Below are 57,671 nucleotides of genomic sequence, written 5' to 3' on the forward strand. Positions count from 1 at the left end.
CAAAAGGCCAAAGCCGACGGCGCGGACTACATCGGCGTCGGCCCCATCTTCAAGACCTTCACCAAGGAAGACGTCTGCGACCCCGTCGGCTTTGCCTATCTGGAATGGGCCGCCGCCAATGCAGGGCTTCCCTTTGTGGCCATAGGCGGCATCAAAGCGCACAACGTTGCGGACGTGGTCCGCCGCGGCGCGCGCTGCGTTGCCATGGTCACCGAAATTGTTGCCGCCAAGGACATTCCACACACCATCGACACCATCCGCCGCCACATGGCGAACGCTTAAGGAGTACCCCATGAGCTACACCACCCAGATGGACGCCGCCCGCAAAGGCATCGTCACCGAGCAGATGAAGACCGTTGCCGAAAAGGAACACATGCGCATGGACGACCTTATGGAGCGTCTTGCCAAAGGCACCGTCATCATCCCCTGCAACGTCAATCACACCAGCATCTCCCCCGAGGGCGTAGGCGAAGGCACGCGCACCAAGGTCAACGTCAACCTCGGCATCTCCAAGGACGCCAACGACGTGGAACTGGAGCTGGAAAAAGTCCGCCACGCCCTGAACCTTAAGGCCGAGTCCATCATGGACCTGTCCTGCTTCGGCAAAACGCAGGAATTCCGCACCCGCCTTGTGGAGATGTCCCCCGCCATGGTCGGCACCGTGCCCATGTACGACGCCGTCGGCTTTTATGACAAAGAGCTGAAGGACATCAGCGTGGACGAATTCTTCCGCGTGGTGCAGCGCCACGTTGAAGACGGTGTGGACTTTCTCACCATCCACGCAGGCCTGAACCGCGCCGCCGCCGAGCGCCTCGACAAGACGGACCGCATCACCAGCATCGTCTCCCGCGGCGGCTCCCTGCTCTACGCCTGGATGAAGCAGAACGACAAGGAGAACCCCTTCTACGAGCACTATGACCGTCTGCTCGAAATCTGCGAAAAGTACGACGTGACCCTCAGCCTTGGCGACGGCTGCCGTCCCGGCTGCCTACACGACGCCACCGACGCCTGCCAGGTTGAAGAGCTCATCACCCTTGGCGAGCTGACCAAGCGCGCGTGGGAGCGCAACGTACAGGTGATGATTGAAGGCCCCGGCCACATGTCCATGGGCGAAATTCCCGGCAACGTCATGATGGAAAAGCGCCTGTGCCACGGCGCGCCCTTCTACGTGCTCGGCCCCCTCGTCACCGACGTCGCCCCCGGCTACGACCACATCACCGCCGCCATCGGTGGCGCCATCGCCGCAGGCTCCGGCGCGGATTTCCTGTGCTACGTCACCCCGGCGGAGCATCTGCGGCTGCCCAACCTCGACGACATGAAGGAAGGCATCATCGCCACCCAAATTGCCGCCCACGCCGCCGACATCGCCAAGAACCACCCCGGCGCCCGCGACTGGGACGACACCATGTCCCGCGCCCGCGCCGACCTCGACTGGTGCACAATGTTCAAGCTCGCCCTTGACGAAGAGCGCCCCCGCGAGTTCCGCGAATCCTCCAAGCCCGAGGTAGAGGACTCCTGCTCCATGTGCGGCAAGATGTGCGCCGTGCGCACCATGAAGCGTGTGAAGGACGGTAAGGAACTCGGCATGGCCAAATAGCCCGCCGCCCGTTCATCCCCATCCCCAAAAACGCAGACAGCCCCGGCTTCACATGGAAGCCGGGGCTGTTTTTTGCCAAATTCTCGCGCCTACTCGGAGCGCTTCTTACACCGCGGAGCCTTTTCCGGGTCCGGGTCGGCAACCTCGCCGTACGCCGCCCTGCCATCGTGGTCCTCCGGCAGGTGCTCCGTAATGGGCAGACCGTTCTCCGCCACAAAGAGCATACAGTGGCAGTACTTGTACTCCTGCATATCATCACAGGGACAAATCCACGTGCGCTGCTTTATCTCTTCCTGCTTGTCCGGATAAAAGCGGCACGGACACAGCGGCTTGCCAAGCGTGTCGATATGGTCGGCAAGACCCTGAACAACAGCTTCCGTCACCTCAGGCTCAGGATGCGTGAAGGTTCCGGTCTTTGCAGTGTATTTCGCTACATACTTTCGGATGAGTTCAAGGCTCTTGTCGCTCGGCACTGTGGTTCTCCTTATCGCTTGATGACAGTATCAACGAGTTGTCCAACCAGTTCAGCCCGCCAAGGTCAAGACTTTTCGGAGAAGAGAAGAGGGCCTCCGGCGGCTCAAGGGTGTGACACCCTTGAGAATCCCCAGGATTTTCGGGGCGGAAGCCGCCCCGAAAATAGGGGTGGGCGGGTTCTCTTGTCGTCTCTTTTTCTCGATTACTTCCACACCCTCAACAGGGATTCTCACCGCCCATAACGCAGCGCCAACGCCCCCCCAAAAAACTCTCCCCCCTCCACACGGACGGGAGCCGTCAGGGGTGACGACAGTCCGATAAAAAGGCACCCGGTCTGTGCGCACATGGGATTCCAAAGGGCCCACGGCCCTTTGGCCTGCGGAGCACAAAAACCCCACGCCAAGCCCCCACACTCACGCCACTGTGCTTCCCACCGTTTTGCCGCCCCCCGGTTGCGCCAGCGCGCGCAGTGGTCTACAGTGCAGTATACCCCTCTCTCCTTTGACCATTTGGGAGTGCCATGGCTTTACGAGCGCGCCTGACTGCCGCCTTCCTGCTTGTGAGTGCTGCCGCGTTAGTGCTTTTGGAAACGCTGTCGCCGTCCTTTCCCATCACGGCGCTGACGCACGCGCATGTGGACGCGGCGCGCGGGGTGTTTTCCGCGCCTGCGGCTGTGCTGAGCGCGCCGTCGCCGGGGTACGCGGTCTTGTTGGCGCTGCTGCTCCCTGCTGGCGAAACGGGGCTGTTCGCGCCGCTGGTTGTTGGCGTGCAGCTTGGCCTTGTGCTGCTTACGGCATGGTTTTGCGCGGGCCTCACACAGCGGCTTGTCCCGAACGAACCTGACGCGGCCGACGCGGCGTTTGCCCTTGCGCTCTTCCTGCCGACACTTCCCGTTGCGGCCTGCCGCATCGCGCCGGATGCGCCGCTTGCCGCCTGCATCGCTGGCGGGGCGTTCCTCCTGAGTACGGGACTGCCCACGCGGCGGGTGTGGCGCATCGCGGGCGGGGTCCTGCTTTTCGCCTGTGCCGGGACGCTGCGCGGCGAGGCCGTGTGGCTTGCCCCCCTTGCCCTTGGCGTCGCCGCCTCTGCCCTGCGCGGCGAAGGCTGGCGAACGTGGCGGGTGCTGGGCGCAGCCGCGGCATGTCTCGTCCTGGCGCTGACGTACCTTCCGGCCCACACACTCGGCCCGGCGCCTGTTGGCACCGGATTGCTTGCCAGTACGCCCCTCTTTGCGCAGTCCGCCCTTGCCCATGTGCCCGAACTTGTCGGCGTTCGCGACGGGGCCGACGGGCTGCTACTTCTGCTCCTGCGCGCGCCGCTGGCGGAAAGCCTGAACACGCTTATCGGAACTGCCCCCGGCCTTGTCGTTGGCCTGCTCTGTGGCGGCGTGTTGTTGGTCCTCTTCTGGGGATTCACCCTGCGCGGCGTGCCCTGCGCCGTTGGCCGTCAGCCTGCCTTCGCGTGGGGCCTTATTGCCTGCGCCATCGTGCTTGTGGCCGCATTCTCCGGCAGCCTTGCGACCGCGCAGCACCGGGCGGCGCTTCTGCCCCTGTGTGCGCCCTTTACCGCCGCCGGGCTGCATCACATGTGGCGGCAACTGCCGCTTCATGGCGACAGCGCTTTACCTCGCCACGCACAGGGGCTAAACTCCTGACAGTTTTCATTGCACCAGCAGACAAAGGACGACAGATATGAACCACTCCCGCAGCGCCGCCCTGCTTCTTGGCGCAACCATCGCCGTGGGCATCGCCCTTGCCGGATTCTTCCTCGGCAACGGCCTTATGCAAATCAAGGCCGCCCAGCGCTATGTCACCGTCAAAGGCCTCGCCGAGCGCGAAGTTAAAGCCGACCTCGCCATCTGGCCCATCGTGTACATCTTCAACGCCCCCAAGCTCGACCAACTGCAAAAGAAGCTCGACAACGGCGGCGACATTATCACCGCATTCCTTAAGGAGCGAGGCTTCTCCGAGGACGAAATCTCCCGCTCCGTGCCCGTCATCACGGACCACGAAGCCCAGGGATACTCCAACAACGTCCCCAAAAACCGCTACTCCGCGCGCGCCAGCATCACCGTGCGCACTGATAAAGTCCTCAAGCTCAAAGCCGCCATGGCCGAGGCCGGAGCCATCGTCTCCAAAGGCGTCGCCCTCGTGCAGGACTACAGCGGCCAGCCCAAGTTCAGCTTTACCCAGCTGAACAGCATCAAGCCCGACATGATCGCCGACGCCACGAAGAACGCCCGCGACGCCGCCAAACAGTTCGCCAAAGACTCCGGAAGCACCGTTGGCAGCATCCGCCGCGCACGCCAAGGCCTCTTCACCATCAACGACCGCGACGCCAACACCCCCGAAATCAAAAAGGTGCGCGTGGTCACCACCGTGGACTACTTCCTCAAAGATTAGCCCGCAGAGAACGCCAAACGTTATACAAAAAGGGCCGAAGCTGGAGCTTCGGCCCTTTTTTTGGGGCAAACCATGGGGAGGAAGAGGGCCTTCGGCGGCTTGAGCTCTTCGCTCGTTCGGCCTGAAAGGACGAAGGGCAAAGAAATAAAGAGAGCCTCCGGCGGCTCAAGGGTATGATACCCTTGAGAATCCCCAGGATTTTCGGGGCGGAAGCCGCCCCGAAAATAGGGGTGGGCGGGTTCTCTTTTTCTCTTTTGTTTCTTCCACACCCTCAACAGGGATTCTCACCGCCCATCTCGCAGCACAACGCCCCCCCCAAAAATCTCCCCTCCACATGGACGAGAGCCGTCAGGGGTGACGACTGTACCTAAAAAGGCACCCGGCCTGTGCGCACATGGGATTCCAAAGGGCCCACGGCCCTTTGGCCTGCGGAGCACAAAACTCTTGGCACCACCGCCCCCTTGCGCCACCAAGCCCCCCACCCTATAACCACCCAAGACCACGCAAAGGAGCACCACAACGATGACGCACCACCCATTTACGCGGCGGATTATTGAGGTCATACGCCGCATCCCGCGGGGACGCGTGGCCACGTACGGCGGCGTGGCGCGCCTTGCGGGCAACGCGAGGGCGGCGCGGCAGGTCACGCGGGTTTTGCATACCCTGTCGCAGAAGGAGGGCCTGCCGTGGCAGCGGGTTATCAACCGCGAGGGACGCATCTCGCTGCGGCCAGGCGCGGGCTACGAAACCCAACGCCGCGCGCTGCAGGCCGAGGGCGTTCACGTTGACGACACGGGGCGCGTGAACCTTGAGGAGTACCTGTGGACGCCAAACCCGGCGCACTTTGCGCTGGAGGATGACGCCGAATAATGCGGCTCGCCTGCCGCATAGCGCCGTGAGGCGCCCTGCGGTGGCCAAAGTGTGACAAGGCGCCGCCGCAGGCAAAAGGAAAGACTTTCTTTTGGAGAATAACGCGGCTGCGGGGTGCGGATGAAAGGGAAAGAAGAAGGTGATGCGGAGAAGACCGGGTGCTGGCGCAAAAGGTCGCGCCGCGCGCTGTAATGCGGCGCGGGTGCGCCAACAAAAAAAGGACCCAGACAAAAGTCTGAGTCCTTGAATAATCGTTGGTAGCGGGGACAGGATTTGAACCTATGACCTTCGGGTTATGAGCCCGACGAGCTACCATGCTGCTCCACCCCGCAACGCTGTATGGGGAGCTTTTACGCTCCGTGGCACTGAGATGCAAGAACTTTTTTCCGCGTATCGCGGCGTTTTTTGCGTGTGCCGTCTCGACTGGTTTTCAAGAATAAGCCTCAGGCCGGAGCCTGAGGCTCTTGATATCGTGTTGGTAGCGGGGGCAGGATTTGAACCTACGGCCTTCGGGTTATGAGCCCGACGAGCTACCATGCTGCTCCACCCCGCAACGCTGTCGAGAGATGAGTTTCTATACGGCGGGCAGGTCATTGTCAACACTATTTACAACTTTTTTCAAATTGACTATCCCTGTCCGGTCATGACCAAAATTCAAAGCCTCTCCATGGTTATCCCCGTTTTTAACGAGGAAGATAACCTCACGATATTGTTTAAGGAAATCACCTCTGCAGTTGCGCCCCTTGCTCTGGAGTGGGAGGTCGTCTTTGTGGACGACGCCAGCACGGACAATTCTCTTGCCGTGATCAAAAACCTTGCGCAGGACGATGAGCATGTGCGCTATGTGGCCTTTGCCCACAACTGCGGCCAGTCTGCCGCGTTTGGCGCGGGCTTTGCGGCCGCCACGGGCGACATCATCATCACCATGGACGCGGACCTGCAAAATGACCCGGCGGACGTGCCCAAGATGGTGAACACCTTCATCACGCAGGATGCCGACATGGTTATTGGCTGGCGCGCCACGCGCCGCGACACCATGGTCAAGCGCATCAGCTCCATCATCGCCAACGGCGTGCGCAACAAGCTGACCAACGAAACGGTCCGCGACACGGGCTGTTCCCTCAAGGCCATGCGCACGGACATGGCGCGCCGCCTGCCTGTTTTTACGGGTATGCACCGCTTTTTGCCCACGCTGATGAAGATGCAGGGCGCAACCGTGGTGGAGATTCCCGTCAACCACCGCCACCGCCAGCACGGCGAGAGCAAGTACGGCACGTGGGACCGCCTTGTGGCTTCCTCGTATGACCTGTTTGCCGTACGGTGGATGCAAAAGCGCCACGTCAACTACACGATTAAAGAACAGAAATAATTCGGGCGCATGGTGCTGAGCCTGTCATGGTGGGCGCTGGCCGTTGGTTCTCTGCTGTGCATTGCAGCAGTGGCCGGGGCCCTTGTCATGGGGCGCTCCAGCCGCCTGCTTCTTGGCGCTATGGTCTGCGGCGCTGCGCTCACGCTGGGCGTCAGCGTGTATGAACGCGACATCGTCCGCGGTGTTGGCGTGTGCCTTGTGTGCGCGGCCTTTGCCATCCGCCATGCGCAGGCGGCCCGCCGCCGCTCGCCTTCCCGGCCCCGTACCGGAACCGTTCTGGAGGACTTTTTGGCCCGAAAACACACCCGCGCCTATGTGAAAGGCCTCGTCATGCTGCTGATTCTTGCAGGTATTGGCGTGGTCTTTAATGCCATGGACCTGCGCGGCTCCATGGATGAGCACTGGATAGACGCACATGTCCGCGGGCACGGCCTTGCGGGATACGCCTTGTTTATTGGCGCGGCCTCGCTGTTCACGGCTGTGGGCCTGCCCCGGCAGATGGTCAGCTTCCTTGGCGGCTACGCCTTTGGCAGTGTGGTCGGCACGCTGCTGGGCACGGCCGGCACCACGGTGGGCTGCGCACTGGCGTTCTTTTACGCGCGTTTTTTTGGCCGCTCGTACGTCTCGCGCCGCTTCGGCAAAAAGATTGGACGCGTGGACCGCTTTCTGTCGCACAACACGGTGAGCACCACGCTGGTCATCCGCTTTATGCCTGTGGGCAGCAACCTGCTGACCAACCTGCTGGCGGGCGTGACGTCCGTTGGCGCAGTGCCCTACATCGTGGGGTCCGCTCTGGGATTCATCCCGCAGAACCTCGTCTTTGCCCTGCTCGGCAGCGGCTTTAACGTGGACCGGCAGTGGCAGGTGGCGCTGAGCGTGGTGCTGTTTGTCATCTCCACATGGATCGGCATCCGCCTGTACCGCACCCAGCGCGCCGGGCGCGTTATGGAGGACGCCACGGACGAAGAGGCCGACAGCGAAGCCTAACCTTTTCCCCCATACAGCACACAAAAAAGCAGGACCATGCGATGCATGACCCTGCTTTTTTTACGCCCTCTGGCGGAAGAAAATCTCTCGGGCTACTTGCCGATGCAGAAGCTGCTGAAGATGGAATTCAGCACGTCGGCGGGAGCGATTTCGCCCGTAATCTCGCCAAGGATGGTGCACGCGGCCTCAAGGCGAACGCCAAGCAGGTCGTAGGGAATGCCCGCGCTGATGTCGGCGGCAAGGGCCGTGAGCTCGGCCTCGGCCTGCTCAAGGGCCTGCGACTGGCGCAGGTTGGGCACAATTTCTCCGGCGTCCGGCTCGCCGCTGCGTCCGACGATGCGCTCGCGCACGCGGTCGCACAGCCTGTTCAGGCCCTTGCCCGTCTTGGCGGAGATGGGCACCACCTCAAACCCGGCATCGGCGAACCACGTGGCCTGCAGGCCATCGTCCTGCGCGGCGGTGTCGATATCGACCTTATTGAGCACCACCAGCACCCGGTCTATGCCGATGCGCTGGGCAAGGTCCACGTCCTCGGCGGCCACGTCGCGGGTCTGGTCCACCACGAGGAGGACAAGGTCCGCCTGCGCGGCAAGGTCGCGGCTGCGCTCCAGTCCGGCACGCTCCACGGCGTCCTCGGTTTCGCGAATGCCTGCGGTATCCACCAGGCGCACGGGCAGGCCGTCCAGATTGACGGCTTCCTCAAGGTAGTCGCGCGTGGTGCCGGGGATGTCCGTCACGATGGCGCGCTCGCGCCCAAGCAAGGCGTTCATGAGGCTGGACTTGCCCGCGTTGACCTGCCCGGCCAGCACAGTGAATGCGCCCTCGCGCCAGCACCTGTCGCGCTCGAAATTTTCCAGCATGTCGCGCACGGCCTCAGAGACGGCGTTCACTCCGGTCAGGAACTCCTCCGGGCTGAGGCATTCGATATCCTCGTCGGGAAAGTCCACGGCAACGCACAACTGGGCGCGAAGCTCCTCCAACTGGGCGCGCAGGGCCGCAACCTTCTGCCCAAGGGCGCCGGACAGCTTGGCCTGCGCCAAAGTCATGCCCGCACGCGTGGGCGCGGCAATCATCTCGGCCACGGCCTCGGCCTGCGTCAGGTCCATGCGGCCGCTGACAAAGGCGCGGTAGGTGAACTCCCCTGCGCTGGCGGCGCGGATACCCTGCGCCAGCACGGCCTCAAGAATGGCGCGAACCACCATGGGGCCGCCATGGCATTGAAATTCCACAACGTCCTCACCCGTGTACGATCCCGGACCGGGCATGAAGACCGCAAGGCACTCGTCCAGGGCCTCGCCCCGCTCGTCGAGCGCCCAGCCATGATGCATGCGGTAGGGCTTGAAGTCCGCGAAATCCTCGCGTGAGGAACGAAAGAGCGTCCGCCCCACGTCTTTACTGCGGGGGCCGCTGACTCTGACAATACCGACGCCGCCCTGCCCCAGCGGGGTGGCGATGGCGGCTATGGTGTCCTTTATGGATGCGCTGTTCTGCATGAGCGGGTTATATGCGAGGCTGGTCCATTTGCAAAGCCACATGGCGGCCGTTAGAGCAAATAGTCCTCAGCCCTCAGGCCAAAGGCTGCGGCGTCCATGCACGAGGCAATGGCAACGCCGTCACCTTCGGGCTGGGCGAGGTCCACGGGGCGGGGGTGGATGGGGCGCCCATCCGGGCCAAGGGCAAGGGTTACACGCGGGCGCAGCGGCTCCTGCGGGTTGGACCCGCTGACCACGGCGTAGCGCCCGTCCTCCAGCTGCACGAGGGACCCAACAGGATAGATGCCGATGAACTTAATAAACCGCTCGGCATAGCCGGGATGAAAATCCTGCCCGCGCATGCTGTAGAGAATGCGCAGGGCCTTGTGCGGCGGCATACCGGGCTTGTAGGCGCGTGCGCTGGTCAGCGCGTCGTACACATCGGCAAGGGAGATATACCGGGCAAAGAGGTGAATATCGTCCCCTACCAGCCCGGCCGGATACCCGCCGCCATTAAACTTTTCATGATGCTCCAGCACCCCGCGCAGTACGCGGCGCGGCACGGCGTCCAGCCGCCCCAGCACGGTGATGCTGCGCTGGGGGTGCTTGCGGATCAGGTCAAACTCCGCGTCCGTCAGCTTGCCGGGCTTGTTCAGCACCATGGGCGGAATAAGCGCCTTGCCAAGGTCGTGCATGAGTCCGGCAAGGCCAAGGTCCACCAGGTCCTCGTGCGGCAGGCCCATTTCGTCGCCAAAGGCTGTGGCCAAAACGGACACATTGATGCAATGGGTGTAGGTGTATTCATCCGAGGACCGCAGCTTGGTCATGCTAACGAGTGCGTCGCGGTTGCGGGTGACGGAATCAATGACCTCCTCCACGAACACGCCGGAGCGCTCGTAATCGACCTTGCCCCCGGTGCTCACCTCCGTCATGAATTCCCGCGCAAAGGTCACGGAATCCGCATAAAAGGCGCGGACGTGCTCCACCTCCTGCGCGATGGGCACGCGCTCCCCGCGCCGCTCACGCCCTTCGGACGCGGCCTCGGCAAAGCCGTCGTCGCCGCCCTCGCGCAGGGCCGCAGCGCCGCGCTCGGTGTCCACAAACGCTTCGGTGTACTCCGTCGCAATGCGCTCTACCTGCTCCGCAGAGGCGATTTCCCCCTCCTCGGCGTAGAGAAACGGGTAATCCATCCACGACAGCCCGGTGTCCACAACGTACATGCCGGGCCGCAACTCCTCTGCCGCAATCTTTTTAATCATGCAGGCCCCCGTGCGGGGCAGCGGCAGGCACCTGCTGACGCGCGGCGTACACATCGCGCGTCACCCGCCGCGCAGACAGCGGCACGATGGGCGGCAGGGTCTCCAGCCACGGGTGCTCCGTTCGCACAGTAGCCATCCGCCACACGGGCGCGCCCTGACGGATGCATTGCAGATTGTGCACAACAAGGCGCTGCTCATCGCGCGATTGCGGCGTCAGGGCCGCAAAGCCCTGCAAGGCGGCGTCCATGCGGCCTGCCTTGGCGTGAGCCACGGCGGTATTGAGCGTGGTGACAAAGGCGCTGGCCCCGGCATCGCGCGCAGCGGCGTAAAGCTCCACGGCGTGGTCCGGGTCCGAAAATCCGCCCCCGGCAAAAAGGAGCAGGTCCGCCCAATCCGCAAGGGCCACATGGCGCGCCTGCGGCGCCTGCGCAAGGAAGGGATAGATATCGTCAAGGGGAATGCGCCGCCTGAGCGCAGGCAAAAAGGCGTACCCCTCGCCCACGGCGGCGGGAGTGTTGCCGGACAGCGTCTGCGGCGATTCGTAACACACGGCCAGCGCCTGCGGCAGATGCACCGCGCCGCGCCGCCACGCCGCTTTGAGGAAAAAGACGTAGTCCCCGGCGATGCCAAGGTCCTCGGGAAAGGGACCTGCCACCTCGTGGGCGTCTGCCCGCCACATGGTCACAGGGCCAAAGGGGCAATCCAGCAGGGCTTGCCGCAGACTGTATGGCGGCAGGGCCAGTACGGTTTCGGGCAATGCGCCGGAAAAATCCGCGCCGGGTTCGCGCGTCAGGTAGGTATCGGCGTAGCACAGCGCCGCCCCGGTTTCGCCGAGCTTTTGCGCCATACGCTCAAAGGCCTGCGGGTGGTGGCGGTCGTCGGTGTTGGCGTTGACGATGAAGCGCCCACGGGCGCGCTCAACACCCCTGTTCCAGGCGGCATAGAGCGTTTCACGCGGGGTCTCTATGACGGTGATGCCGCTGCAGCGGGCGGCGTACTCCCGCGCAAGCTCGGCCTCACCCTGCTGGGAACCGCTATCGATGACGATGACCTCGAGCCGCCCCTGCGCATACAGGGTCTGCCCCAGCACATGCTCCATGCATCCGGCAAAAAACTGCCGCGCATTATAGGTCGAGATGAGGGCCGTCACCTCTGGCCGCTGGGTGGAGCATGTCATATCGCGTTTCTCCTCAGCCACACCGCTGCGCGGCGCACCATACACACGGAACCGTCAGTTCAGGGAGGAGCGCCCCCCCTTGCACCCGGCCCCCATGCCCGCCCCAGCGGGACCAAAGACGCGGCACTAAGCCGTGGCCGGACGCAGCACCATCCGAAGCTGCACACTCACAATGTCATACACCAAGTGGTATCCCAAATACTTAAAAAAGCGTCCAGACCCATACAGCACACCCCACGCCGTTCGGTCAAAATCGCAGTGCGCCTCCACGGCGTAAGCGCCATCCGGCAAATTGGCAAAGGTGGCGCGCAAAGCAAGCGGATGACGCTGGCCGCGCACCTCCAAATGCCCGCGCACATCATGCGTGGCCGTTCCGGGCATAGCCCCGTGCAACGGCACCGCGGCGTCAAGGCTGTAGCGCACCTCGGAGTAGGCCTCGGCAAAAAAGAAATCGTCGGACAACAAATGCGCCACCAGCAGGCGGCGCAGGGAATCGTCCTCAAGGTCCGTATTGCGCAGGGTGGACAGCGGCACGACAAACTCGCCATGCATACCGCCATCGCGCACGTCCAGCCGCCCGCGCGAGACCTGGAGCGTTCCCGTATGCCGCTTTCCGGCGTTGCGCCCCACCCATTCGATGCGGCTTTGCTCCGCGTCCACGGCAAACACGCCCTCCACAAAGCGCAAGCCGTCCTCCGGCGGCAGCAGACCCGTCCCCTCAACGGGAAAGCCGCGCTTCAACCACCCGGCAATGCCGCCAGCCAGCACCCGGACATCACTGTAGCCCATGCGCCCCAGCTTTTCGGCGGCCACGTCCGCGCCAAGGGTGTGCTCATCCTCGCCATAGAGCACGATGCGCTGGTCAAACCCAGTTGTCGCCACCTGCACATGCTCCGGAAACTCCACCTCGTACACACATGCGGAGCGCGCCCCGGCAATACGCCGCGCGTCAAAGACGTCCGGCAGCAAGACGTCAAGGCACACCACGTCCTCGCCGTTTTCCAGCCACCTTTGCAGGTCCTCCGGCGCCACGCGCTCCGCCGTCGTCACCATGGCCATACCGCCTCCTTTGTCTCACTCGTACACGGCAACACCCAAAAGCCCGCTCCATAATGTCACAAAAGCACCGCCAGAACCAGTTTTCCGTAAATCCAAAGAGGCTAACCGACATCTCCGTGACACGATACGCAATTCCATGTACGCTTGATTTCACTCCCCAGACCACCGGGAGCACAACGTTCATACCGCATCAAGGAGTCCGATATGTGTAAAGGTTGTGGCTGCGGCCCCCAGCAGACAAGCAAGTATCAGCAGTTCCTCAAGGATCATGAACACACGCACGAGCATACGCATGAGCACGATCATGACGGAGAGACCCATTGCCATGCGCACACGCACGAGCACTCCCATGAGCATGGTCATGACCACACCCATGAGCACGACCATGCGCATGAACACGGCCACCATCATCACCATCACCACGACTAATCGGCGCTGATGTGCCTTCGCGCAGGACGCGGCCTTGGCCGCGCCCTGCCGCGCCGCCATCACCCACGCTCCGCATCCTGCGGATGCGCCGCCTCTGCGGCCTGCGCAGCGCGGCGCTCCTCCACCGCCGTCTCCATAATGGCGGGAATCATCACCACCATCCCCACCGCAAACCAAAACGGCTCCATAATGCGGCCAATGATGAACGTGTTGGCGCTGATTCCATGCGCCAGCAGGCCCACAAAGCCAATCATCACGCCCATGGTCCACCCCTTGTGCACGCCATAGCGGCAGCGGTTGTACACGCCGTGCAGCACCCGCCACACCCGCGTCATAAGGAATATGAACACCACCAGCCCCACCAGCCCCGTCTCCACAAGTATGCGGAAATACTGCCCGTCCAAAAAGCGATAGCCCGTAACGCCGTAGCCGAGCAGCGGCTTTTTCAGCCAATCACGCGCCACATAGCGCCAGCTACGCAGCCGCGCGGATGAGGACGTATCAAGCTTCACGCCCATCACTTCCTCCACGTCCGTACGCTGCGCCCCCTGCGTGAAGGTGTGTTCAATGCGCCGTTTGGCGATTTCCGGCGCGCCAAGGAGCAGCACCGCAATGAATCCCGCCACCACCAGCGCACTTGCGGCCTTGCGCGGCGTCAGCGCCAAAAACGCCAGCATGCTCACCGCCAGCCCCAAGTACGACCCGCGCGACCCGGTGTAGAGAAGCGGCACCAAGGCAAACAGGGCGCACCCCACCAGCCCCGCGCGCACCTGAGTCTGGCGCAGGTGCCACACCAGCCCCATGAAGATGGCAATCATAAACACAAGGTACCCGCCGAAGGTGTTCGGCTCGCCTTTGGCCCCCTCGAAGGGGGCGGTGATGCGCCCGCCGCCCGGAATCTGCGCCACGCCCACCAAGGACGCGATTACGCACGTGACGATAAACGCCACCACAAAGCCCTTGAACTGCTTGGGCGTACGCAGATGGTTCACCACCATAAAATAGACGAACATGTACTCAAAGTACTTGAGCACATAGAAAAAGGACGTCTTCAGGTCCACGCGCCCCATCATGGCCCCAAGGCCGGACGCCGCCACACAGACCATGGTGTAGGCCGCAATGGGACCATTGAGCGGCGTATGCCGAAACAGCCCAAGCTGCTTGTTGATGGCCATCTTTGCCAGCCACGAAAAGCCCATAACCACCAGCACAAAGTCGTTCACGCGTAGCGTCACCCCGCGCCCAAGGGACGCGCCGGACGTGGACCCGACAACAAACTCCGGGCCAAGCAGCATGGAAAAGATGATGATGTACAGGGCGGTCTGCGTGCTGAACAAGCAGATGAGGAACATGATGATGGCGCTGAAGAAGGCCAGCGCCTTGGTGGGCGAGAGGTGTGGCAACAACCAACCGAAGGCCACGCACATGGGCAGCACAATCACCAGCGGCAGCGCCAACTGCAAAGGGGTCGGCCCTGGTCCCTTGGTGCCCCGCTGTGCCATACTTGCCGCCTAGTAGTACTTAAAGGCTCTAAAGTCCTGATAATCGGGCGTTTCGCCCTCGCGCATACCGTTTAAGACCACGCCGATAAGATTGGACTTCACGCGCGAGAGTTCCACCGTGGAACGCTTGAGCAGTTCCTTGGAAATGGAGCCAACGCGGTAGACAAGGAGCACCCCGTCCACCAGCGGCCCCAGCACGGACAGGTCCGCCGTGGACAGAATGGGCGCGGTGTCAAAGATGATGATGTCGTAGTTGTCGCGCACTTCCTCCACAAACTCCCCAAGTAGCTTGGATTCAATAAGCTCCGAGGGGTTGGAGTACATGGTGCCCGCGGTCATCAGGTGCAGGTTGTCCAGACCGGGCGTCGCCATGACGTCATCTATGCTCATCTCGCCAATCATGACGTCCGTCACGGTTTTGATGGCGTCGCGCCAAGCGTAGTTGCCCAGCAGGATGTCCGTCAGGCCGGGGTTGTTGTCCACGCCAAAGGCCTCGGAGACCATAGGCTTTCGAAGGTCAGCCCCCACCATGAGCACCCGCTTGCCCGCCTGCGCCATGCTCACGGCAAGGTTGGCGGAGACCACGGTTTTGCCCTCCTGCGGCGTGGCGCTGGTTATGGCGAGGGTCTTGAGCCCGCGCTCCTTGCAAAACAGCTGCACATTGATGCGAAGGGAGCGGAAGCTCTCCGCAATCATGGACTTGGGCACAAAGTGCGACACAAGGTGAATGCGCGCCCGCACCCCGGAACGCTTGCCGTCGCTGGCCTCGCGCATAAGCTCGCGCACCTCGCGGCTGCTTTCGTCGGGGATGACGCCAAGTACCTTGGCCCCAAGGGTTTCCTCCACGTCATCAATGGCCCCGATGGACGTATCAAACGCCTCCATAACCAGCGCGCCAATCATGCCCACCACCAGCCCGATGAACACGCCAACGGACGTAATGGGCGCAATGCGCGGCGGATTCACGGGCGAACTGGGCAAAAACGCGGGCTTGACGATGGTGACCTCCTCGGGCCGTTCGGCCTGCCGGAGTGCGGCCTCGCGGTTTTTCTCCTCCAGCATGGCGACCTTGGCGCTGTAGGAATCCACCTGCCGCCGCAGGCGGTTGTAGGCCAGTTTCTTTTCCATCAATTCATTAATCTTGGCCTCAACGGTGCTTTGCTCGTCCTGCAGATTCTCCCGCTGGCGCGCCAGCTTTTCGCGCTGGGAACGCACGATGACCGTCATCTTACGCGCGGCCTCCACAATGTGCCGGTTGACGCCAATGACCTGCGGGTGGTTGTAGGTGAACTCCTCCAGCAAAGATTCGCGCGTGACCAGCAGCTCCACCAGTTTCCCCCGCGCGGTTTCGTACTGGCTGTCCGCGTAGGTGGAATACAGGTCGCTGCCAAAGCCCGAGGGATTTTCCGCAAAGCGCTCCAGCCGCACAAGCAGGGCCGCCAGTTCATCATCCGCCGCCACGTTGTTGCGCAGGGCCTCTTCAATCTCCTTGCTGCGCGTCAGCAGATTCTCGCCCTGCAAGTCCACGGAAACAAGCTGGTTGGCGCGGGTAAAGGCGTTGAACTCCTCCTCGGCGTCGCGCAGGGCCACACGCGTGCGGGAAAGTTCCTCCTCCAGATAGCTGATGGCGGCCTTGGCGCGGCGCTGCTGCTCCTCGCGGTACATCTCGCGGTAGGTCAGGGCCACGGTGTCGGCCATACGCTGGGCAAAGACGGGGTCGGAATGGGTGACGGCGATGTCGATGATATTGGTCTGGGCGTCGCGGGTGATGGACACGCGCGAGCGCAGGCCATCCACGGTTTTGGCCGCGGTGGGATGCTGGCGCAGCTCCTCGTCCGACAGGCCGGAAGGGATGCGCCCCAGCCGCTCGGCCACCATCTGCATGACCTTGTAGCTGCGCATGAGGGAGATTTGCGACTGCAGGTCCGTCTCGGGCGACCAGGTAATGGTCTGCTGGTACACGCCGCGCACCGGACTCTCGCGGTTAAACTGCACACTGCATATGGACTCGTACAGCGGCGGCGGCCCCATAAACACGGCAAAGGCCGCGCTGGACAGGCCAAGCAGCACCGTCGCGGCAAGGACGACCCACTTGCGCTTCTTGAATATCCGCCAATACTCGCGGATGTTGACGTCGTACTGCTCCACTCGGCCTCCGGCCCTAGTCTGCTGCGGATTTGCTGTCGAACTTCAAATACTCGCCGTAGAAGTAATTATCCTGCACACGTCTGGGGTAGAATATCCAGTCGAGGAACGTATCGTGCGTGGTAATCCACTCGGTAATGTCGCCGATGATTTGGCGCGGCACGTACACAAGATCCCCTTCCTTGAGGGGCACGTTCTGGGTCAGGTCGCCGCGCTCCAGCATGCGCTCCACATCCGCCATCAGGATGAGCGCCTTGCCCTCGTGCCCGTCGGGCCGGATGATGAGCGTGTTTTCCTCCTTAGCCACGGCGGTAAACATGCCCGCCGCAGACAGGGCCGCCAGCAGGTTGTCCGCGCTGTCGAGGTCATAGATGCCTTGGCGCGCCACCTGCCCCATCACGTACACCCGCCTCGCCACGTTGGGCAGCTCCGGTATGTCCACAACGTCGCCGTGGTTCAGCACCACATTCAGCCAGCCCTTGCCGCCCTCCACAATGTCGAACATGTTGATTTCATAGGCTTTGCCACCGCGAATCAGGCGCACGCGGCGCAGGTCGGCGTCCTCGGTATAGCCCGAGGCCTGCGAGATGATTTCAAGGAGCGTTGTCCGTCCGGTCAGGGTCTGCCGCCCGCTGGGCAGGCGCGCGCCCTCGCCCGTGGTGCGCAGGGAGGCAATCTCGCCCATGAGGGACACATACTTGCTGCGAAATTCCGCCACGCGCACATCTATGCGCGGACGCTTCAAAAAGTCGCGCAGGCGCTGGGTGAGCAGGTCGTCAATTTCACTGGCCGTCAGCCCGTCCACCTCAAGGTCATCCACAAAGGAATAGGAAATGCGGCCACGGTTATTGATCTGCACCGTGGTGGTCGTTACGGCGCTGCCCGAGCGCGAGGCGATTTCCAAAACATCCTTCGGCCCCACGCGGTACTCCGGCGCGCCGTCCACGGTCTTGAACACATCATTGGCGGAAACGTCGCTCATGGCGGCGAGTTCCTCGCGCTCCTCCTCGCCGCGCTGGTGCATGGCAAGGCGCTGGCGCTGGACCTCGGGCGCGTCATTCACGGGTGTCCCCTTGATGGCCGATGTTCCCGTGCAGGCCGTCAGGGCCGCGCACCACAGCGCGCACAGCACGCACAGCGCGGGAAGTGTCCTCATCCGGGGCATCGCATCCTTCTCCTGTCCGGGGCGCCGCATCATCCGGCGTCCCCTTCTTCCGTTTGCTCCGCGGCCATCTCCTCCATGACGCCGCTTTCAAGGGCGTCCACAATGTGCAGCAGCGGAAAATGCTCCAGATGCACCAGCCGAGGCGCATCCTTCTTTTTGCCGCGCCCATCGTAGAGCAGTTCCAGCGTGGGGCGCATGGGCTTGTCCTTGTAGGTGGCCAGCACGCGGGCCACGGAGTCGTTATTGAGGCGGACGTAGGTATTCACCGGAAACAGCGAGACCTGGTCCAAAAATTCTTTGAGCACCCGGTGGGGGAAGCGCAACCGCTCCGCGTCCACCACCTCTTTGATGGCCGGGGTCTGCAAAAACCGGTTGCCGGACCGGCGCGGGCGCCGCATGGACACCACATGCTCCACAAGACCGATAATAAGCGCCATTTCGTGGATTTCCTTCCCCTTGAGGCCGTGGGGATAGCCTGAGCCATCCACCCGTTCATGCACCTGCAACACAATCTCCGCCAGCGGCCGGTACTCCTCGCCAAGGCGCTCCAGCACCTGCCCGCCAAGGTGCGGATGCGTGCGCTTTTTGGCTCTGTCCTGCGGGGAAAGGTCCGACGGATGCACGCCCTCCAGCCGCCGGGGAATGCGGTACAGGCCAATATTGGCGCACATTCCGCCAAGGCCCAGCCACAGCAGGCGCTTGTCCTCATAGCCAAGGCCCATGCCCACCTTCATGGCGGCAAGGGCCACAAAGGTCATCGCCGCCTCCGCGCCGATGTGCTCCTCATCCAGCGAGGCATGCTCGAACACATCGCGCACCGCTTGGGCGCTCACCACGTCACGCAGACGCCGCAAGACGTCGCGCACAGGGGGCGGGTCCCCGGCGCGCACGGCAGAACGCACCCGGCCCGCCTCCTCCAGCAGCGCGGCGTGCAGGCGTGTCACCTGCTCCGTGCGCTCCTCCGGCGATGAGCCGCCAGTCTCCTGCGCGCCGTCAGCCGCGCTGCGGCCCTCGCGCTGATTGCGGGCAAGCTCCCACTTGCGCTTTTCCAGCTCAAACACACTAAAGCTGCTGGCCATTGTTCTCCTCACACCGCCACGTTGCGGGTGTCCTGCCCATATGCGCTTCCCCTGCGCCACATTGGGGCGGTTTTGGCATTGCGGACGCAGTGCGCCGGCCCGCTGGCGGCGCTGGACCTTGCCCGCTCATACCACATCCGCGCCCGTTTTGCGCGGGGGAATGCGTCACATTTTGGCAGAATGCCACTTCCGGCGCGGCGTCTCGTCCCTGTCGCCCTTTTGCAAGTGCAGGTCGCTGATGATGCCGGAGACGATGTCCTCGTCAATCTGCCTGCGCTGCAGGGAATACCCTTGATCAAGGGACAGCTTGCACAGCCGGTTGACCAAACGCGGAATCCCCTGCGACTCCCGGTACACAAGGCGCACCGCGTCGTCCGAAAACAGCGGGTCCGCCTCTTCGCGCCCGGCCATCTCCAGCCGGTGCTGGATGTAGCGCCCCACCTCGTCATCGCCCAGAAAGTTCAGATGAAAGCGCAGGCTTACGCGCTGGTCCAACTGAGGCATGCGGCGCAGGGTGTCGCGAAACTCCGGCTGGCCCACCAGAATCATGGTCAGCAGGTTGTCGCCGCCTACGGAAAGGTTGGTCAGGTTCTTCAGCTCATCCAACGTGCCGGGATGCATCTGCTGCACCTCGTCCAAAAAGACGGCCAAATGCCGCCCCTTCAGGTGCACATTCTCCATGACAGTCTTCTTAAAGCGAAACAGGAGCTCATACTTGGTCAGCCCCGTCAGGTCCGGCGGGCGGCCCTCCAACTGGTTCAAAAACTCCGCAAGCAGGTGAACAAACGGCAGGTTGGAGCTTTCCAGACTCACCACCCGAAAGGCCGTGGTCCGCAGCATGCGTTCCAAAACGCTGCGGGTGATGGTCTTGCCGCTGCCAATCTCGCCCGTCAGCACGCCGATACCCATGTTCCTATCGCGCACCAGATAGCGCAGCCGCGCCAAGGCCTCGCCATGCCCCTGACTGACGTAGAAAAACCTCACATTGGTATTCCCCTCAAAGGGGCGCTCCCGCAGGCCGAAATAGGCAAGTGCAGACATCTTCGCTTCCTTGTCTTATACGCCGCAGCGCATGCATGCCGCCACGGTTTGTCGTGCAAGGAGCAGACCACGCCCCAGACAGGGCGCGCGCATTTCATCAACACCACCACCCAACACCCATGCATCACTCACACCTTGGCGGCGCATTTTGCGCTGCGCGGCAACCGTGCTACCGCAACGTGGCGGCATTTTCTTCCACACTCCGTCATTCTGAATATTCATCGCCGCCACCACTGCCCTCATCATCATCCCGCCGCGCCGACCCGACGCGCCTTTTGCGGCCCTTGAACATCAGCGACACAATAATCGTAAAGAGCAAAACCGCCTGAAACAGCCCCAGCAGGGCATCAAGGGGCACGCCGTCCATGATGATGAGCGCACTCACCCCCAAACACACGGACAGCGTAAAGATGGCGAACGCCGCCTCCTTGCGCGCAAAGCCCATGCCCAGCAGGCGGTGGTGCAAATGATCCTGACTGGCCGTCGCCAGCGGCTCAAATATCTTGGCGACCTTGCGGTTTTTAATACGCGAGAGGGTCACATAGAGCATGTCGAAGATGAGGACGCCAAAGATGAGCACCGGCGCAGTCAGGGACACAAAGTGGCTGGTGGACGACCACTCGCCAAACACGGCCACCCCCGCAAGAGTAAAGCCCAAAAACGTACTCCCCGCGTCACCAAGGAACAGCCGCGCAGAGCGCCCGGGGATGAAGTTAAAGGGCATGAACCCCGCGCACGCGCCGGTAATGGCCACAGCCATCCACCCCAGCGCCGCCTGCCCGCTCTTGAAGGCAATGGCCCCGAAAAAGACCGAAATGATAATGGATTGCCCGGCGGCAAGGCCGTCGATGCCGTCAAAAAAGTTCATGGCATTGGTCAGTCCCACCAGCCACAGCACCGTCAGCGGCACATTCACCCACGCCCCAAAGATGCTGGGCGGCAGTATCTTGAGCTGAATATGCCCGATGAACACCACATACAGCGCCGCCGCAAGCTGCACACCAAGGCGAAACACCGGCGACAGCGAACGCACATCGTCCCACAACCCCACCATAAAAATAAGCGTCCCCGCCGCCACCAGGGTGCCCATGCCGGGCAAAAACACCCCATTCAGCGTCAGGGACAAAAGAAAAGCGCAGTACACAGCCACGCCGCCCAGCAGCGGCGTGGCTCTATCGTGCACCTTGCGCCAGCCGGGGCGGTCCAGAATATTCAGCCGCAGGGCCAGCCAGCGGCACAGCGGCGTAAAGGCGTAGGCGGCAACAAATCCGTACAGCAAAATATACTGCCAACGCATGCCCGCACGAAAGTAGAACGCCTGCACCGTAGGAAAGGTGAGGACGACAAGCATGCTCCAGATTATGATCCGCCACAGCATCGTTAGCATCGGACACTGCTCCACGCCTTGCTTTACCATATGCCGCGCGCCACAGGGGACGCACGCTCTTGCAGACTAGCATATTTCAACCGGAAAAACAGGGGCCTGCGCTCCTTGAGCGCAACCTGCGCAGCCGCAAAAACGGAAAAAACTCCCGCCACACGCGGCTATCCACTCCTCTCCCTCTTATCGGCCGCCCTCCGGAAAAATGTTTAGCCTTCGCAGTGATTGCGCATACACCTGTTCAATCTGCTGCGCCATGGCATCCGCCCCGTGGCGCGCCTGCACACTCAGGCGTCCGGCACGGCCAAGGGCGGCGCGGCGCTCGCCGTCGCGCAGGACGAAGTGCAGAGCCTGGGCCAGCTCCCCGGCGTCTCCGGGCGGCACCAGCAGGCCGGTGACGCGGTGGTCCACAATATCCGGTATGCCCCCAACGTCCGACGCCACAACAGGCACGCCCATAGCCATGGATTCCAGCAGCACCCGCCCCATCCCCTCGAAAAATGACGGCAGCACCGTAACATCGCACGCGCCAATGCCCGCCCGCACGTCCTGCATAAACCCCGCAAACACCACGCTGTGGCCCAGCCCCAGCAGGTGCGCCAAATGCTCCAACTGCTCGCGGGTTTCGCCCTCGCCCACCAGCAGCAGCCGCGCGCCGGGCAGGCGCGTGCGCAGGGCCGCAAAGGCCTCCAAGAGCACCTCATGCCCCTTGCCCGGCCACAGCTTGGAAATCATGCCCACCACAAGGGCGTCCGGCGGCACACCACACTCACGCCGCAGGCGGCGCTTTCGCCGTGGGCTTACCGGGCGGAAGCGCTCCAGTTCAATGCCGCTGTAGATGATGTGGTGCGATGCCCCCGGCCGGAGCACCCCTTCGCGCCGCGCCCATGCCTCAAGGGGACGCGAGATGAAAATCATGTCATGGCACCACCGCGCGGCGCGGCGCTCCAGCAGGCGGAACAGCCAACGCCGCCACGCCGGTTCCCGGTCATGAAAGGCGAAGCCGTGCACGGTGTGGACAATAACGGGGACCCGCGCCAGATGCGCGGCAAGGCGGCCGATGAACCCGGCCTTGGAATTGTGGGTATGGACGACGTGATAGCCCCCCGCCCGCAGGATGCGCGAGACCTCATACAGGGCAAGCAGGTCGCGCAGCGGGGCCACGGGCTGTACAAAATGCGGCACCTCGTGAACGCGCATCCCCGCGCCGCGCACCACATCAAGGAGCCGCCCGCCCGGAGCGCAGGCGAGTTCGACATCGTATCGCTCTCGGGGTAGGCCCCGCATGGACAGAAAGGTGTTGATGCCCGAGCCGCTGACCACGGGCAGGGTATGCACATGCAGAACGCGGACCTTCCCCTGCCGCTCAGCCTTCATCCGCCACCCGCCGCACGAGGGACTCAAAGGCATCCGCCACAAGCGACCAGGAAAAATGCTCCGCCGCGTGGTCACGAAGCTGCCGGGCAGACAGCGCAAGGTGCGCCGGGGGCGACAGCATTTCCTCCATCTTGCGGCGCAGGGCCGCCGCGTCGCTGCCATCCACCACATAGTCGCCATCCAGCGTGCCGAGGACGTCCGGGATGCCGCCCTGCGGCGTACCTATGACCGGGGTCCCGCAGGCCCATGCCTCGGGGATGACAAGGCCAAACCCCTCCAGCACCCGAGTTGGCAGGACGAACCAATCCGCCGCGCCATACAGGTCCGGCAGGTGCTCTTCATCCACGTGCCCCCACAGCCGCATGCACTCGTCCACCTCGGCCTCGCGCACCTGCATGCGCAGGCGCTCCTCCAGCAGGCCGCGCCCGCCTATTACCCCATAGCCCGTGGACCGCAGCGCTTCGCTCCCGGCAAAGGCCTCAATAAAGTTCTCCAGCCCCATACGCGGGGCCAAGTTGCGCACGGTGAGGAAGATGGTCTTGTCCTGCGGCAGGCCCAGCCGCTCACGCGCGGCGCGCCTGCCCCCTTCGGGCAGCCGAAAGCGCGCAAGGTCCACCCCGCCGGGAATGCGTACCACCTTCTCCGGCGGCGGCTGGTGATACTCCGTCACCTTGCCCGCCATGTAGCGCGACAGCACAACCACAGCGCCAGAGCGGCGGAGAATGCGTCGCTCCATACGGCGCATCATCCACGCGGCCATGGAGGTCAACGCGCTCACGCGCCCAACGCCGTTGAGCCGGCGGATGAGGAATTCCTCATGCCATGGGGAATGGAAATAATACACCGACGGCACGCCGCGCAGCCGCCCGGAGATGTGCGGGCCAAACGCGGGCAGACACTGATGGATGACCGCCACGTCAAAGCGCGGACCGCCAATGGCGTCGAAGCACTGCACACTGCCGCGTAGTTCTCGGCGCAGCGCCGGCACAACGCCCACTTCCACACCGGGGAAGGGGAAACGGTGCACGGTAACGCCGTCCGCCACCTGCTCGCGCTGAGGGAAGGCGCTGTGCGTATTGCGGGTGACGACGTGCACCTCGTGTCCGCGCCGCGCCAGCTCCACGGACGACTGCGTCGCCATACGGCCCGCCCCGCCCGTGGTATCGGGGAACCACACATCGGCAAAGACGGCTATTCTCACAGCGCCACCTCCCGCATCTCCGGCGGTCCGCCAGCGGCGAAGAGCGCCATGTCATGGTCCACCATTTCACGGACCAGCGTTTCAAAGTCCACCTTCGGCTCCCAGCCCAGCTCACGCCGCGCCCGCGAGGCATTGCCGCACAGCACATGCACCTCCGCCGGACGATAAAAGGTCTTATCCACCACAAGGTGCTCGCGGTAATCCAGCCCGACATGCCGGAAGGCCAGGTCCAGAAAATCGCGCACGCTGTGGGTTGCTCCGGTGGCGATGACATAGTCGTGCGGGGCGTCCTGCTGCAGCATGGCCCACATGGCGCTCACAGAATCACGCGCGTGCCCCCAGTCGCGCCGGGCCTCAATGTTTCCAAGACGGATGGTGCTCTCCAGCCCCAGCCGGATGCGCGCGGCGGCCATGGAAATCTTGCGGGTGACGAATTCCGCCCCGCGCCGGGGGGACTCGTGGTTGAACAGTATGCCGGAGACGGCGAACATACCGTACGCCTCGCGGTAATTGCGCGTCAGCTCCATGCCAGCCATCTTGGATATGCCATAGGGCGAGCGCGGCTTGTACGGGGTAGATTCATCCTGCGGAGACAACGACGCATTGCCGAACACCTCGCTGGACCCGGCAAAATAGAAACGGCAGTCCGGTGCCTGCCGCTTAAGGGACGACAGCATATAATGCGTGCCGTTCAGGTTGGTCTGGATGGTGGAGAACTCATCCTCGAAGGAATAGGACACAAAGCTTTGCGCCGCGAGGTGGTAGCATTCATCGGGCTGCACGTCCGCGATGATGTTGAAGAGACTGGCGTAGCTCTCCATGGACGCGCTATGCAGCACAAGCCGGTCCTGAATGTGCAAAATGCGCCGGAGCCTGCTTTGTGGATATTCAAGGGCCACGCGGCGCACAACGCCATGCACCTCGTAGCCTTTTTCAAGCAGAAGCTCCGCAAGATAGCTGCCATCCTGCCCAGTGATGCCCGTAATGAACGCTTTCTTCACGACGATACACCTCCCATTGTCACGAACATACGGGAGGTTAGCGTCCATGTCGAGGCATGGTGTTCTCAAATGCTGTCAAAGAGTTCCCGAATATCGGCCACATGGGCGTCCCACGCACGCGGGCCAACGCGCGCAGCCACTGCCGCAAGGGCCTTTTCGCACACGCGCCGCCGCTCGTCGCCGTCCTCAAGGCGGGCAAGGGCCACGCGCCATGCGTCATGGTCCTGCGGCGGGGCGAACAGGGCTGCACCGCCTGCCGTCTCGCGCAGGACAGGGATGTCGCTGACAATAGCGGGAACGCCGCAGGCCATGGCCTCAAGGGGCGGAAAGCCGTAGCCCTCAATAAGCGCCGGATGCAGCAGGCAAAACGCCCCCCTATACAGCGCCGGAAGCGCCGCCTCCGGCACAAGGGGCAGCCACACCGCCTGCGCCGTGGGATAGCGAGCCTGCCACCATAGCCGCCACCGGTCCGAACATCCGGCAATAACAAGAGGGCGGCCCAGCGTCTCGCTCAGGGACAGCGCCACGCCAATATTCTTATGCGGGCGGCCATTGCCAAGGACCAAGACGTACCCCGGCGCAAGGCCAAGCGCGCCGCGATGCGCGGCGTCATCCACCTGCGGCGTGGGCGAAAACTCCGCCGCGATGCCGGAGTGCCGAACCCGCGCATCGCGCCCTGTCCAGCCCATCAGCGCCGCCGTGGCATCACGACTCCAGCGCGAAACGTACCACGTCAGCGCGGCGCGGCGCAGGCCGTGGGCAAGACGCACCCGTGCATAGCGCGCCCGCCACGACGTGCGGTAGCGCTCGTGGGTGATGTTCAGGACGTCATGGACAATATTCACAACGCGCGCCGGCCCGGCCCACACCGGAACCTTGGGGTATGGGGACAGCGTTACCGCGCTGCCCCGCGCAAGGCGCGACAGCGCCACCTCGGCGGCGAGGCGGCTGGCCGGGAGTTCGCGCCGCACAAGACCTGGACATTCCTTAGCAATGTGCGCGGCGCACGCCGGGCGTACGGCAAGGCGTACCTCGTCTGCACAGCCCGACGCCACAAGGGCGCGAACCAGCCCATCCAGAACGCGGCTGATGCCCGTTCCCCCTTGCGGCGGGTACTCCCGCCCATCCACAAGGAGCGTCCGGCTACGCGCCATGCGCGCTCCCTCCGCCCTGCTGCGCCGCGCAGGTCAGCACCGCGTCCACCACATCCTCCGGCTCCACGGCCAGCATGCATTCATGCGCGCGTGTCCGGCAAAAGCTCTCACCACAGCCAAGGCATTCCACATCGTGAGCGGCTACTTCCATATGCACACCATCCGGGCATGGTTCGTGCCCGGCCGAAGGCCCGGCAATGCGCACCGTGCGCGCCCCGCACAGGGCAGCAAGGCGAACCACCCACGTGGGCGGCCCCACCACAACATCGGCGGCGGCAATAGCGTCCAGCACGGCGGGCACATCGCACCCCGCGCGCACCCGCTCCGTCCCCCGGTGCCAGCAGGGCGGCACATCGGGCACAGGGTCCCACACGGTCCCCAGCACCTCCACCTGCACGCCGCGCTGTTCCAGTTTGGTCGCAAGCTGGCAAAAGGCCGTCATGGGCCACTGCTCGGTGGCAATGGAGGCAAGCGGATGCAGCGCCACCCGCAACGGCGCATCCGGGGTCCGCGCGCTGCGGGGCCGGCACAGACCGGACAGCAGTTCAAGGGCTTCTTCGGCCTTGTGCACAGCGCGGCATGGCCGCGGCGCACCGTCCCGGCTCACCTGCTCCACACGCACCAAACGCCGCCATAACGGCGTGCATTCCCCGCCGGGCAAAACAGCGCGAGACAACAGCGCCGCGCGCCCGCATCCGGCAAGGCCAGCGCTCACCGCCCCGGACACCAGCCCGGCAAGGGCGGTGCCAAGCGCGGGACCAACCTCGCCCACCAGCACGCGCCCATACCCGCCGCGCCGCGCCAGACGCAGGGCCATCAGCAGGCCCAAAGACGAGTGGACATCGCACAGCGTGACATGCACGCCCGGAATGCGCACCGCGCATTCCGCCACCGCGCCGCAAGCCAGCACATCCACTCCGCCCGGAACATCACGCGCCGCAGCGGCAATGGCAGGCAGCATCTCCACCCCGGCCTCCGCGTCACGCGCGGGAAGAATCAGAACCGGCCCTGCCGCGGCTTCCCGCGCTCGCGGACGCCACAACCACGCCAAGTGTACAAGGACGCCGCGTCCGGCGCGCGCCATCAGCCGCCGCACCATACGCATAAGGGAGGACGTGGGCGGGCCGCCGCCCTCAGCGTGGCGGCGCAGTCCGGCATACAGCACCGCCATGCGCCGGGCATGGCGCTCCACACTAAAGGCCCGCTCCGCATGGCGGCGGTTCACTACGCCTGCGGCGCGCCGCAGTCCGGCGTCCTCAGCAAAACGCACCAAGGCCCGGGCAAAGGCCTCCTCGTCCCCCGGTGGGACAGCGCGCATGCCGCCGGCGGGCACGGCCTCGCGGTTTTCGGGAATATCCGTGGCAATAACGGCAAGGCCCGCGCTCATGGCCTCCATCAGCGCGCGGCTCAGCCCCTCCGCCGTGGACGGCAGTACAAACACGTTCAGCGCCGAAAACAGCGCCGCCGGGTCGTCCACGGCGTCATGCAGGGTCACCCGGCCACGAAGCTGGGGGGCGTCCGCCTCGCGCCGCAGCGTCGCCACAAAATTGGCGTCCAGCATGTTCCCAGCGCACAGCACATGCGCATTTTCAGGCAGACCCAGCTCCATGGCGCGGGTGAGCGCCCGCAACAAAAAACGATGTCCCTTGCGCGGAATATAGTTGCCAACCAGCCCAAAGAGCACAGCATCGTCTGCAACACCTAGGCGCTGGCGCACGGCCGCGCCGCGTCCGTCATCCGGGCGAAAATCCTGCGTATCCACGCCATTGATAATGGTGACAAACCGCCCCGGCACATACCGCTCCAAACGCGGGAACCGCATCCGCCGCGCCGCGCCGGACACAAACACCACCCGCCGCGCCAGCAGCGCCAGCACCACGTCATACACCGCCACATCCCGCGCGGACTCGCGCACATGCCACACCATGGGCACCCCTGCCAGCCGGCCGGCAATCCCGGCATAGAGCGCCGCCCGCGAGCGCCCCGCATGCACCACATCAACGCCCCGCCGCCGTAGCAGCCGCCACATGCGGTACAGCGTGCGCACCGCGCCAACGGGATGGCGTAACGGCGACGGAATGGGCAACACCTCTGAGGCAACGCCCGCAGCGCTGAGCCGCAGGCGCACAGGCCCATCCGCGCTGACCACGCCAAGGGGTTCCACCTGGCGAGCGCGCGCCAAAGCGCGCAGCAGCGCAAGCGCGCTCCATTCACCGCCGCCAAGGAATGTACTGCGGCCCATGATGTATGCAGCCCGAACAGCTCTGTCGCCAACCTCTGCACGCCGCGTCATGACTCACGCTCCGGTCACATCGTGAAAGACCGCCTCGTATCCCGCCGCTACAGCGTCCCAAGTATAGCACGCTTTGGCCTTGCGGCGTCCAGCCTGCCCCATGGTCCGCCGCAGGTCCGGCTGGGTGAGGATTTCCACCACCGCGCGCCCCATGGCCTCGTGGTCCAGCATCGGCGTCAGCAGCCCAGTACGGCCATGCTCCACCACCTCGGCCACGGCCGGGTCGGCGGCAGCCACCACCGGACGGGCGCACGCCATGGCCTGCGCGGCCACAATGCCAAAGGTCTCGTAGGTGGAATGGAACACAAACGCCTCGCTGGCCTGCATCAGCGCAGCCACATCCGCATCCGGGACAAATCCGGCAAAGCGCACGGCGTCCTCAAGCCCAAGCTCACGCGCAAGGGCCTCGCATGCGCCGCGCTCCGCGCCCTTGCCGCCAATGACCAGCACCGCACCCGGCACGGCGCAGCGAACATGCGCCATGGCCCGGACCAGAACGTCCACCCGCTTCACTGCGTCAAACCGCTGCAGCGCAAAGAGCAGCGCGCCCCCTTCCGGCACGCCCCACTGCCGCCGGATAGCCGCAGTGCGCGCAGGGTCCTCCACGGACGGCAAATCCACGCCCCCGGGCAAAATCGGCAGCGGCGGGGAATTCGTCCCCCACACCGCACGGCGGCACCAATCTGTGATGACCGTTGTTTGGGCCACGCGCCGCCCCACCATCCGGTGCCACCACCGCCACAGCGGCGGCACGCCCGGCCCAGGAACGTCGCGCCCGGTCAGGGAGAGAACGGTTGGCACGTCCAAAGCGCGCTGCGCCCACACCGCGGCAAGGCCCGTCGGCATACAGTAGTGGACGTTCACCACATCCGGCCCAAAATCCCGCACCGCGCGGTGCATGGCCGTCACGGCGGACAGGGAAAAGGGCGCAATGGCCCCGCGCATGATGCGGTGGCCGCGAAGGCGCATCAGGCTCCACGCATCATCAAAGCGCACCACGTCAAAATTCACCAGCCCGTCGTACTCGCTGTGCCCAATGCGCTTCACCACACGGCACGGAAGCTGCGGGGTGACAAGGCGCACTTCGTGCCTCTGGGCAAGGCGGCGCAGGACGTGCAGCAGCAGAAGCTCCGCCCCGCCAACCGCAGGCAGGAATGTGGGCGACATGGCAAGAATGCGCATCATCCGCCCTCCTGCCCGTCAGTCCCTTCACTCACATGGCGCAGGAAGCGCTCCCAGCGCGCAATGCCCGCCCCCTCGTCAAAATGGTCCACAAGGTCATGGTAGCCCGCCCAGCCCATGTCCCGCGCACGGTGCGGGTCGGACAGGATATCATCAAGGGCGTGGGCAAGGGCGTCCGCATCCCCCGGCGGCACAAACAGCCCTGTGCGGCCATGGTCCAGCCACTCGGGAATAGCCCCGCTCCGCGCCGCCACCACAGGCAGCGCAAGGGCCATGGCCTCCAGCCCCATAAGGCAAAACGCCTCCGGACACAGGGAGGGCGCCGCCACCACATCCGCCCCGCGCATCACCCGCCGCACCCTGTCGCGCTCCAGCCAGCCATGAAAGACCACCCGCTCCCCAAGGCCAAGGGCCTGCGCGCGCTCACGCATGGGCGCAAGGTCCGGCCCATCACCAACAATGCTCACACGCGCCGGAAGCGTCATACGGGCCGCAGCGTCCAAAAGCACGTCCACGCCCTTGCCCTTGTTCACGCGGCCGACAAACACAATATGCTGACCACCCTGCGGTCCATCAGGCGTCTGCGTGGCGGACAGAAAATGGGGGAGCACCGTCACCGCCGTTGGATCAAAACCATTGTGCACCAGCATGGCCCGCATAAAGCGGCTGGGCACGGCCATATGCACGCCGCCCCGGTGCAGGGCCAGCATGCGGCGAAGCCGCGCGATGATGGGCAAACCTTTGGCGGGATGCCGCGGCATGCACCGGTGGACATAGGCCCGCATCTGACAGGCGTAGCCCACAGGATGCGGACAGAGTTCCGGCGCGCCGCTGCGGGTGCCGCGGCGCAGGGTCTTGCGCCCCTCCGGGCAGACAAAGCCGACATCATGCACCATACGCACGCAAGGCGCGGCGCGGCGCAGAACCTCCACCAACGCGGGCTGGCGGACGTGGTGCATGACCACAACATCCGGGGCGTGCTGCCGCACCACCTCCTCCACTCCGGCAAGGCGGGCGGCGAGGTTCGAACACTGCGGCGCGGTGACGCCATCCACACACACGGCGTCCACGCCCTCGGGCGGGATGTCTTTGTCCTCCAGGCGGCCATGCAGGATGACGTTTGCATGCCCGCGGCGGCCAAGGCCGATGCACAGCAGGTGCAGCATCCGCTCCAGCCCGCCCTCAACAAGATTTTCGGAAACGTGCAGTATTTTCATACGCCGCGCCCCCACGTCAGGCGCTCCCCAACGCTGCGCATAGCCCGCTGGGGACACAGCGCCGCAGCGCGGACCATCAAGGGCAGCGCCCGAACGGGCGACACCCGCCACAGCCGCGCCGCCACACTCCACAGCCTGCGCCCCGCAAGGGCGCTGACGGCGCGCCGCTCGGCATCCTCAAGGCGCATGCGGCGCACAAAGGCCCGCCGCGCCTCGCTCACCAGCGCTCCATATGCCGCCACCCCACGCGCCACCTCGGCGCGGGAGAGGCCGTCCTCACCGGGGACAGGATGCGGCAGAGGGTTCCAAAAGAGTTCCTCCTCGCCCACCGCGCGGCCAATGAGCCACGACAGGTGCCGCGCACGGGCGCGGGCATCCGCCGCAAGCTGGCGCTGGCGCGCGGCGCTCACCGCGCCCGCGTGTCTGCGGTAAATCACAAGTTGATCGGGAATATTGGCAAAACGGGTGCGTCCGGCAAGGCGGGTCCACAGGTCATGGTCCTGCGCGGCAAGAAAGGTCACGTCATAGCCGCCCACCTGTTCAATGACCCGCCGCCGCATGCACACGGTGGGATGGGCGAAGGGATGCCCAAAGCACAGCGCCCATGAGATACGCGCGTGGTATTCATGCAGACGGTACGCTCCGGCGGGGCGTCCCGCCTCGTCCACCATGCGGACCCCCGTACCCACAACACCAATGCTGGGATACTGGCGCAGAAATTCCACCTGCCGCTCAAGGCGCGTGGGCAGGGATTCATCATCGGCGTCCTGCCGCGCGATAAGCGGGGCGCGGGCGGCGCCAAGGGCCCGGTTCAGGCTCCATGCCACACCTCGGGGGCGGCTGTTGCGCAGCACCCGGATGCGGCTGTCGGCGTACTGGGCCAAAATATCCGGAGTGGCGTCCGTTGAGGCGTCGTCCACCACAAGGCACTCCCAGCGCGTCAGCGTCTGCGCCAACACACTCTCAAGGGACGCGCCCAGCCATGCGCCGCCATTTCGCACCGGCAGCAGGATGCTCACCACGGGCGGCGCGTTCATACCAGCCTCCAGCGCGCGGGGCAGATGTCGCGACTCCTCCGCGCGGCCCGGCGGGGACCAAACCACTGGCGCGGGGCCACCACTACGCTGTCCGGACGGCGGTCCAGCCACGCCCCCCACCAACTGAAGCTGGAATTGGCGATGACATGGCGCTTGCACAGGCTCATGAGGCGAATATCCTCCCACGGCGCGCCTGCATTGCCCTCTACACAGGTGACAGGATGCGGCAGGTCCAGATTGTCACGCGCCCAATCCGGGTCGTCGGAAAAGAGAAACACATGCGCGTCGTCCAGCCCCTCGCAGGCCGCGGCCACGGCCCGCGCATACCATGCGGGAGTCAGCTCCGCATACAGCCCCGCAAGCTCCGGGTCCGTCACATAATCCCCGCGCCGCACATGCACGCTGATGCTGCGGGTGGCCTGCATGTGCGCGGCCAGCGCCGCATTCGCGCCCGCATACGGCGCGAGGAAGGTCAATTCCCGCGCCACCTCCTCGGCAATGCCGGAAAAATACGCTTCACTCTGCCAATAGCCCTGCAGGTACACGCTATCGCCAAGGGCCCGAAACTGGGACAGCCCCCTGCCCGGTCCCTCGCAAAACGTGACCGGAACGCCCATGGCCGGACGCGGCGCGAACACGCGCGCGGCAAGCGCCCCTGCCCAGCGCGCCACGCGCCCTCGTGGCGGCGGCGCAGGCGGAAAAGCCGCCACATCGGCAGGTTCGGCCTGCCGCGCCGCAACGGGGTAACGAAAGATATGGCATTCCCGCCCCCGCATATCAGGAAACCCCGACACATCAAGGCGCAGTGGGACACCCCACCGCGCCGCAAGGGCGCGACCCGCAGCGTACTGGAACATCTGATTGCCCAGCCCGCCCTGAAGCCGCGCGACGATCACCCCACGCCTCCACAGGCGCAGGGCCACAATTTACAGCCGCTGGAAGTCGTCGTCCTCACTCTCGCCCTCCATATCCAACGTGACACCACCCGTAGGCGCGCCGGAGTGCTGGCCCGCCGTTTGGCCCGCGCCCTTCTCAGGCGCGCCGTCCGCTGTTTTGCCCGTGGCGGCGTCCGGCCCTGAGCGGGACGACTGCTCCCGCTTTTGCGCCGCGCCGCTGGCCACCGCTGCGCGCTGTGCGCCCGCCGTCGTCTGCGCCCTGCCGCCGTGCCTTTCGGGTGGCGCGAGCCGCGGGGCATGTGCGCCGCCACCATCCACAACAAAGAATCCCATGGCGCTCTGCAACTGTTCCGCCTGCGCGGACAGCTCCTCGGACGTGGCGGCCATCTGCTCTGACGCCGCCGCGTTCTGCTGGATAACCTGATCAAGCTGGCTTATGGCCGAACTAATCTGCTCCGCGCCCTGCCGCTGCTCCGCGCAGGCCGCTGCAATGTCCTGCACCAGTTCTGCGGTGCGCTGGATGTCCGGCACAATGGACGCCAGCTTCTCACCCGCTTCCTCCGCCACATCCACGCTGGAGCCGGACAGCTCGCTGATTTCCTTGGCCGCCTCGCCGCTGCGCTCCGCCAGCTTGCGCACTTCCGCCGCCACCACGGCAAAGCCCTTGCCGTGCTCCCCGGCCCGCGCCGCCTCAATGGCCGCATTCAGGGCCAGCAGGTTCGTCTGGCGCGCTATTTCCTCCACAATGCCTATTTTCTCCGCAATCTCACGCATGGCCCGCACCGTCTGGCGCACCGCCTTGCCGCCCTGCTCCGTCTCCGCCGCGGCCTTGACCACCAGCTCCTCAGTGCGGCGCGCGTGGTCGGCATTCTGGGCAATGTTGGACGTCATCTGCTCCATGGAAGAGGACACTTCCTGCACGGATGCCGCCTGCTCCGTCGCCCCCTGCGACATATTCTGGGACGAAGCGGACAGCTCTTCACTGCCCGAGGCCACATGCTCCGTGGCGTTTTGCACGTCCTGCACCACGGTGCGCAGCTTGTCGCCCATGGTCCGCATGGACGCCGCAAGGCGGCCCACCTCGTCGCGCTGGTCCACGGCCACTGTGGCCGTCAAATCGCCCTGCGCAAAGGACTCGGCAAACCGCGCGCCCTCGCGCAGCGGATTCATGATGCCGTTGGAAATGATGATCGCCAGCACAAGGCCAAGGGGCAACGCCACAGCGCTCAGCGCTGTTATGCCAATCTGTGTGGTCTGCGCGGCGTCCAGCATCTGCTGGTCCGTCATAATGCTGCTGGTAATGGTTTTCTGCGCTGTGCCCAGCAGGGTCTGCACCCGTTCCAGGTTCGGACGCGTTACCGTGTTGTACTCCTCCAACGCGGCCCGGCGGGCCTGCATCTTTTGCCCATGCCACGCAATGACGCCATCCAGCGCCGCAAGGGTCGCCCGCGCGTGGGGCATAACCTCGTCCGCCATGTACTGCTGCGCCTGCGCCACAAGGCCCGCGCCCAGCAAGGCGTTTATCCGCCCCGCCGAGGCATGCAGCGCCGCATGCGGAGCACGCACCGCTTCCAGAGCCTGCGCAAAGCCCGGATATTCGCCCTCAAGCGCCGCGCATTCCGGCGACGCCATCCACACGCCAAGGGCGCAATGCGAGGGGTCCATCTCCACATCCACCTGCCGCGCTCCGGCCAGCAGCGCCGCCTGTACGGCGTTCACCCATTGCAGGTGCTCCGCCTTGCGCGCGTTCAAAAACGCCGCTAGCTGCGGGTCCACGTGGCTAAACCGCTTGGCGATGGTCACGGCGGATTCATGCAGGGCGCGGTGCGGGGCCTCCACCTCGGCCAGCGGCCCAGCAAGACCGGGGATGAGCGCCTCGGCCTTGGCCCGACCTTCACCATAATACCATTTGCCGAATCCGCACAGTGTATGATTAGTCTGCACATCAAGATTGCGCACGGACTCGTCAGTCAGGAAGGCCGTCACCTTCTCGGCCCATTGCATGTGGTCCACGATGCGCTGGTTCAACTCGCCGCGCAGGGCATTGCCCACAATAACCTGATGTGCGTTGCCGACAATCTGGTTCACCCCAAGGATGCCCCAACCGCCCACCAACGCCAGCAATCCAAGCGTCGCCCCAAAGGCAACACCAAACTTGACCCGTAATCCACAATCCTTCCACGCCATCCGGCACCTCCGGCTGTCGAAAAGGAGCATTATTGCCACCTCTCCCGGCCGCAGCCGGGCACACCACACATGAAGTATAGCCATAATCTCCGGCGCGAAGCAACGACGCGCCAAACGTCACGGACAGTTACTGCCGGTGCTCCACGGTATGGAGGTGGGCAACACAGCGTGGCACTGGCGTGCAATATCCGCCCATGCCGGGCCAAAACAGAAAAAGCGCCCCCAGCCGCATGGCTGGGGGCGCTAAAAAAAAAGACAGGGCCGCAGCTTTCGCTACGGCCCTGTTACCGCCGGTTCGGATTCGATTCGCAACACTCCCGACCTGACGGCTTCGCATAGGGAAGGGATACCGTTCAGTGGGGTTTGGGAGGGGTGCCCTAGGCCCACTGATTTCGTCTTGACGAGGCCTAATTAATCACACCAACTGTTACGGCGACAGATACAGATACAAAAAAAATCACCCGGGACAGTTTTTTTCATCCCCGCTTGGGAAAAAGCGGACACAACCCTGTCACAGCCTCATTTCCAGCGGCAATACGCCCTTGAAATCCGCGCTTGACTTTCTGCCAGATTCCCGCAAACTGCACCCAATACAGATACAGATTGCCCAAAATCTGTGCATAACAGATTGCCGGAGAGGATATATGACCGTGCAGACAGAAAGCTGGAAAGAGCAGTTCCGCTACCAATCCGTGGAGCAGCACATCATGGGGCTCATCGAGTCCGGCACCCTCAGCCGGGGCGACAAGCTACCCTCGCTGCGGTCGCTCTCGCGCACCATGAACCTGTCCATCTCCACCATCAGTCAGGCCTATTTGGAACTGGAAAAGAAGGGCGTGGTGGAATCGCGCCCGCGCTCCGGCTTTTATGTCCGCGCGGCCTCGCACCGTCTGCCCGCGCCCACACGCAGCGAGCAGACCCCGGCAGAGCCAAAGCGTGTCAGCCGCAACAAGCTCATCCTCACCGTGCTGGAGACGGTGGGAAATAAGGAAATTGTTCCCCTCGGCGTCATCTGCCCCGGCACCGAACTGCTGCCCGGCAAGTCCATGAACCGCATCATGAACCAAGTGCTGCGCGAAGACCCCGGCGCGCCGCTGGCCTACGAGACCGTCTCCGGCAACCCGGAACTACGCAAGCAACTGGCCTATCAGGGTCTTGAACGCGGCGAGCGATTCCGCCCCGACGACATCATGGTCACCAACGGCGCCATCGAGGCCGTCTACATCACCCTGCGCTCGCTCACGCGGCCCGGCGACATCGTCTGTATTCAATCGCCCACGTACTACTGCTTTCTCCAACTGCTGGAGACCCTTGGCCTGCGTGTGGTGGAGGTGTCCTCCTGCCCCAACTGCGGCATCGCCCCGGCAGAGCTTGCCGAGGTGCTGGACAAGTACGACATCAGCGCCTGCATCTTCTCGCCCAATTTCAATAATCCCGACGGCAGTCTGACCCCGGACGATGCCAAAAAAGAAATTGTGGATATGCTCGCCGAGCGGGAGATTCCCCTTGTGGAAGACGACGTGGCGGGCGACCTGCACTTTGGCCCCGAGCGTCCCGGCACCTTCAAGCGCCACGACGAAAAGGGCCTTGTTGTTCTGTGCTCGTCCTTTTCCAAAACCATCGCCCCCGGCTACCGCGTGGGCTGGATGGTGCCCGGCCGCTTCCGCGACAAGGCCATGGAAATCAAGGCCACAACCAACGTCTGCGTCGCCAGCCCCAGCCAGATGGCCATTGCCGAATTTCTGCGCCAAGGCCTCTACGAGCGGCACAGCAAGCGCCTGCGCTCCGCCTTTGCCAAGCAGGCCGACACCATGCACCTACACATGGGCCGCCACTTTCCGCCCGGTACCCGCGTCACCCGCCCCCAAGGCGGCATGGTGCTGTGGGTGGAACTCCCCGAGTGCGTGGACTCCGTCAAATACTTCTACAAGGCCAAAGCCGCAGGCGTGGGCATCGCCCCAGGCAGCATTTTTTCCACACAGGACAAGTTCAAGAACTTCATCCGTCTCAGCTGCGGCGGCGCGTGGACGCCGGAAATTGAAAACGGCCTGTCCACCCTCGGCGCCATAGCTTCGGAAATGGTCGCCGAACCGGACAAATAACGCGGCCTGCGCGGCGCCGTACGGCCACAGAATCCGCGCCAGCCGTTTGACCGAACTGTGCTTTTTCCGTATTCACGGGCAGCCGAGCTGCGTGCCACGCGCACCGTGCTGGCCCGGCTTGTCAATTCATGCGATACTAAGGGGTACTCCGCGCCCCTGAACGAATTCATACAGAGGTACCACAACATGGCAGCGCCAGAGACGAACGAAACCGGTCGCGTCAAGCATTTCATCCGGGCCATCATCGACGAAGACCTTGCATCCAAGGCCGTCAGCTCCGTCCACACCCGCTTTCCCCCGGAACCCAACGGCTACCTGCACATCGGCCACGCCAAGGCCATCTGCCTGAACTTCGGCCTCGCCGAAGAGTACGGCGGCAAGTGCAACCTGCGCTTTGACGACACCAACCCCGTGAAGGAAGACGTCGAATACGTCGAATCCATCAAGGAAGACGTGCGCTGGCTCGGGTTCGACTGGGAAGACCGCCAATTCTTCGCATCCGACTACTTCGATAAGCTCTACGCCTACGCCGAACAGCTCATCGAGCTCGGCAAGGCCTACGTGGATGACCTCTCCGCAGAGGAAATCCGCCAGTACCGAGGCACCCTCAAGGAACCCGGCAAGGATAGCCCCTACCGGAACCGCTCCGTCGAAGAAAACCTCGACCTCTTCCGCCGCATGAAGGCCGGTGAATTCGAGGAAGGCACCCACGTGCTGCGCGCCAAAATCGACATGGCGCACCCCAACATCGTCCTGCGCGACCCCACCATCTACCGCATCCGCAAGGTGGACCATCACCGCACAGGCGACGCATGGTGCATCTACCCCATGTACGACTTCGCGCACTGCCTCTCCGATGCCATCGAAAATATCACCCACTCCATCTGCACGCTGGAGTTCGAAAACAACCGCGCACTCTACGACTGGGTGCTCGATACCCTCGGCATCGCCCCGCGCCCGCACCAGTACGAAGCCGCGCGCCTGAACCTCACCCACACCATCCTCTCCAAGCGCAAGCTCATCCAGCTGGTGGAGGAAGGCCACGTCTCCGGGTGGAATGACCCGCGTATGCCCACACTCAGCGGCATCCGCCGCCGTGGCTATCCCGCCGCCGCCATCCGCACCTTCTGCGAACGCATCGGCGTGGCCAAGGCCAACAGCACCGTGGAAATCGCCATGCTGGAACATAGCGTGCGTGAAGAACTCAACGCCACCGCCCCCCGCGTTCTCGGTGTGCTCGACCCCGTGAAGGTCGTCATCACCAACTACCCCGAGGATCAGGTGGAAGAGTTCGAAATGCCCTACCACCCCGAAGACGAGTCCATGGGCAAACGCAAGGTGCCCTTCGCACGCGAAATCTACATCGAGCGCGACGATTTTATGGAAGAACCGCCCAAAAAATTCTTCCGCCTCGCCCCCGGACGCGAAGTGCGCCTGCGCTTCGCCTACTACATCACCTGTCAGGACGTGGTGAAGGACGAAAACGGCACCATTACCGAAATCCACTGCACCTACGACCCCGAAACCAAGGGCGGATGGTCCAAGGACGGCCGCAAGGTCAAAGGCACCCTGCACTGGGTCAGCGCCCAGCACGGCCTGCCCGCACAGGTGCGCCTCTATGACCACCTCTTCGCCAAGGAAAACCCCATGGACGTCGAAGAAGGCGGCGCCTTCACCGACAACCTGAACCCCGACTCCCTCACCACGCTCACAAACTGCGTGGTGGAACCCTCCCTCGCAGACGCCAAGCCTGGGTTCATCTGCCAGTTCGAGCGCAAAGGCTACTTCTGCGCCGACAGCAAAGAACACACACCGGAAAACCCCGTGTTCAACAGAACCGCGTCCCTGCGAGACTCCTGGGCCAAAATGCAGAAAAAAATGCAAAAATAACCCAGCACCCACACGAAGATAAAGGCCGCCCGAGCGTACGCTCCGGGCGGCCTTTTGTGTTGGAGAGGAAGAGAGAAAGAAGGGAAGAGGGCCTTCGGCGACTTAAGGAAATAATTTCCTTAAGGATCCTTAGAGTTTTCGGGGCGGAAGCCGCCCCGAAAACAGGGGTGGGCGGGCGGGGTCTTCTGCCTTTTGCCTTGCCTCATGCAAACAGCCAACAGGGATTCTCACCGCCTTTCACACGGCGCCAAAGCCCCCCCAAAAAATCTCCCCATCCACACGGACGGGAGCCGTCAGGGGGGACGACCGCCACCTCTACAGGCACCCGGCATGTGCGCACATGGGATTTTTAAGGGCCCACGGCCCTTAAACCTGCGGAGCACAAAAACCCCGGGCACACCTCCCATCCCCCGCCAAAGACCCACACAACGCGACCTACGGCAGCACCATGCCTTCGACACGGTTTCTGCCGCCTTCTTTGGCGCGGTAGAGCATTTTATCGGCGGTATGAACAAGCTCGTCGGCGTTTTTCTCTTGGCTGGGGATGGTCGCGGCGACGCCAACGCTGATGGTGACGACGCTGCCGATCTCGGAATATTCGTGCATGATGGATTTGGATTCGATGGCAAGGCGCATGCTTTCGCCAATGATGGAGGCCCCGTCGTAGTCGGTTTCCGGCAGCACGACGACAAACTCTTCGCCGCCGTAGCGGGCGACGAGGTCATGGGGGCGCTTGAGTTGACCTGCGAGAAGCTTGGCGACCTTGCGCAGACAGTCGTCGCCTGCGGTGTGGCCGTAGTTGTCGTTGAACCGCTTAAAAAAGTCGATGTCGAGCATGATGATGGACAGAGGCAGCGCACTTCGCAGCGCGCGGCGCCATTCGAGGTCGAGCACTTCATCAAAGCGCCGCCTGTTGGGGATGCTGGTGAGGCCGTCAAAGGAGGAGAGGTTCTCCAGAATGTCGGTCTTGCGCTTGAGGTCCAGATGCGTGCGCACGCGCGCTTTGACGATGGGGATGCTGAAGGGCTTGGTGATGTAGTCCACAGCGCCAAGTTCCAGCCCGCGGGTCTCGTCGCCCTCTTGGTTCATGGCGGTGATGAAAATGATGGGGATGCTTTGCGTTGTGGGGCGGGCCTTGAGTTCGCGGCAAACCTGATGGCCGTCCATTCCGGGCATGATGATGTCCAGCAGGATAAGATCCGGGCGCGGGTCGGATTCGGCGATTGAGAGCGCGTCCGTCCCATTGGTCGCAACGCTGACGTCATAATCGTCCGAGAGCGCCTCACCCAACATACTGATGTTGAATGAGGAGTCGTCTACGATAAGTACCCGTTGCCGCCGCTGCGTGTTGAGCATGCCCCACCTTCTTTCATCTGGTCATTCGACGTGGTGTCATCCCTCTGGACTCACTGGTGGCCCATCGTTGCACGGTACCACGGGAATTGGCGCAAAGTAAACAATCCGCACGCCGCGCTGCGGGGCGCAAAAAGGGGGAAAATTCGCGCCACAACGGCCTGCGTGCCGCACGTTCCCTGCTGACGGAAGGATTTGACGGGGCGCTTCATCCCGCTCTATTCTCACCATATGATGGAGACGCGCATCATGTGGGTCTCTGGCCGCGAGGAGGACGCATGACCGGACAGTCCAGCATCCTTTCCGCCATCTTGATGGGCATTGTGAGCGTGGACCTCTTTTGCCGTGCGTGGATGGGGCTGATGACCCTTATCGCCACCGCGGTACTGCGCCACCGCGACGAGATTGCGCGGCAGGAAGCGCTGGCCCGCATGCACCGGGGTGTCCTGTCGCTCCTCTTTTGCGGCGGCCTGCTTGCCGTCGTCTTCCACCTGTACAGCAATGTGTATGGGCTGGGCACATCGCCCGGTGAATGCCTCGCCTACTTGCTGGCGGCCACGGTGCGCATGGTGGTGTTCCTGAAGGACGTCAGCCACCGCGTAGACCGCATGCTCCGCCCCGGCGGCCCGGACCAGCACTAACTCCCGCCCACAAACGCGAGAACGCGCAAAGACGCCCCCGCCTCGTCCCGTATTCCGGGGGAGGCGTGGCGTCCTTGCGCGCTCACGAAACAGGCGCGGCACAGGGCGGCGCACCGCCTAGTCGGGCTGGGGACCGCTCGGCATATAGTCAAAGGTGCTGCGGGCGCCGATATTGGCGTGGCCCACGCACTCGATATCCGTGTAGTAAAACTCGCCGGTTTCGATGTTCGTTTCATCCACGAAGTCTGCCATCTGGCGCATTTCGGGGATGGCGTTGACCAGCGCCGGGCACGCCACAAAGACGACCAACCACGTCACGCCAAGGGCTACGACGAAGGACGTCCACCGCTGGGCAAGGCTCTTGTTTTGCTGTTCCATTTTTTTCTCTACCTCCTCGTAAAGAGGGATGGACGGGGGACACTGTCCCCCGTCCGGAGGGGTGGCACAATCAGTTCAGCTTTAGATCTTCGCCGTGATTTCGGGGAAGACGAGGTAGAACATGATGTACGCCATGGTCAGGGTAAGGATGAGGTTGAGGGACTGGCCGCAGAAGTACAGGATGAGCGGCTTGCCGCCTCGGAAGTAGCCCTTCAGCTCGCGGAAGTTGGTGGCGAGACCAATGGCCGCGAAGCTCAGGCAGAAGAACCAACCGCGGAAGATCTTACTAAAGCCGCGGATAACGCCCTGGTCGATGAGGGAGAAGCCTGCATCGGTGCCGAGGCTGGTGTACATGATGGAGAACACGATGGACGCGGACAAAAAGCCCAGCACGAACTTGGGGAAGCGGTGCCAGATTTCAATCCAGCCGATGGACTTGCCACCAGCTTCGCACTCAACCTTGGTGCACCAGTACACAGCCACACCAAAGGCGGTCACACCGATGAGCACGTTCTGGATCATCTTAATGGTAGCGGCCACGTAGAGGGCCTTCTCGGACAGGAACGCACCGGCGGCGGCAACGGCGCCCGTGGCGTCGATGGTACCACCCATCCACGCGCCACCAAGGATGTAGGGCATGCCAGTAGCCTTAATGATGGCAGGCATGACAATCATCATGATGGAGGTGAACACCAGGGACAGACCGATGGAGAGGGTGAGCTCTTCCTTCTTGGCGCGGCAGGCCGCGGCGGTGGCGATGGCCGCAGAGGTACCGCACACGGACATATCCGCGGAGACAACCATGTTCAGCGTCTTGGAAGGAATCTTCAGCACCTTCTGACCGAAGATGTAGGTCGAGATGAGGACGACAGGCGTCACAATCCACGCCACGAAGATGCCGGGCACGCCAATGGCGATAATTTTGTTGAACAGCACCTCGGCGCCAAGCAGAACCAGACCGGCCTTGATGTAGAACTCAACCTGCAAGGCGGGCTTGACCCACTTCGGGGTGCCGATGGTGTTGGAGATAAGCATACCAAGGAAAATGGCCCACGCGGCATAACCAATGCCGTAGTGCTTCATCGTGGACTGGTACGACATAAAGTACGCAATAACGCCAAGGGTAAAGACAAAGCAGAAGCCCTTGAAGAACTTGCCAGCGCTCTCGCCCATGCAGCGCATGCCCACGGAGAACAGCAGGCCAATAACGACCATCAGGCCAATCAGGGTGGGGAAGCGGTTAAAGGCCTTATGCTTCACCTTCTTCTTGGCGGACTTCATGGAGCCCTTGGCGGCGCGCCACTTTTCAATCTTGTCCTGCGCAACCTGATTCAGCTCCGCGCTCTTAAAGCCCACAGCGGCGGCAGCGGCTTCAGCAATCTGCGCCTCGGTGCGCGCCTCTTTGGCGGCCAGCTTGGCGGCCTCGTACTTGGGCGCGTACTTGGCGTTCATTTCCTTGGCACGCTCGGCGCTCATGTAGAAGCTGTCCAGCGGGTTGCTGGACCACGTGCCGGGCTTGCTGGTCCACGACTTAATGGTTTTGCCAATGGACGTCTTTTTGCCCTGAACGCCTTCCTTCTTGTCCTGCGCCGTCAGGTACGCCACAGTCTTGAACGGAGCGCGCTCCGCCTCGGCAGCCATGATGGCGTTGCACTCGGCAAAGGTTTCGTCCATACCCTCAGGGGTATTATTAAAGTAAATCAGCCCACCGATAACGAGCAGGAAGAAACCAAGCCAAATGGCAAGGTAGTCCTCTTTCTTCCACAGGTCCGACCAGGACGATTGCGCCTGATCCACTACGACGTTGCTACTTGCTTCAGACATAAGCCATGAATCCTCCTTAAGATATGTCGCTCAAGGCAAGACCGTGGGGTCAGCACGTTACCGTAGGCAGGGAGAACGGTTGTCCCGGACCCGCTGTCTGCCCTGAGCGCAGCACTCCCCTTAGAGCAACCATCGTTCCAAAAAGAACAATCGAGGACAACAGCCCGAATTCACTCGCTTTATTCCCTGCATCGTCATTTCCATCCCTTCCCCAAACTGCTAACTCCAAGCTACACCCTGTAAACCTCAGCCCTCGGAAATTCGCCCCACTGCGCGTCGCACAGCCGACACTTTGCATCCCAATCACCATCTGCATCACGCAGAGAAACCACCACACTCCGCCCTGCGCAAGGCATGTTATATTCATTTATAACAGTCAATTACATGTCCACAGCAGAGAAAGACGCCCAACTCTCGCACCCAATCGAGGCCCCGCATATGCCCCCTGCTCCGTCTTCACCGCAGCGCCGGCAGAAAACCAAGCTGGGCACTAGGGATTGGCACGACGTATTCCCGTGAGTGTAGCCACAAGGTTACACCCCTTCCGGGCGGGTTGTGAGGCTGTTCACATACGGCTGGATGGAGGAAAAACACCCGACATGGCGGGATATTCCGCATGCCCTGCCTCCGGCGTAGGTGGGGAAGGTGGGCCTAACAGAATGGCGTTGGAGCGTTAGGCCGAGGCTCTTTGTGCTCTGCGGCTCAAGTGGGGGGCAGATTGTACTCCCCCTGTGCGGTCACAACGGGAGCGGAGGCATGGTCGTGTGGCGGTGACGACACCGGGCTTTTGGTGCTCCGCAGGTTTAAGGGCCGAGGGCCCTTAAAAATCCCATGTGCGCACAGGCCGGGTGCCTGTGTCTGGTACTGTCGTCACCCCTGACGCGCTCTCGTCCGCGTGGATGGGAGATTTTTTTGGGTGGTGTTAGCGCTGTGGGAATGGCGGTGAGAATCCCTGTTGGGCGTGTTTACGAAGACAAAAGCAGAAGGCCCTGCCCGCCCCCCTATTTTTTGGACGGCTTCCGTCCAAAAAATCCTGGGGATTCTCAAGGGTGTCACACCCTTGAGTCGCCGAAGGCAAAAAAAAACACATGCCCCACCACCCCACCTCCGCGCTGTTCAACGCGTGCGTTACGCACGAGTCCAACATGGCTGGAACGCAGCACCGCGCTCCAGTGTTGCGGATTTTTTCCACATTGGCGCTTGACTTGCGAAAGCGCTCTCCGTACCTTTGACGTCAACACTGTAACGATTCGCACCAAGGAACCCGCACATGCTACGCAACTCTACGCACATACACACCTCCGCCGGCAACGGCCTGGTACTCGTAGGCGTAGTAGCCATTATTATCGTACGCGTAGTAGTAGCTATAGCGTCGTAGCGGGTCAGGTACATACATACAGCACACTCATCCCCCGCCGGCGCAGGAGCCGGCGGGGGATTTTGTTTTCCTAAAACAGACACAGCGCCGGCCCTGCCCCACTCGGGGACTCCACGAGGAGGAAGGGAAAGATGCACAAAAGCGGCGCGGAAATTGTCATCCGTCTTCTGGAGCGTCAGGGCATCCGTTCCATCACCGGTATTCCCGGTGGAACGAATCTGCCTTTATACGACGCTCTCTCCCAGAGCCCATGCATAAGCCATGTGCTTGCCCGCCATGAACAGGGGGCAGGTTTCATCGCTCAGGGCATGGCTCGTGTCAGCGGCAAACCTGCCGTCCTCTTCGCCACATCAGGCCCGGGTGCCACCAACACCTTGACCGCCATTGCCGACGCCAAGCTGGACTCCATCCCCCTTGTCTGCATCACCGGTCAGGTTCCGCGCTGCCAAATGGGCACCGACGCCTTTCAGGAAGTGGACACCTATGGCTTGTCCGTTCCCATCACCAAGCACAACTTTTTGGTCCGCTCCGCTGAGGAGCTGCTGACCGTTATCCCGGAAGCCTTCCGGATCGCCTCCTCTGGCCGTCCCGGCCCTGTCCTCATCGACATCCCCAAGGACGTGCAGACCGAGACTGTGGACGTTGCAACGTGGCCCGAACCGGGCCAGCCGGACCCTGCCCCGGAATTCTCCGCAGCCTCGGTCCGCCGGGCGGCAGACCTCATCAACGGCGCAAAGCGCCCCATCCTGTACCTTGGCGGCGGCGTTATTGCTGCCGGGGCGGGCGGCCTTGCCACGCGGCTGGCGGAAAAGGCGGGCCTGCCGGTGACCATGACCCTGATGGGCCTTGGCGCGGTGCCGTCGGACCATCCGCAGTCCATCGGCATGCTGGGCATGCACGCGGCGCGCTACACCAACATGGCGCTTGCGGAGTGCGACCTGCTCATCGCGGCGGGGGTGCGCTTTGACGACAGGGCCACGGGCCTTGCCAAAACGTTCTGCCCGGACGCGGCGATTGTGCACATCGACATTGATGCCAGCGAACTGGACAAAATTAAAAGCTCCTGCCTTGGCATTACGGGCGACATCCGCGAGGTGCTGGAATCGCTCATCCCCATGACGGAGCAGGACGGCCGCCGGGAGTGGACCTCGCGCATTGCGGACCTGAAGACGGCGCACCCTGTGTGCCTGCCGGGTTCGGACAATGCGGAAACGCCGTATGGCATCATCCGCCTTGCCGCGCGCCTGACCGGCGACGACACCATCATCACCACCGACGTTGGCCAACACCAGATGCGCACGGCGCAGGCCTATCCATTCCGCCGCCCGCGCCAATGGCTGACCTCCGGCGGGCTGGGGACCATGGGCTTTGGCATTCCTGCGGCCATAGGCGCGGCCTTGGCCTGTCCGGGACGCATGGTGCTGTGCGTCAGCGGCGACGGCAGCTTCATGATGAACATGCAGGAGCTGGCGACGGCGGTTGAGGAAAACGCCAATATCAAAATTTTGCTGATGAACAACAACGGCCTTGGGCTGGTGCAACAGCAGCAGGAACTGTTCTACAAGGGCAATCTTTTCGCATCGGGATACCGCGCTCCCGTGGACTTTGTGCGCATCGCCGAGGGGTTCGGCATGAAGGCATTCGACCTTGCCGATGGCGACCCGCACGACACGCTGGCCCGGGCCTTCGCAACACCCGGCCCATGCCTTGTCCACGTTCCTATTTTGGAAAAGGAGAACGTGTATCCCATGGTGCCTCCGGGCGCCGCAAACACAGTGATGATTGAAGGAGGCTCCCATGTCACAGCCTGATATCCACGACAGCCTTCTCGACGCGGCACGCACCACGGTGCTGGAACTGTGTGTCAACAACCATCCCGGCGTCATGTCGCACGTGTGCGGGCTGTTTGCCCGCCGCGCCTTCAACGTGGAGGGCATCCTGTGCATGCCCGTGCGCGACGGTTCCAGAAGCCGCATTTGGCTTTTGGTCACGCGGGATGATCGACTCGACCAGATGATCAAGCAGGCCCGAAAGCTGGAGGACGTCGTAGACGTCACCCGGCATGACGACGGCCACCACGTGTTTTCCGGGTTGGAAGCATCATTCAGATGACCGCCTGATACACGCCGGGCGCGGGAATAGGGGTATTACCGCGCCTGTGGGCCAGACTCCTTCGGGACGGCTTCGCTCAATAGGGATGAGGGCCGGTGATTCGCAACCACCGGCCCTCCTTTTCGTTCAATTTTCAGGATGAACTGCCGCTCATCCTTGGCGCGCTGCGCCTACACGGTCTGCCGCATACCGCCAATGATGCTGCGGATGCGCTCCACCTCGCCGGACAGAGACGCCACATCCATTGAGGACTGTTGCATGGCCTGCGCCGTTTCTCCGGCAATCTCGTCAATCTCGGTCGCGGAGTGGGCAATCTGCTCGCTGGCGGCGGACTGCTGCTCGGCGGCGGTGGCGATATTGCGCACCTTATCGCTGGTCTCGCCAGTGAGGGCGAGAATGCCTTCCAGCATGGTCCGCGTCTTTTGGGCAAGCTCGGCGCTTTGGCTGACTTCGGTGTCCGCCTTGCCCATGGCCTCCACACTAATGTGCGCCTCGCTCTGGATGGCGGTGATGGCTTCGCCCACTTCACGCGTGGCGGCCATGGTCTTCTCCGCCAGCTTGCGCACTTCGTCCGCGACGACGGCAAAGCCGCGCCCGGCGTCACCAGCGCGCGCGGCCTCGATGGCGGCGTTGAGGGCCAGCAGGTTCGTCTGGTCCGCAATGTCGTTAATAACCGTCATCACCGAACCAATGCCATCCACGCGGGTGCCAAGGCGGTCCATCTCGCCGCGCAGCTTGGCAATGCTCTCACGCACGGCAACGATAGACTCCACGGACTCGCGCACCACGGCCTCGCCGGACTCCGCTTCCTCGCGCGTTGTCTCGGCGCTGCGGGCGGCGTCTGCGGCGTTCTGCGCCACTTCCAGCACGGTGGCGTTCATCTCCTCAATGGCGGTGACAGTCTCGGTCACGCGGGCCTTCTGAGCGTCGGTACGCTGCATGGAGTCGCGTGTTGCCGTGGTCAGGGCGGAAACGGCCTCGCCCACGACAACGGACGCGGCGGCCGCGTCCTTGGCGGCGGCTTCAATGCGCGCATTCTGCTCGGCCACTGCGGCCTGCTCATGACGCAGGGCTGTGACGTCGTTCCAGAAGGTGATGCCGCCCACCAACTTGCCGTCCACGTCATAAAGGGGCTGCACGTCGATGATGAATTCACCGTCGCGGCCATCAAGGCTGGTGTAGGAGAAGTTCACGCCCGTGCGGGGCTTTTCGTCCTTCAGCACGGTGGTGAGGATGGTGGGCTTTGAGGTATCGTTAAACAGGAACTGGCTGAGATTCATGCCGATGTAGTCCTTAGGCTCGCCGCCGCGCCCCACATTGCGCAGCATACTGCGGCTGCACGCGGTGATGGACAGATTCAGGTCCGTCACGGCAAAGGGATTGGCAATGCCGTCGAGAACGGCGGTCATGAAGCCCTTCTCCTCCTGCAACTGCTCAATGATGCCTTCGGTCATCTCCTGCACGGTGCGGCCCACGTCGCCAATCTCATCCATTGGCAGACGTCCGGGCTCGGCGCGGAAATCACCTCCGGCCACGGCGCGGACATACTGCGTCACCCGGCGCAAAGGACGCACCACAATGCCATGGGTCAGTGCGTAGAGCACAAGGGCCATAACCACGATAAGTAGCGCAAGCTCCGTGGCAAAGGTCGCGCGCTTGGCGGCGAGCGTCGCGTCCAGTTCGGCCTTATCCTGCGAAGAACAAATAAACCAGTCTGTCTGGGTGTTGCCGCCGCTGAGGACCACAGGGCGCACGTTGACAATGCGGCTCACGCCATCAATGGCGGCCTCAAACCCGCTGTCGCCGGAACTGATGCGCGAAAGCGCATCGCTATTCTTGCGGGAATAGGCATCGCTGAGAATGGCCTCCGCCTTGGGATGGGCGATGACGCTTCCGCGTGAATCGCTAAAGAACAGATGCCCGGTCTCGCCAAAGGTCACGGGGCGCACAAAGGTGTCCGTAAAGGCGGTCATCTTGAGGGCGAGGATAAGCGAACCCACCAACTGCCCCTGCTCCCGTACGGGCGCGGCCAGCACAAAGATGGGGTTCCCGCGCAGCAGGCTGGGGTACACCTCGCTGATGGAGAACGGCGCGCCCTGCGCAAGGGCCACGTTATAGCTGAGCTGCGTGCCGCCCTTGCCAAGGGTGCGGCCCTGCACGGTGTCCACAAAGAACGTGCCGTCCGTGATGCCAACCTCGCCCTTAGGCCCGGTGACGCTCACACGCTCGCCCGGAGCAAGGCGCGCGGCAAGGGGAATATTCTCATAGATGCCGTAGGTGTCGTGCACCCACTGGAGCACCTCATGCGCGCGTACGGCCTTGGCGGCGTCCGCAGGGTCGGCGCAGGCCGCGACAATTTCCCTGCGGCGGGCCAGCGACTGGGCAAGGCGTTTTTGCCCGTCAATCCAGCTTTCCAGCGCGGTTGCCGCGCCTTGCAGCGCCATATGGGCGTTGGCCCGGGCCATTTCGCGTTCTTCATTGTGCTGCCGCTCGTATTGTATGGTTCCCAGAACCACGCCGAGCACGGACAGGACAATTCCAACCGCTCCGATGTAGCGCAGGGCCACCCTGCGTCCGAGTCTCCTCAACATATTTTTCCCTCTCTGTGCGATGTATAATCGCGTAGTGAATATTGCACTTCTGCACCTCATACACTGAAAGGAAATATCGAGGAATCACGGTTTTTTCTGGCCCAACCACTTGTTCCTCAGCCAAAGCATGATGCGCTGCGAGGGACGCCCGCATCGCCCTGCCTCTATCGGCTCACGCGCAGACGGCGACGTCTTCGCACCTTTCGCAAAAAAAACGGGCCGAAGGGAATTCCCTCCGGCCCGAAACTGTTGGTTGGCTGAGGCAGGCGAAGCAGCGCCCGCACCCGGCTAGCGCCGTATGGAAACCCAAAAGGCCCCGCCAAAAAGGACAACGCCCAGCGCGCCAAGGAATATGCCGCACTGCATCGTAAACGCGCCCTGCGCGGCGGTTATGACGGCCTGCACCTCGGCTTCATCCTGCATGGTACAGATAAACCACGTGCTGGCCGCTTTTCCCGTCTTCTCCAAGGGGAAGGTGTGGATAATCCGCGGCGTGTCATCAATGGTGCCCACAAAGCCGCTCTCGCCCTTGGCAATGCGCTGCATCACCTCACGGAAATCGACACCATAGTTATGCGGATAACGCTCCAAGTTCGGCCCAGCGAGCATTTCCCCGCGAGAGTCGCATAAATACACCCCACCGGTCTCGCCAAAGCTCAAGGGCCACAGAAAATCGATGCCGACGGCACGCGCGCCGCACTCCAAGGCCACCGTCGCCACCAGCTCCCCGTCCCACATCACAGGCGCGGCGATGTAAAAACGGGGGCTCTCAACGGTGAAGTCCGTGTAGGCCTCGCTCACAAAGGTCTTTGCGCCGTTCTCGATGGCCACCTTGTAGGACGTCTCCGGCATCACCTTGCCCAGAAAGTCCCTCTTGGACAGCGAACCAAGAAGCTGTCCGTCGGGGAGCTTCTCCCCATTGAGCGTTCGATCGCCCACGGTCGTCACAAGAATATCCAGCACAGGCCGGGACGCTTGAGCCATCCACCCAAGCTGGTCGTCCAACTGGTACACATAGCGCATATCATACGGGTGATTGACAAGGCCGAGCACCGAGTACGTCGTCGCCAGTGCAACCACCTGTTTGCGCTTTTCTTTCATCCACGTGCGAATGCCCGTGGCCGCGCCAAGGGCGCTGCGCTGCGCGATGGCCTCCGCCTGCGCAAGGCGCTGCTCCTGTATGGCATCGCGATGCCGCACCCCGAACCATGCGGTGCACGCCGCGGCAACGGCAAACACCACAATGGCGTACACAAAAATTTGTCTTCTCTTGCAACCTGTCGGCATTATTTGATCCTTTCCCCTTTTCCACGCCGCGAAGGCCGGGGGGAGGTGTTCGCAATTGTTCTTACAAAAGCCGCGCACTGTGCGGCTTTCCAGCTACCTATCATCGATGGGGAGCAGGCACGCTACAGGAAACACTGACCGCTTGACAAGCATGCCGGGCTTGGGATAGCTCCCTTCCCAACATCTTTGGATACTTCGGCACCGCGTGACTGGCGAGAATTGTGGAACCAACCACAGGGAAGCGCGGTAAGCCATTCCAGCCGCTCGCCTGGGCTGCATCTCCCGATGCCAAACACCTGTTCTCTCTGCGGAGAGACGTGTAAGGGGGAAACGCGCCCATGCAGCAGTCCCATCTTGATCTTCTCAAAGCAAACGACCCGGAAATCCATGCCGCACTGGAAGGCGAAAGCCGCCGCCAGCGCCTTGGCATTGAGCTGATTCCGTCCGAGAACTACACCTACCCCGAAGTGCTGTGCACCCTTGGCAGCATCTTCACCAATAAGTACGCAGAAGGCTACCCCGGACGCCGCTACTACGGCGGCCAGACCTATACCGACCGCATCGAAGACCTTGCGCGTGAGCGCGCCAAGGCCGTCTTCCGCTGCGAGCACGCCAACGTACAGCCCCTGTCCGGTTCGCCCATGAATCAGGCTGTCTACCTTGGCCTGCTGGAACCCGGCGACACCATCCTTGCCATGGACCTGTCCCACGGTGGGCACCTGACCCACGGCGCGCCCGTGTCGCACATGGGCAAGCTGTTCAACTTCGTCCGCTACACCACGGACCCCACCGACGGCTCCATCGACTACGACGAAGTCATGCGCCTTGCCAAAGAGACCCAGCCCAAGCTGGTGCTGTGCGGCTACACGTCCTACCCGCGCGATATCGACTACGATGCCTTCAAGGCCATTGCCGACGCCGTTGGCGCCATCACCATGGTAGACGCCTCGCACTTTGCCGGTCTGGTTGCGGGCGGCGTGCTGGAAAATCCCTTTGACCACGGCTTCGACATTATGACGACCACGGCCCACAAGTCCCTGCGCGGCCCGCGCGCCGGACTGGTGCTGTGCAAGGAACAGTTCGCCAAAGCCATCGACAAGTCCGTCTTTCCGGGCTTGCAGGGCGGCCCGCACATGAACACCGTGGCCGGCATTGCCGTCACCCTCGGCAAGGCCATGGAGCCGGAATTTAAGGACTACGCCAAGCAGGTGCTGGTCAACGCCCGCACCATGGCGGACGCCTTCCTCGCCGAGGGCGTGAGCCTTGTCACCGGCGGTACGGACAACCACATGCTGGTGGTGAATACAGAAGAAAGTTTTGGCCTTGACGGCAAGGTGGCCGAGGAACTCCTCGACACCATCTCGCTGACCGTCAACAAGCAGATCATCCCCGACGACCCCAATCCTCCATTGAAGCCCAGCGGGATCCGTATCGGTACACCTGCCGCAACCACACGCGGCATGACCGAGGACCATATGAAGCACCTTGTCCATTGGATGATCCAGACCCTCAAGGCCCCCTCCAACACAGCCCTGCACGCCTCCATCAAGAGCGAGGTGGAAACCCTGTGCAGGGACTTCCCGGTGCCTGGAATCTCGTAGCCACACCCCTCCACGCAACACCCCCACACGAAGTAGGCACCGGATGCGTGCCGCCTGCAGATGAAGCGACTGCGGGCGGCACGCTTCTCTTTATTGAGAGGAAAAAGAGTTCCCTCGCGCGCTCGCCGCGTCCCAATGCCCGTTGGGCGAAGACCATCACCCCTTTTCTCACTGTCCCCTCCACTGCCCCCCGCCGCAGTTTCAGGACGCGCCTCGACACGACCCCCACGAGCGGGCCGAGCTTCTGCCTGAAAGTCACGCCTGCTCTCCACGCTACACCGTCCCCGCAAAGCCGCCAACGGCGACACGCCAGCACCTCTCGCCCTGCGTCGCCCTGCCCTGTTCAGCGAAAGCGCGCCAACGCACCTCCCTTCTTCCCTTCCCACCACACATAAAAAAGCCCCGCCGAAATCGGCGGGGCTTTTTGGAAGACGAGGCGTGCGGGGAACGGAGGAGGCTGTTCCCGCACCGTGTGGATGGTCCGTACTACCGTCCATCCTCGTCATGATGCTCATGGGATTCATGATAACCGGTGAACATGCCCTTCACGAGGGAGAGAACATGGTCGCCCGTGGTGCTGAGGTAGATATGGACCACGAGGAAAACCGCGAATCCAAAGGCCAGCACGTAGTGGACTGTGGCCGTCAGCCAGCGTCCCGGGTAGCCCAGTATCGTCTCGGGCGTGAGTTCAGGGAAGAACATCCACACGCCGGAGAGGATGAGCAGCGGCATCATGATGTACATCAGCGGCAGGTACGCCGCCTGCTGCAAGGGGTTAAAGCGCTGGGAGCGGGTCACGCGGAAGGGATGCGCCTCGCCGCGGAAGATGCCCCACAGGTAGAACCGGCCCTGCAACCACCACCGCACGATAAGGCCGCGCGGATTGGGGATATATTGCTTAATGTTGCCGGTGATGATGGCCATCACGACGAACACGCCGTAGTTGGCAACCAGCATCCAGCCAGCGATGTCGTGCACGCGCACGCTCGCCGCAAAGTCCAGCGTTCCCGGCAGTCCGGCAAAGTGCAGGCTGAAGCCGGTAACGATGAGTACGATAAACAGCACCGCGTTCAGCCAGTGCCACAGGCGCACGTGCAGGTCGTACACGTATTCGCTGTGCTTGGGGCCAGGCATGTTGCGGCGCTTCAGGCCGGCAACAATACGCAGGCCGCCATGCAGCAGCACGCCAAACAGCGCGGCCAGCGCCAGCTTAAACGCCCATGCGTCAAGGATGACATTGCGCGTTGCGCCAATGACGTAGGAATCCTTGAATAGGCCATCATTGATAAAGCCGAGCTTATCCACCTCGGGCATAACCGAGGCCGAGGCGTCTGCGCCGGTGGTGTCCAGCTTCAGGAGCTTGGTCATCAGCTCGGTATCATCGAACAGGCCCTTGCCGAGGAACTTCCCGGCCACATCGCTGTCCGTCGGGGCCTCGTGCATACGCTCCACCAATGCGGAGCTTGCGCTATGGCAGACGGTGCAGTCCTTGACGGACTCATCCTTGGGCAGGATGCGGTGCATGTCCGTGGTCTGCGCGGGGGTGTGGCACTCCACGCAGCGCACGGCCTTAAAGTGCGCGTCCTTGTTGGGCAGGAAGTCATGCGACAGGTCCTGTTCCCAGACGTCCTTCCCGGACAGCTTCTTGTAGCCGGTCAGGTCGGTGTGGCAGGCGAGGCAGGTGTAGTTGTCGAAACGAATCTGCGCCTGCGACGGCTTGGTTGCCGGATCGTTCTCCACCGTGTGGGCATCGTGACAGGAGGCGCAGGTGAACTTGTCGCCCAGCTTCTTCACGTGATGGCTTTCGGTAAAGGACGTCTTTATCTCGTTGAAATACTTGCCGTGGCAGTCCGCACAGTCCTTTGCGCCCTTGCCGGAGAGCTTGTGGGGAACAACCTTGAAGTCCTCCTTCGTTCCGGCGCCTTCGTGGCATTCGGTGCACGCCAGTCCACGGTGGGTGCTCTTGGCGAACCGCTCGGCGGGGACGTACAAATCCACCGAGGCTCCCCGCTCCGTGCGCGGAGCGAGGTCAATGTCACCGTGGCACTTCAGGCACTCGGCATTGGCCTCTTTGGCCGGCATCTGCCTGGCCGACAGCGGGGCGGCGGCGAGGAGGCAGAAGAGAAGGGGTAAAAGGACCCCTGCGGCTATTCTGCGCATTGGTTCTATCCTCTATGGTTTATTGGGCGACAGGTCTCTGCCGCAGCCCTATTTCTTGAAGTTCTCGTAGTGGAAGGGATGGCAGGTGTTGCAGTACACCTTGGATTCCTCGTGCTCCTTGTGGCACGTGGTGCAGGGTGCATCCGTTCCATAGTGGGGCGAATTGTGCGGATTGTGATCCAGCTTCGCCGTCAACTGCGCCACCTGCTCGCGCGTGCCATGGCACTTCAGACAGTTTCTGTCGTCGGGCGCGGTGGAGGGGTTGTTGGCCCCGTGGCACAGTTCGCAGTTGGTCCCGTTCTGGTGGACCTTGCGGTGGTAGTCCTTGACGGTCTTGCGGCCCAGCTTGGTGTCAATCCAGAGCTGCATACGCTCCGCCGCACCGGGCTCGTGGGCGACCTTGGTCTCGGCGACCTTTTCCCCGGCGGCAAAGGACGGGGCGAACCAACCGCACATCGAGGCGGAAAGCACAAGGGCGCACATCACGGCTGTGTGCTTCTTCATGGTCGTATCCTGTGGCTGGTGTAGAAATTGACCGTGGCGCCCCGCTTCCCGGGGGGGATGGGGCACAGGGCGCCACGGTCAACCGTTTCGTGATTCAGACTACCTGTCGTATTCCTTCAGGAAGTCGTGGGACGTCTGGATGTCGGGCGTGAAGGGGCGGTCCTTGTCGATGAAGGCCACATCCTTACGGTAGGCGCGGAACATGGCGCCAGTGCCACGACCCAGTTCAATATCGCTCTCGCGCTCGCGCAGGTCGATAGCCTGAGCGGCGTGGTACAGCTCAAGGCCGTAGATGTAGTACATGTTGTCCACAATGCGGGAGAGGCGGTCAGCCACACGCATGGAGTTGGTGGCGGTGTCCTCGATGTTGCCGGCCAGCGGAATGGTGTCCTGAGACACGGGGTTGGCCAGGGAGCGCACGTCGGCGTCCAGAGACACAAAGGGCTTGCCGATGGCGCCAAAGTTGATGGCAACGTCGTCGGCGGCCAGGAAGCGGGACAGATGCGTGAAGTGCGGGTCCACGAGGCGCAGGCAGCGCATGGCGGCGTTGCGGGACACGTGGGACAGGGCAATGCCCAGGTTCTGCAGCTTCAGCACCACAGGCAGCGGCTCGAAGTTGGAGGTGGGGAAGATGGCGCCCTTGATGTGGCCGGCGTCAAGGTAGTACTTGGCGACCTGCTCGGGGGTGTCGGCGCTGGGCTCAATGCCCACGACAACGGCGGGGTTGTCGTCGGAGGAGTTGACCTGCACGTTCCACTTGGCCACGGCGTCGTCAAGGGCTTCCATGGCGGCGCCAAAGGTGAAGGCGGTGGTCCGGTAGCTCAGGGGGTCCTGCAGGGCGCGGCCCTTCATGGGCTGCCACAGGTAGCTGCCTTCCAGCTCATCGCGCATGACCTTGGAGGCCTTGGCAAAGCAGGTGAAGGGGCGCACGTCGTTGACCTGCTTCAGGAAGGGAGCAACGTTGCCGTTGAGGCCTTCGAGGGACAGGCCAAAGACAACGGGAGCCACCTTGAGGAACTGCTCGGCTTCGCTGAGGGCGAAGGCGGACTTGGCCATGGCCGGAGCGTTGGTGCTCAGGATGGCGAGGGCGTCCTTGCCGGAGGGCTTCAGGGCCTTGATGCCAGCCTTGGCGAGCGCCTCGGCGCCGGACATACGCTCACCCTGGAAGTCGGCCTTCCACTCGCCCATCATCACGAGGCCGATGTGGGGAGCAAGGGTGATGTCGCATTCGCCAACGGTGCCACGGGAGGGCACGACGGGCAGCAGGTTCTTGTTCAGAAATTCCTTGTAAAGCTCGGCAACGTAGGGCTGGGCGCCGGTACGGCCGCAGAGCATGGTGTTCAGACGGATGGCCATGGTGGCGCGCACCATGCGGGGCTCCATGTCGGGGCCGACGCCAGCGCTGTGAGCGCGCAGGGCATTCACATTGAACTGCTCGGACAGGCGCAACACCTCGGGGGTGAGCACGCGCTTGCCGCTTTCATCCACATGGAAGATGGACTTGTCTTTGTTCAGACCAACGCCAACGGTGAGGCCGTACACGGGGCGGCCTTCGGCGGCGAACGCCATGAGCAGCTCGCGGCTGTCCTTGACGCGCTTCATGGCGGTGGTGTCGATGGAGACCTGAGCGCGGCCTTCAGCGATGTCCACAAGCTGAGCGAGGTCCATATCGTGACCGTTCAGGGTCACAATCTTGTGGCCGGCCCATGCGGTGCAGGCCATAACCTGCATAGCGGCGAGGCAGATGACGGCTGCCACAAGCCTGCGGGTAGCGGAAAAATGCATTGTTTCCTCCAGTTGAGCTCTTCTGATGTATGTCCAAACCATCGGCTTCCGGGTGACGGAAAAAGTCAGGCCGGGGCGCTCCCTAGCTGACGACCCTCCGCCGTCAACGCGCCCCGGTCGTTCCCAGGAAGACGAAATATCTATGCCTTGCTCAGGGCGGCCTTGCGTCCGGCCAAACGGCCAATGACCAAGGTCTCGGCAACGGCGCAACTGCCCAGACGGCTTGCGCCGTGGGGACCGCCCGTCACCTCGCCGGCGGCGTACAGGCCCGGGATGGGCTGGCCGGAGCGCATGTGCATGACCTGCCCCTCGGTGTTAATCTCCACACCACCCATGGTGTAGTGCACCTTGGGCCAGCAGCGAACGGCGTAGAACGGCCCTTCGTCGAGCAGGACGGCGCGGCCCATGGGCTTGCCGAATTCCTTGTCCTCGCCGGTGCGCACGGCCTCGTTGTAGGTGGCGACCTGCTGCTTCAAGCCCTCAACGGGCATGCCGAAGTGCTTGGCCAGCTCCTCAACGGTGCCAAACTCCCACGCCACGCCGTACTTGAGGCAGGCCTTGAGGGTCTGCGCGCGCTCTGCGCCCTTGGCGTTACAGAACACCACGGGGTAGACGGGGTGCCCCTCGTCGTCGAGGCGGGTCATAACGGCTTCGGCTCTGGCCTTACGGTCGGCCAGTTCGTTGACGAAGCGCTTGCCGGTGCGCACGTCCACCATGATGCCATTGGGGAACCCGGCGATGGTGTTGAACTGCGACACCATGCCAAAGCCCTTCTCGTCCGGGGAGGTCCACGGGCCGAGCTGGATCAGGTTAATCTGCACGGGAGCCGCGCCAACGCCGAACATGGCCTGCATGCCCTCGGATGTTGCGCCCGGGTGGTTGGTGGAGTCGATGCGTCCGTCCAGATTGGGGTTCTGCATCATGCGGAAGCGGCGGTCCTGCGAGAAGCCGCCGGAGCACATGATAACGGCCTTGCGGGCGCGGAAGCGGCGCAGTTCGCCTGTGCTCTCGTCCGGGAACTCGTAGCGGTCACGCACAACGAGGCCCATCACGCCACCGTTTTCGTCCATGACAAAATCTTCCAGCTTACAGCGGCTGCGGAAGGCCACGCC

The 57,671-nt window shown here is 63.2% G+C and carries 44 protein-coding genes, 2 tRNA genes and 1 riboswitch (2 of these 47 only partly in view); of the genes, 13 read left to right on the forward strand and 33 right to left on the reverse strand.

Annotated features, from left to right (window positions below; all coding sequences use genetic code 11):
* Window positions 1-282, forward strand: partial view of a thiamine phosphate synthase gene (gene thiE / locus ACI3L3_RS03140; protein ID WP_404843640.1) — the end only. The gene continues 369 nt to the left of window position 1, outside the view; 282 of the gene's 651 nt are visible here — the last part of the coding sequence; its start codon lies off the left edge, out of view; its stop codon occupies window positions 280-282.
* Between the two features lie 10 nt (window positions 283-292).
* Window positions 293-1,597, forward strand: coding sequence for a phosphomethylpyrimidine synthase ThiC (gene thiC, locus ACI3L3_RS03145; RefSeq protein WP_404843641.1), 1,305 nt, complete (start codon window positions 293-295; stop codon window positions 1,595-1,597).
* Window positions 1,598-1,686: 89 nt separating this feature from the next.
* Here thiC and ACI3L3_RS03150 read toward each other — a convergent pair whose 3' ends face one another.
* Complete coding sequence (locus ACI3L3_RS03150; RefSeq protein WP_404843642.1) at window positions 1,687-2,070, reverse strand: ferredoxin-thioredoxin reductase catalytic domain-containing protein; 384 nt, start codon at window positions 2,068-2,070, stop codon at window positions 1,687-1,689.
* Between the two features lie 521 nt (window positions 2,071-2,591).
* Between ACI3L3_RS03150 and ACI3L3_RS03155 the strand changes: the two genes are divergently transcribed.
* From ACI3L3_RS03155 to ACI3L3_RS03165, 3 genes are all read left to right on the forward strand, one after another.
* Entirely contained in the window at window positions 2,592-3,725 is a 1,134-nt protein-coding gene (locus ACI3L3_RS03155) for a hypothetical protein (RefSeq protein WP_404843643.1), read from the forward strand.
* Between the two features lie 37 nt (window positions 3,726-3,762).
* Entirely contained in the window at window positions 3,763-4,473 is a 711-nt protein-coding gene (locus ACI3L3_RS03160) for an SIMPL domain-containing protein (RefSeq protein ID WP_404843644.1), read from the forward strand.
* A gap of 522 nt (window positions 4,474-4,995) precedes the next feature.
* Window positions 4,996-5,343 carry an MGMT family protein gene (locus tag ACI3L3_RS03165; RefSeq protein ID WP_404843645.1) on the forward strand — a complete coding sequence of 116 codons (348 nt, stop codon included), beginning with the start codon at window positions 4,996-4,998 and terminating at the stop codon, window positions 5,341-5,343.
* 255 nt (window positions 5,344-5,598) lie between these two features.
* On the opposite strand, the gene ACI3L3_RS03170 is transcribed toward ACI3L3_RS03165, so the two are convergent.
* Window positions 5,599-5,675: transfer RNA gene (locus ACI3L3_RS03170), tRNA-Met, on the reverse strand.
* A gap of 144 nt (window positions 5,676-5,819) precedes the next feature.
* Window positions 5,820-5,896, reverse strand: a tRNA-Met gene (locus ACI3L3_RS03175).
* A gap of 90 nt (window positions 5,897-5,986) precedes the next feature.
* On the opposite strand from ACI3L3_RS03175, the gene ACI3L3_RS03180 reads away from it, so the two are divergent.
* Both ACI3L3_RS03180 and ACI3L3_RS03185 read left to right on the forward strand, forming a co-directional pair.
* Window positions 5,987-6,712, forward strand: coding sequence for a glycosyltransferase family 2 protein (locus tag ACI3L3_RS03180; RefSeq protein WP_404844112.1), 726 nt, complete (start codon window positions 5,987-5,989; stop codon window positions 6,710-6,712).
* Window positions 6,713-6,721: 9 nt separating this feature from the next.
* Entirely contained in the window at window positions 6,722-7,699 is a 978-nt protein-coding gene (locus ACI3L3_RS03185) for a TVP38/TMEM64 family protein (protein ID WP_404843646.1), read from the forward strand.
* A gap of 92 nt (window positions 7,700-7,791) precedes the next feature.
* Here ACI3L3_RS03185 and mnmE read toward each other — a convergent pair whose 3' ends face one another.
* From mnmE to ACI3L3_RS03290, 21 genes are all read right to left on the reverse strand, one after another.
* Window positions 7,792-9,192 (reverse strand): tRNA uridine-5-carboxymethylaminomethyl(34) synthesis GTPase MnmE, encoded by a 1,401-nt coding sequence (gene mnmE / locus ACI3L3_RS03190; RefSeq protein ID WP_404843647.1) that lies wholly within the window; start codon window positions 9,190-9,192, stop codon window positions 7,792-7,794.
* A gap of 50 nt (window positions 9,193-9,242) precedes the next feature.
* Window positions 9,243-10,430 (reverse strand): HD-GYP domain-containing protein, encoded by a 1,188-nt coding sequence (locus tag ACI3L3_RS03195; RefSeq protein WP_404843648.1) that lies wholly within the window; start codon window positions 10,428-10,430, stop codon window positions 9,243-9,245.
* Window positions 10,423-11,607 (reverse strand): glycosyltransferase family 2 protein, encoded by a 1,185-nt coding sequence (locus ACI3L3_RS03200; RefSeq protein WP_404843649.1) that lies wholly within the window; start codon window positions 11,605-11,607, stop codon window positions 10,423-10,425. Before ACI3L3_RS03200 ends, ACI3L3_RS03195 begins: the two co-directional genes overlap by 8 nt.
* Before the next feature lie 126 nt (window positions 11,608-11,733).
* Window positions 11,734-12,666: a YceI family protein gene (locus ACI3L3_RS03205; protein ID WP_404843650.1), complete on the reverse strand. Its 933-nt coding sequence runs from the start codon at window positions 12,664-12,666 to the stop codon at window positions 11,734-11,736.
* Window positions 12,667-12,846: 180 nt separating this feature from the next.
* Window positions 12,847-13,155 carry a hypothetical protein gene (locus ACI3L3_RS03210; protein WP_404843651.1) on the reverse strand — a complete coding sequence of 103 codons (309 nt, stop codon included), beginning with the start codon at window positions 13,153-13,155 and terminating at the stop codon, window positions 12,847-12,849.
* On the reverse strand, window positions 13,155-14,597 hold the full coding sequence (locus ACI3L3_RS03215; protein ID WP_404843652.1) for an O-antigen ligase family protein: 1,443 nt from the start codon (window positions 14,595-14,597) through the stop codon (window positions 13,155-13,157). Before ACI3L3_RS03215 ends, ACI3L3_RS03210 begins: the two co-directional genes overlap by 1 nt.
* A gap of 9 nt (window positions 14,598-14,606) precedes the next feature.
* Window positions 14,607-16,745: a GumC family protein gene (locus ACI3L3_RS03220; protein WP_404843653.1), complete on the reverse strand. Its 2,139-nt coding sequence runs from the start codon at window positions 16,743-16,745 to the stop codon at window positions 14,607-14,609.
* A gap of 13 nt (window positions 16,746-16,758) precedes the next feature.
* Complete coding sequence (locus ACI3L3_RS03225) at window positions 16,759-17,898, reverse strand: polysaccharide biosynthesis/export family protein (protein WP_404843654.1); 1,140 nt, start codon at window positions 17,896-17,898, stop codon at window positions 16,759-16,761.
* Between the two features lie 38 nt (window positions 17,899-17,936).
* Entirely contained in the window at window positions 17,937-18,986 is a 1,050-nt protein-coding gene (locus tag ACI3L3_RS03230) for an HD-GYP domain-containing protein (protein WP_404843655.1), read from the reverse strand.
* A gap of 165 nt (window positions 18,987-19,151) precedes the next feature.
* Window positions 19,152-20,027: an ExeA family protein gene (locus ACI3L3_RS03235; protein ID WP_404843656.1), complete on the reverse strand. Its 876-nt coding sequence runs from the start codon at window positions 20,025-20,027 to the stop codon at window positions 19,152-19,154.
* A gap of 205 nt (window positions 20,028-20,232) precedes the next feature.
* Window positions 20,233-21,414 (reverse strand): MraY family glycosyltransferase, encoded by a 1,182-nt coding sequence (locus ACI3L3_RS03240; RefSeq protein ID WP_404843657.1) that lies wholly within the window; start codon window positions 21,412-21,414, stop codon window positions 20,233-20,235.
* A gap of 177 nt (window positions 21,415-21,591) precedes the next feature.
* A complete protein-coding gene (locus ACI3L3_RS03245; RefSeq protein ID WP_404843658.1) occupies window positions 21,592-22,785 on the reverse strand; it encodes a glycosyltransferase family 4 protein in 1,194 nt (397 codons plus the stop codon).
* A complete protein-coding gene (locus tag ACI3L3_RS03250) occupies window positions 22,775-23,986 on the reverse strand; it encodes a glycosyltransferase family 4 protein (protein WP_404843659.1) in 1,212 nt (403 codons plus the stop codon). The genes ACI3L3_RS03245 and ACI3L3_RS03250 overlap by 11 nt, the downstream gene beginning before the upstream one ends.
* Window positions 23,983-24,987, reverse strand: coding sequence for a GDP-mannose 4,6-dehydratase (locus ACI3L3_RS03255; protein WP_404843660.1), 1,005 nt, complete (start codon window positions 24,985-24,987; stop codon window positions 23,983-23,985). The genes ACI3L3_RS03250 and ACI3L3_RS03255 overlap by 4 nt, the downstream gene beginning before the upstream one ends.
* Before the next feature lie 65 nt (window positions 24,988-25,052).
* Window positions 25,053-26,141 carry a glycosyltransferase family 4 protein gene (locus tag ACI3L3_RS03260; RefSeq protein WP_404843661.1) on the reverse strand — a complete coding sequence of 363 codons (1,089 nt, stop codon included), beginning with the start codon at window positions 26,139-26,141 and terminating at the stop codon, window positions 25,053-25,055.
* A complete protein-coding gene (locus ACI3L3_RS03265) occupies window positions 26,131-28,434 on the reverse strand; it encodes a glycosyltransferase (protein WP_404843662.1) in 2,304 nt (767 codons plus the stop codon). The genes ACI3L3_RS03260 and ACI3L3_RS03265 overlap by 11 nt, the downstream gene beginning before the upstream one ends.
* 3 nt (window positions 28,435-28,437) lie before the next feature.
* On the reverse strand, window positions 28,438-29,619 hold the full coding sequence (locus tag ACI3L3_RS03270; RefSeq protein WP_404843663.1) for a glycosyltransferase family 4 protein: 1,182 nt from the start codon (window positions 29,617-29,619) through the stop codon (window positions 28,438-28,440).
* Complete coding sequence (locus ACI3L3_RS03275) at window positions 29,616-30,833, reverse strand: glycosyltransferase family 4 protein (protein WP_404843664.1); 1,218 nt, start codon at window positions 30,831-30,833, stop codon at window positions 29,616-29,618. Before ACI3L3_RS03275 ends, ACI3L3_RS03270 begins: the two co-directional genes overlap by 4 nt.
* On the reverse strand, window positions 30,830-31,870 hold the full coding sequence (locus ACI3L3_RS03280) for a glycosyltransferase family 2 protein (RefSeq protein ID WP_404843665.1): 1,041 nt from the start codon (window positions 31,868-31,870) through the stop codon (window positions 30,830-30,832). The genes ACI3L3_RS03275 and ACI3L3_RS03280 overlap by 4 nt, the downstream gene beginning before the upstream one ends.
* Window positions 31,867-32,766: an alpha-1,2-fucosyltransferase gene (locus tag ACI3L3_RS03285; RefSeq protein ID WP_404843666.1), complete on the reverse strand. Its 900-nt coding sequence runs from the start codon at window positions 32,764-32,766 to the stop codon at window positions 31,867-31,869. Before ACI3L3_RS03285 ends, ACI3L3_RS03280 begins: the two co-directional genes overlap by 4 nt.
* A 30-nt stretch (window positions 32,767-32,796) precedes the next feature.
* Window positions 32,797-34,953 carry a methyl-accepting chemotaxis protein gene (locus ACI3L3_RS03290; protein ID WP_404843667.1) on the reverse strand — a complete coding sequence of 719 codons (2,157 nt, stop codon included), beginning with the start codon at window positions 34,951-34,953 and terminating at the stop codon, window positions 32,797-32,799.
* A 644-nt stretch (window positions 34,954-35,597) separates the two neighbouring features.
* On the opposite strand from ACI3L3_RS03290, the gene ACI3L3_RS03295 reads away from it, so the two are divergent.
* The gene (locus ACI3L3_RS03295) at window positions 35,598-37,055 is read left to right on the forward strand and encodes a PLP-dependent aminotransferase family protein (protein ID WP_404843668.1); all 1,458 of its coding nucleotides are present in this window, start codon (window positions 35,598-35,600) and stop codon (window positions 37,053-37,055) included.
* Window positions 37,056-37,241: 186 nt separating this feature from the next.
* Entirely contained in the window at window positions 37,242-38,945 is a 1,704-nt protein-coding gene (locus tag ACI3L3_RS03300) for a glutamine--tRNA ligase/YqeY domain fusion protein (RefSeq protein ID WP_404843669.1), read from the forward strand.
* A 435-nt stretch (window positions 38,946-39,380) separates the two neighbouring features.
* Here ACI3L3_RS03300 and ACI3L3_RS03305 read toward each other — a convergent pair whose 3' ends face one another.
* On the reverse strand, window positions 39,381-40,301 hold the full coding sequence (locus ACI3L3_RS03305; protein WP_404843670.1) for a diguanylate cyclase: 921 nt from the start codon (window positions 40,299-40,301) through the stop codon (window positions 39,381-39,383).
* A gap of 275 nt (window positions 40,302-40,576) precedes the next feature.
* Between ACI3L3_RS03305 and ACI3L3_RS03310 the strand changes: the two genes are divergently transcribed.
* A complete protein-coding gene (locus ACI3L3_RS03310) occupies window positions 40,577-40,939 on the forward strand; it encodes a hypothetical protein (protein ID WP_404843671.1) in 363 nt (120 codons plus the stop codon).
* A 117-nt stretch (window positions 40,940-41,056) separates the two neighbouring features.
* Here ACI3L3_RS03310 and ACI3L3_RS03315 read toward each other — a convergent pair whose 3' ends face one another.
* Both ACI3L3_RS03315 and ACI3L3_RS03320 read right to left on the reverse strand, forming a co-directional pair.
* Complete coding sequence (locus ACI3L3_RS03315; protein WP_404843672.1) at window positions 41,057-41,317, reverse strand: hypothetical protein; 261 nt, start codon at window positions 41,315-41,317, stop codon at window positions 41,057-41,059.
* 81 nt (window positions 41,318-41,398) lie between these two features.
* Entirely contained in the window at window positions 41,399-43,141 is a 1,743-nt protein-coding gene (locus ACI3L3_RS03320) for a YeiH family protein (RefSeq protein ID WP_404843673.1), read from the reverse strand.
* Between the two features lie 1,509 nt (window positions 43,142-44,650).
* Here ACI3L3_RS03320 and ilvB point away from each other — a divergent pair.
* Both ilvB and ilvN read left to right on the forward strand, forming a co-directional pair.
* Window positions 44,651-46,330: an acetolactate synthase large subunit gene (ilvB, locus tag ACI3L3_RS03325; protein ID WP_404843674.1), complete on the forward strand. Its 1,680-nt coding sequence runs from the start codon at window positions 44,651-44,653 to the stop codon at window positions 46,328-46,330.
* Window positions 46,317-46,631, forward strand: coding sequence for an acetolactate synthase small subunit (gene ilvN / locus ACI3L3_RS03330; protein WP_404843675.1), 315 nt, complete (start codon window positions 46,317-46,319; stop codon window positions 46,629-46,631). The genes ilvB and ilvN overlap by 14 nt, the downstream gene beginning before the upstream one ends.
* 170 nt (window positions 46,632-46,801) lie before the next feature.
* Here the strand turns inward: ilvN and ACI3L3_RS03335 are convergent, their stop codons facing one another.
* Together ACI3L3_RS03335 and ACI3L3_RS03340 are read right to left on the reverse strand one after the other, a co-directional pair.
* A complete protein-coding gene (locus ACI3L3_RS03335; RefSeq protein WP_404843676.1) occupies window positions 46,802-49,222 on the reverse strand; it encodes a methyl-accepting chemotaxis protein in 2,421 nt (806 codons plus the stop codon).
* A 288-nt stretch (window positions 49,223-49,510) separates the two neighbouring features.
* Entirely contained in the window at window positions 49,511-50,509 is a 999-nt protein-coding gene (locus tag ACI3L3_RS03340) for a cache domain-containing protein (RefSeq protein WP_404843677.1), read from the reverse strand.
* Between the two features lie 195 nt (window positions 50,510-50,704).
* Window positions 50,705-50,790: riboswitch (ZMP/ZTP riboswitch) on the forward strand.
* Between the two features lie 57 nt (window positions 50,791-50,847).
* Between ACI3L3_RS03340 and glyA the strand changes: the two genes are divergently transcribed.
* The gene (gene glyA / locus ACI3L3_RS03345) at window positions 50,848-52,110 is read left to right on the forward strand and encodes a serine hydroxymethyltransferase (protein WP_404843678.1); all 1,263 of its coding nucleotides are present in this window, start codon (window positions 50,848-50,850) and stop codon (window positions 52,108-52,110) included.
* A gap of 486 nt (window positions 52,111-52,596) precedes the next feature.
* On the opposite strand, the gene ACI3L3_RS03350 is transcribed toward glyA, so the two are convergent.
* The 4 genes from ACI3L3_RS03350 to ACI3L3_RS03365 form a co-directional block, all read right to left on the reverse strand.
* Complete coding sequence (locus ACI3L3_RS03350) at window positions 52,597-54,270, reverse strand: cytochrome b/b6 domain-containing protein (protein WP_404843679.1); 1,674 nt, start codon at window positions 54,268-54,270, stop codon at window positions 52,597-52,599.
* A 48-nt stretch (window positions 54,271-54,318) separates the two neighbouring features.
* The gene (locus ACI3L3_RS03355) at window positions 54,319-54,774 is read right to left on the reverse strand and encodes a cytochrome c3 family protein (protein ID WP_404843680.1); all 456 of its coding nucleotides are present in this window, start codon (window positions 54,772-54,774) and stop codon (window positions 54,319-54,321) included.
* A 99-nt stretch (window positions 54,775-54,873) separates the two neighbouring features.
* On the reverse strand, window positions 54,874-56,559 hold the full coding sequence (hutH, locus tag ACI3L3_RS03360; protein ID WP_404843681.1) for a histidine ammonia-lyase: 1,686 nt from the start codon (window positions 56,557-56,559) through the stop codon (window positions 54,874-54,876).
* Window positions 56,560-56,699: 140 nt separating this feature from the next.
* Window positions 56,700-57,671, reverse strand: partial view of a flavocytochrome c gene (locus tag ACI3L3_RS03365; RefSeq protein WP_404843682.1) — the 3' portion only. Its footprint extends 615 nt past the window's final position; 972 of the gene's 1,587 nt are visible here — the last part of the coding sequence; its start codon lies off the right edge, out of view — the gene reads right to left on this strand; the stop codon is at window positions 56,700-56,702.

Source organism: Desulfobaculum sp. SPO524 (genome assembly GCF_044987625.1).
Classification (GTDB): Bacteria; Desulfobacterota; Desulfovibrionia; order Desulfovibrionales; family Desulfovibrionaceae; genus Desulfobaculum.

Excerpts from the sequence above, each read along its gene's own strand:
- thiC (WP_404843641.1), top strand. The coding sequence starts at position 293 with ATGAGCTACACCACCCAGATGGACGCCGCCCGCAAAGGCATCGTCACC.
- ACI3L3_RS03155 (WP_404843643.1), top strand. The coding sequence starts at position 2,592 with ATGGCTTTACGAGCGCGCCTGACTGCCGCCTTCCTGCTTGTGAGTGCT.
- ACI3L3_RS03160 (WP_404843644.1), top strand. The coding sequence starts at position 3,763 with ATGAACCACTCCCGCAGCGCCGCCCTGCTTCTTGGCGCAACCATCGCC.
- ACI3L3_RS03165 (WP_404843645.1), top strand. The coding sequence starts at position 4,996 with ATGACGCACCACCCATTTACGCGGCGGATTATTGAGGTCATACGCCGC.
- ACI3L3_RS03180 (WP_404844112.1), top strand. The coding sequence starts at position 5,987 with ATGACCAAAATTCAAAGCCTCTCCATGGTTATCCCCGTTTTTAACGAG.
- ACI3L3_RS03185 (WP_404843646.1), top strand. The coding sequence starts at position 6,722 with ATGGTGCTGAGCCTGTCATGGTGGGCGCTGGCCGTTGGTTCTCTGCTG.
- mnmE (WP_404843647.1), bottom strand. The coding sequence starts at position 9,192 with ATGCAGAACAGCGCATCCATAAAGGACACCATAGCCGCCATCGCCACC.
- ACI3L3_RS03195 (WP_404843648.1), bottom strand. The coding sequence starts at position 10,430 with ATGATTAAAAAGATTGCGGCAGAGGAGTTGCGGCCCGGCATGTACGTT.
- ACI3L3_RS03200 (WP_404843649.1), bottom strand. The coding sequence starts at position 11,607 with ATGACATGCTCCACCCAGCGGCCAGAGGTGACGGCCCTCATCTCGACC.
- ACI3L3_RS03205 (WP_404843650.1), bottom strand. The coding sequence starts at position 12,666 with ATGGCCATGGTGACGACGGCGGAGCGCGTGGCGCCGGAGGACCTGCAA.
- ACI3L3_RS03210 (WP_404843651.1), bottom strand. The coding sequence starts at position 13,155 with ATGGCGGCGCGGCAGGGCGCGGCCAAGGCCGCGTCCTGCGCGAAGGCA.
- ACI3L3_RS03215 (WP_404843652.1), bottom strand. The coding sequence starts at position 14,597 with ATGGCACAGCGGGGCACCAAGGGACCAGGGCCGACCCCTTTGCAGTTG.
- ACI3L3_RS03225 (WP_404843654.1), bottom strand. The coding sequence starts at position 17,898 with ATGAGGACACTTCCCGCGCTGTGCGTGCTGTGCGCGCTGTGGTGCGCG.
- ACI3L3_RS03230 (WP_404843655.1), bottom strand. The coding sequence starts at position 18,986 with ATGGCCAGCAGCTTTAGTGTGTTTGAGCTGGAAAAGCGCAAGTGGGAG.
- ACI3L3_RS03235 (WP_404843656.1), bottom strand. The coding sequence starts at position 20,027 with ATGTCTGCACTTGCCTATTTCGGCCTGCGGGAGCGCCCCTTTGAGGGG.
- ACI3L3_RS03240 (WP_404843657.1), bottom strand. The coding sequence starts at position 21,414 with ATGCTAACGATGCTGTGGCGGATCATAATCTGGAGCATGCTTGTCGTC.
- ACI3L3_RS03245 (WP_404843658.1), bottom strand. The coding sequence starts at position 22,785 with ATGAAGGCTGAGCGGCAGGGGAAGGTCCGCGTTCTGCATGTGCATACC.
- ACI3L3_RS03260 (WP_404843661.1), bottom strand. The coding sequence starts at position 26,141 with ATGGCGCGTAGCCGGACGCTCCTTGTGGATGGGCGGGAGTACCCGCCG.
- ACI3L3_RS03265 (WP_404843662.1), bottom strand. The coding sequence starts at position 28,434 with ATGACGCGGCGTGCAGAGGTTGGCGACAGAGCTGTTCGGGCTGCATAC.
- ACI3L3_RS03270 (WP_404843663.1), bottom strand. The coding sequence starts at position 29,619 with ATGATGCGCATTCTTGCCATGTCGCCCACATTCCTGCCTGCGGTTGGC.
- ACI3L3_RS03275 (WP_404843664.1), bottom strand. The coding sequence starts at position 30,833 with ATGAAAATACTGCACGTTTCCGAAAATCTTGTTGAGGGCGGGCTGGAG.
- ACI3L3_RS03280 (WP_404843665.1), bottom strand. The coding sequence starts at position 31,870 with ATGAACGCGCCGCCCGTGGTGAGCATCCTGCTGCCGGTGCGAAATGGC.
- ACI3L3_RS03290 (WP_404843667.1), bottom strand. The coding sequence starts at position 34,953 with ATGGCGTGGAAGGATTGTGGATTACGGGTCAAGTTTGGTGTTGCCTTT.
- ACI3L3_RS03295 (WP_404843668.1), top strand. The coding sequence starts at position 35,598 with ATGACCGTGCAGACAGAAAGCTGGAAAGAGCAGTTCCGCTACCAATCC.
- ACI3L3_RS03300 (WP_404843669.1), top strand. The coding sequence starts at position 37,242 with ATGGCAGCGCCAGAGACGAACGAAACCGGTCGCGTCAAGCATTTCATC.
- ACI3L3_RS03305 (WP_404843670.1), bottom strand. The coding sequence starts at position 40,301 with ATGCTCAACACGCAGCGGCGGCAACGGGTACTTATCGTAGACGACTCC.
- ACI3L3_RS03310 (WP_404843671.1), top strand. The coding sequence starts at position 40,577 with ATGACCGGACAGTCCAGCATCCTTTCCGCCATCTTGATGGGCATTGTG.
- ACI3L3_RS03315 (WP_404843672.1), bottom strand. The coding sequence starts at position 41,317 with ATGGAACAGCAAAACAAGAGCCTTGCCCAGCGGTGGACGTCCTTCGTC.
- ACI3L3_RS03320 (WP_404843673.1), bottom strand. The coding sequence starts at position 43,141 with ATGTCTGAAGCAAGTAGCAACGTCGTAGTGGATCAGGCGCAATCGTCC.
- ilvB (WP_404843674.1), top strand. The coding sequence starts at position 44,651 with ATGCACAAAAGCGGCGCGGAAATTGTCATCCGTCTTCTGGAGCGTCAG.
- ilvN (WP_404843675.1), top strand. The coding sequence starts at position 46,317 with ATGTCACAGCCTGATATCCACGACAGCCTTCTCGACGCGGCACGCACC.
- ACI3L3_RS03335 (WP_404843676.1), bottom strand. The coding sequence starts at position 49,222 with ATGTTGAGGAGACTCGGACGCAGGGTGGCCCTGCGCTACATCGGAGCG.
- ACI3L3_RS03340 (WP_404843677.1), bottom strand. The coding sequence starts at position 50,509 with ATGCCGACAGGTTGCAAGAGAAGACAAATTTTTGTGTACGCCATTGTG.
- glyA (WP_404843678.1), top strand. The coding sequence starts at position 50,848 with ATGCAGCAGTCCCATCTTGATCTTCTCAAAGCAAACGACCCGGAAATC.
- ACI3L3_RS03350 (WP_404843679.1), bottom strand. The coding sequence starts at position 54,270 with ATGCGCAGAATAGCCGCAGGGGTCCTTTTACCCCTTCTCTTCTGCCTC.
- ACI3L3_RS03355 (WP_404843680.1), bottom strand. The coding sequence starts at position 54,774 with ATGAAGAAGCACACAGCCGTGATGTGCGCCCTTGTGCTTTCCGCCTCG.
- hutH (WP_404843681.1), bottom strand. The coding sequence starts at position 56,559 with ATGCATTTTTCCGCTACCCGCAGGCTTGTGGCAGCCGTCATCTGCCTC.